We start from the raw sequence: 57,671 nt of genomic DNA on the forward strand, positions 1-57,671 counted from the left end.
TTGTGTTGATGATTGTGTGTTAGAGATATTTCTTGAGAAGTTTCTAAGCCAATATGCCAATGACTCATGATTTCATCTTGTGTTTTGCGGAACATTAGGGGGATCCTTATAATAATATAATTGAGAAATTCATAGTATGAACATTCCAACAAAAACCAAAAAGTTCCTTGCCTTGCTAAACACAAGCAATCAAAGCAATTAATAAATCAATTCAATAACTGCCATAGTAGCCGCATCGCCTTTACGAATCCTACTTCGCTGAATACGCGTGTAACCACCATTACGTACGAGTAATTTCGGCGCAAGCTCTGTAATAAGCTGTTTTGTAGCCTTTTTGTCCTGTAATTCTGCAAAAATATAACGATGTGTGTTAAAGTTTTCAACTTTACAATGCCCTATTAATCTTTCAATGTACTGTTGCAATTCTTTTGCTTTATAGAGAGTTGTCTCGATTCTCTTATGAGTAATAAGAGCGATACTGAGATTCTTTAATAACGCTTTACGATGAGCAGAAGTTCTTCCTAATTTTCTATATCCATGTTTATGCCTCATATCTTTATCCTTTCAATTTTGTCCTTTAAGTTTTGCCAATCTCTTATTGACGGTTACTACTAAATCATTGGGTAAATCCATACCAATGGGATAGCCTATTTCATTCATTTTGCTAGATATTTCCTCAAAGGATTTTTTACCTAAATTTTTAATATTCTTTAAGTCGCTCTCGCTCATTAGAGCCAATTCACCAATATACTTGATACCAGCTTTTTGTAAGCAATTGCTTGGTCGATGCTCAAGATTAAGGGTATCAACACTAGCAAGCAAGATTTTAAGCTCTGGAGAATCATCATTTAATCGATTGTTGCTTGTAGGTACATCGCTTAACTCCGCCCCAAAAACACTCATTTGAGAGTGCATAATACCTACTGCTTCTTTAAAAGCATCCATTGGCTCGACTTGTCCATTCGTCTCTACTTCAAAAACAATTTTTTCAAAATTGGGATTACTCTCATGTAATACATTCTCTATTTGATAGACGGCTTTTTTGACAGGAGTAAAAAAAGCATCCAGCGGTATATAATCATTCCCTATTTCTTCTCTAATTGATTCGCTAGGTACATACCCTAATCCTTTCTGTATGATAAGAGAGAACTTGAGCTTCGCCTCACTATTAATATTTGCAAGATGAGAATCTGCGTCAATAATACTTACAAATTCATTATCAAGATGCCCTCCTCTAAGCTCCATAGGTCCGTTAAATTCATAAAAAACTTCCAATTTTTCCTGACTTTGTGCTTCCTCTTTAATTTTGAATTTAAGATTTTTAATGTTCACGATAAAAGGAGTAACATCCTCTGCCACACCACGTACAGAATCAAATTCATGGGCTACACCATCAATCTTAATAGCGATAGGAGCATATCCCACGGTACTTGATAACAACAATCTGCGCACAGGATGGGCTATCGTAATGGCATAACCAGGCTCAAAAGGATAGGCGTGAAGTCTAATATGGTCTGGCGCGAGCTCTTCAATTTCAAGCTTTTCTGGAATATATGGTCTTATTTTTATACTTTTCATAATAATACCCTCATATCTTATTTCGAATAGAGCTCTACTATCAAACGTTCCTCTATTGGAATCTCAACTTCACTTCTCTCTGGATTTCTTGTAAAGACTCCGAATTTTTTTTCTTTATCAATATCAACCCAAGGCACAATGCCTGTTTGAGAAGTCAAATCAATGGCGCGAATAATTTGTGAATTATTTTTACTCTTTTCCTTGATTTCTACCTTTTGTCCTTGCCTAACACTAAAAGAAGGAATATCTACTCTCTTCCCATCAACTAGCAAATGTCCATGTGTAACAAGCTGTCTAGCAAATCTCCTTGTCGTTGCAAAGCCCATACGATAGACAACATTATCAAGCCTACTTTCAAGTAGTCTAATGAGATTCTCACCTGTATTGCCTTCTTGACGACTCGCTTCTTTAAAAATAGAACGGAATTGTTTTTCGCTAATACCATACATAAACTTTGCTTTTTGTTTTTCTCGCAGTTGCAAACCGTAATCTGAAATCTTACCTCGTCTCTGTCCATGCTGCCCTGGTCCATAATTTCTACGTTCTAGGGAACATTTACCTGCCAGTCTTCTTTCGCCCTTTAAAGCTAAAGAGATGCCAAATCTTCTTTCAATCTTTTCAACAGGTCCTCTATATCTTGCCATATATTCTCCTTACACTCTTCTTCTTTTAGTCGGACGGCAGCCATTGTGCGGTAACGGCGTTACATCTTTAATCCATAATACTTTAATACCCTCTATTGCGCCAACGCTCTTGATAGCAGTTTCTCTACCGCTTCCTGGTCCTTGCACCTTAATACCAACTTCTTTTACTCCATGTTCTTTTGCTTTCGACATCGCGGATTCTACGGCTTGCTGCGCAGCATAAGGAGTTGACTTTTTACTTCCTTTAAATCCCAAGCCACCAGCAGTAGCCCAACAAATTACATTTCCCATTTCATCAGTTACGGTAATATTTGTATTATTAAAAGAAGCAGATATACAAACAATTGCCTTAGCAATATTCTTTCTTATGACTTTTTTCTTAACGCCTGTTTGTCTTTTCGCCATTACATTACTCCTTATTTACTACCAACTGTCTTTTTCTTGCCTTTTCTGGTGCGAGCATTATTTTTTGTTGTTTGTCCGCGTACAGGCAAGCCTCTTCGATGTCTTAATCCTCGATAGTTACCTAAATCCATTAATGCTTTAATATCCATTGTTACTTTTTTGCGCAAATCACCTTCAACCATATAGCTTTCTTGAATCTTTTTTGCAATTCTTGAAACTTCATCTTCGCTGAGATCATTAACTCGCTTATCAAAAGAAATATTTACAGCATTCAAAATATCCCTTGAACTCTTAAGCCCAATACCATAAATATAAGTCAGAGCATATTCTACTCTCTTCTTTTTTGGCAAATCTACACCAGCAATTCTAGCCATGTTTTATCCTTGTCTTTGTTTATGTTTGGGATTCGCGCAAATCACACGAACCACCCTTTTACGTTTAATAACCTTGCACTTATCGCACATCTTTTTAACTGATGGTCGAACTTTCATAGAACAACTCCTAACCATTAGATTCAAACTTAAGTCCCTTAATTCCTTTAGATTCAAACATTCAAAGAAATTAAACCAATGATTGTAACATACCTAAATTAATAGTTCGCTTTATTGAGCAAATTTTCATGTTTAAATAACGAATATTACTTAAAGTAGGTATTTCTACTTTAATGCTGATGCGTAAATACTATAAAGTATTTACATTATTTCACTATATATCTTTTTAAGGTTGGAATCTAGCAATTCTATAAAGTTTATCTAACCACATTATTTTATTTTGAGGAGAAATTATGATTATTGGTTGTCCAAGAGAAATTAAAGCTCGTGAGTATCGCGTGGGATTAACCCCTGCAAATGCGTATGAATACACTCGGGCTGGGCACAAGGTGCTTATTGAACATGATGCGGGTAAGGCTATTGGCTTTAGCGATGAACAATACCAAAAAAACGGTGCTCAAATAGTTGACAAAACAACACTTTTTGAAGAATCACAAATGATCATTAAAGTGAAAGAACCTTTAGAATCAGAATATGAATATTTCAAAGAAAAACAAATACTTTTCACTTATTTGCATTTAGCTGCAGATAGAAAACTTACAAACATGCTTTTAGAAAAAAAGATTTTTTCTATTGCCTATGAAACCATTAAAGCACGTGGTGTCTTGCCGTGTCTAGCACCTATGAGTTCTATTGCAGGACGTCTAGCTGTACTTGAGTCTAGTAAATATATCCAAAAAACTTTTGGTGGTAATGGTATGCTTTTAAGTGGTATAGCAGGTACTCCTAAAGGCAGAATCACCATTATTGGTGCGGGAGTCGTAGGCTTAAATGCTGCGCAATTGGCTATGGGTATTGGGGCAGATGTTACGATATTAGACATAGATACAGCAAGACTAGCTTATATAGATCAAATCTTTAACATGAGAATCCACACTTTATATAGTTCAAGAGCGAACATACTTGAAAGCATTGCCAATTCAGATGCTGTTATAGGTGCTGTGCTTATTCCGGGGGCAAAAGCACCTAAACTTGTTAAAAAAGAAGATTTAGCACTTATGAAAGCTGGATCTATACTTACTGATGTGGCAATAGATCAAGGCGGTTGTTTTGAGACTTCCAAAGCTACAACACATGACGATCCCATATATGAACTTGATGGAATCCTACATTACTGCGTGGCAAATATGCCAGGTTCTGTGGCAAAAACAGCTACTTTAGCTCTTACAGATTCTACTCTTAGTTTTGGTTTGACAATTGCTAGTCTCGGAGCAAAAGAAGCTGCATTGAAAAACGTCGCTATATTTGAAGGCGTCAATACTTGCAATGGAAAATGCACTTATAAAGCCGTCAGTGAAGCCTTTGATATTTCCCATACAAATACCGAAGAAGCCTTAGCGAGCGCATAGGCAACATCCTAGAATTAAGTTTTAATGTTAATTTACCTAAATCTCTTGTCAATATTACAAGTATGCAAGAGACTAAGGCTCATACAATAGAGAATCTGTAACAACAGAATCCCTTATTCCAAATATCTAAACATAAATATCATTAATAATTCAAAGCTAAGTAGTTGAAGTGTATCACACCTCTTGATGCCTTGCCTATAAGCGACAAACAGATTCTAATTCATTACATTTCCTTTGTAATTTTATAGGCATAATATTCTAAAATTTATAGTTATTATTTCAATAAGTTCTATATTTAGAATCTTTCTCAAGGATTCTACTCGTTCCATATAATCAATAATAAATATTTACTAATTATTATTCTAATTAACTTATAGTCCTTGCTTCCCAAATCTTATTTATATCTTAAATAAAAGGATATTTAATGCTCAATACAATGATTTTAGAAAACCTGTCTAAACTGAAACATGCTGCTGCAATTCTCTCTCATATTGCGATTTTTATTATTTTTGCTTGGATTGGTGGATTAAAATTCATCAATTATGAAGCAGAAGGCATAGTTCCATTCGTTGCAAATTCCCCTCTATCTAGTTTTTTTTATAAAGATTCAGAACATTACAAACCACATAAGATTCCAGAAGGTACTTATGATGAACAAAAACATAAATGGCATGATGAAAATAGAACTTATCTTGTATCTTACGGGCTTGGCATATTGATTATTCTCTACGGTACAATGACATTACTTGGACTATTCTATCCTATTTTAGGTGTGATAGGCGGTATATTGGTGTTTTTCATGACTTGTATTACACTCTCTTTTTTGATAACAACACCGGAAGTATGGGTGCCAAATCTTGGTGGCATGGATTATGGCTTTCCTTATTTAGCTGGAGCTGGACGTCTTGTACTTAAGGATATTGCCATTATGACATGCGCTTTAATCGTTGTTGGAAGTTGCGCAGAAAGAATGTTAAGAACAAAAAGCAAACGCGCATGATAACCAATCCCCTAAAGAATAAAGAACAAGCTTTTACTGAATCACTGCAAACAAACTAGCGCATAAAATTGCGCCAAAAATCTACAAACATATAGTTAGAAAGAAAAAACCCCAACGGCAAATTAATAGCCACTCCAATGCTAAAAGCAATGAAAGGAGCAAAACCTACTCGAATAATCTTTTTAAATTCCGTGCTTAACCCGATACAGAGAAAAGTCCAAGTGAATACCCAATTTCTCAATTCCTTAACAAATCCTAAAGCTTCCGCCTGATAGGCTTTATGCGTAGATTCTGGTAGATAAGATACAAACATTGTCCCTATAACAGAAGCAAGCATAAAACCTAAAATAAACTTAGGAAATCTTTCCCAAATGATACGAGAAGAGATTCTCACATTAGCAGTTGTGCTTTTATGCCATACAGCCGCGGACAATAACGCGACAAGCACAGCCCATACACCAACAAACATATCACGTCCAATAACTTTTATAAGCGTAAAAGCAGCCACAGCTCGCTCATCTCCTAAGCCCTGCGCAGCAGCAAGACCAGCAGCATCAGCAAATTCTGACGTGCCTATCCATGCTCCAGCTACACCCATATCAAGCCCAAACAAATGACACAAAAGAGGTAACACAAAAATCATAATCACAGCCCAAAAAACGACAATACTAATCGCTACGCTCACATGTTCCTTTTGTGCCCCACTTGCATTACCTATCACAATAGCTGCGCTGACACCGCATATACTACCCCCTGCACCTAAAGTTGCTCCAAAGGCAGCTGGAAGACCAAAGAATTTTGTTGCTACAAAAAATATACTAAAAAACGTAATTATTGTAACAATACAAGCCTGCATAATAGCCACACTACCCGCACTAAAGAGCAATGTTACAGGTAATGTCGCACCCATTAGGACGATTCCAATCTTGACGTAAAATTCTGTTAAAAACGTATCCTTAAACCATTGTGGCAAAGACAAAGTATTACTAAGGATAAGCCCTAATAGTAAAGCAACAAGAGGCATCTCAAGCTGCCATTCCTTAGCAAGACTCTGTGTGCTTAAGATTCCAACAAGCAAAGAGAGGCAATACACAACGTTAAACCCCACGATAAATTTCCCTACATCTCGCTCTAAATATCTTGCCACAACAGCAAAAAGCACCATAAATACTATCCATAAAACAACGATATGCAAAAAATGGGTATTCTGCAACGACTTAATTACAGCCAATCCACTCCAACCCGTAAACTGCACGCGGAATATATCAAAGATATGGAACATATCCATACACCATGCGATGCTTATAACGACAACCAAAGAAATCCCGATGACATTCGCCCAATTGTCCTCCTTGTTATACCAAAGCAATTGCCTTACACTCATCTTGTTTCCTTTTATCTACTATTGCAACATTTACCTTTGTCTGAAAAATATTAGAATCTTCATTTGACTGCTCTTTTAATGTATGGGGAGATTCTAGCCTCTCGCCTTGTGCTTCTTGAGACACGCAAGCTGTGCACTCTGCAAATACACTTGATTCTGCGAGAAACTCTTGCAATGTTCCCTGTAAAGATTCTCCCTGCTTATATGCAATTTCTTGTTTGTTAGATTCTAAACTTGCAAGCACTATTCTCTCTCCCTTATAAGGCATTGTTAGAGAGGCTCGCACAGCTTCCCCGATAATAAGTACAGCGGGCTTTTCACAAAGTGCCGCCATTTGTACCAATTCCCCAAACGTACCTATTACACTCTTTTGTTCTTTAGAATCTATTTTAGAAACAAACGCAGCAGGAATAGTGAGGTTAACACCCAAAGCTCTCGCGCTCTCTACAATACGTTCTGCAAAACTATAAGCCATCATTACCACCAAAGTATAGGACGAATTTTTAAGCCAATAGAGCCATTCTGTATGAAAAACACTCTCCCTTAAATGCGCAGAAACAATAACTACGCCAGAGCTAATGCCCCGAAGTGTAGGAATTATCCCCCCACTTAATGCTCCCCCAAGACTAGAACTAATACCGCTTACACAACTTACTTCGATACCATTTTCCGCAAGAAAACTCCCCTCTTCCCATACCCTACCAAATATTGCAGGATCCCCTCCTTTCAATCGACCCACGCATTTCCCCTCTTTTGCAAACTGCAGCATAAGGGCATGAATGTCCTCTTGTTTGCAACTTTGCTTGCCTTTTTGCTTCCCAACATTAATACATTGTACATTATGGCTTGCTAAATATTCTCGAATTCCCTCACCCACAAGATTATCAATCAATGCCACATCGAGCAAACTAAGTGTTTCAAAAGCACGTAAAGTAAGACTCTTGAAATCCCCCGGACCGCAACCAATAATAAAAACCTTGCCTAATTTCCTCTGACAAGCAGCTTTTATCTGTGCCTTTTGCAGAGAATTAAGGGGCTTCTTTCGTGTTTTTTGCAAGAAATATGAAAAATTTGCCAGAGCCTTTGGAAGTAAATTTGCAATTTTGTCGCGAATGCTTTGTGCTAATAAGGGACTTGCGCCATTAGAACTTACAAGCACAGTGACGTTACCATTTCTCGTAATTGCACCAAAATAAAAATCACATAAACAAGGAACATCTACAACATTCAATAAATAACCATATTTACGTTTATTTTCATACAAAAATTGCCCAAGATTCCTATCTCCACTCGCATCAATGACGATCTCAAAGCCATGCAAAAAAACAAACTGCTGCGCAATATGTGTTGCAAGATTCTTTATCGTGCAAGTACGGCTTTGTGAATCTGTGCAATTTCGCACAATGTCATTTCCACCATAAGTAGATTCTGTAAGAGAATCATAAATATCTGTTTGTTTCTTGCCAGAAGATAAATCAGATATAGAGGTATTAATCGCTAAATCTTTAGAATCACTTGAATATCTATCATACGAGTTTGTTTCACTTGATGAGTAAGTCAAATCTAGGCTCATGAATTTTATATTTTCCTGCAAAGGCAGAAAAAAATCATCGGTAATTCTACGTGCAACAATGCTTACCTCAAAGCCAGAATCAAGCAGCACTTGATATTTTTGTTTTGCCACAGAGCCAGCACCAATGAGCAGTGTTTTTTTTGGTTTCAAGGCAATAGGGAGGATATGATTTTGCAAAGAATGCTGTCTACTCATTATCTATCCTTTATATTTTTTGAATCTTGACACGCCAAAATGTGTCTTCTTGAGTCTGTAAAAGCACTTTGTGCCCTTCGCTTTGTAGAGATAACGGGACATTCTCAATAGGTTCTCCATTATCAAGCAAAATTTCTAACACTTCTCCACTTTGCATTAAAGACAATTCCTGCTTCGCTCTGACAAAGTTAATTGGGCAAGCAACCCCGCGCAAATCTTTGCATCGTGCAGACATGGAATCTGCTTTACTGCATTGAGTATTATCTGTGTAATTTATAGATTCTTTATCTAAATGTATAGAATCGCCCGACTTAGCATAACAAGGGATAAAAGCAAGCTTAGAATCATGGCTGCTCGAGGAAGTTTGTGGGGTATCAGATTGTAAGTGATTAGACAAACTTATAGAGGAAGATTCACTATCTGCCATGCTATGAGTAGCAACAGCTAAAGACTGCCCTTGAGAATTACCTGTCTCTTCTCGCTCTTTAGCAAATTTGAGTGAATTATCCATTGTTGCATATAGCGCAATCACAGCCTTACCCAAATCAATGGCTCTTGCATCTGCCTTGCCAATAAGCAATTCGCTAAATGTCCTATCAATCAATCCGCTATCAATATAGAGCTTTTGAAATGCGCGCAAAACACCCACCTCATCACGAGCTTCTTCCCCTTTAGCCACCAAAAGCATACGACAAGCAAGCAGACGTATCAATGTATAATCGCCATTAGAATCCACTTGCGCTTGCTTGATAGCCTCATTCAAAGCTTTCTTGTCGGCTTCTATTAAATCATACATTCCCGCGCTACATTCGCCGCTTCCACGTCCTTTCAATGAAAATACTGAATCACTACTATAATCAAAATAAGGATTCTTATCGTCTTCAAAACTTGGGACTTGTTTGTATTTCTCGGCTATATCTTTGATAATTTCTTCACCAACACTATCCACCCATGACTCAAAACTCGGATATTCTGCCTTACAAGCAATATAAGTTTTTAACACTTCATAAACGAACTGCGGGACATAGAAAGCTGCCACTTCGGCAATTTTCCTTGCAAAGCGCGTTTTGCCTTCTTCTATCACTGCGCCAACAAGCACATTATAAGCAGGATAAGGTCGCTCGCCCTCTCTTAGAACCTTACCAAAGAATCCAAGATTAGCCGTGGCATGATTCCCACATGAATTAGGACAACCAGACATATTAATTCGAAATCCTTGCAAAGAATCTAAATCCAAGTGTTTTTTTCGCAAATATTCCTCAATTTTTACAATCGCTCCTCTTGGGCGAGTGATACCTAATTGACAAGTCGCAGCCCCTGTGCAGGCTACCATATCACCAATAATTGTAGGTTTGCTACTCTGTATGGAAAAGTCGCTAATCAAAGGATAGAGTGCCAAAAGCTGACTTGGTCGCAAATGCCGTAAATACATGTTTTGATTGCTTGTAAAACAAATAGTTGTTTCATGCGCGTTGTAACTTAATAGTTTTTCTGCAAGATTCTTCGCAGATTCATACGGAATATCTCCAAGTTGCAAGGGTATCTTGACATAATAATAGCCCGCTTGCTTTTGTTCTCTTACAAAACGATTCCACCATAATGTTTGCTCTTGCGTCATCGCTGGAAGTTGTTCTGCCTGAATTGTAGGGAGTGTAAAATCTCTAGGTTCTATTGTAATTTCCCAATCTTTACTTTGCCTTAAGGCTGCCATTTCTTCATGAATAAGCCTTGCTAACTCCTCTTCACCAAGCTTTTTAGCTACAAATCGTAAGCGCGCGGCATGTTTATTCTTGCGATTGCCTGTTCTATCAAAAACTTGTTTAACGGCTTGAGCGAGCAAATAAATTTCATTCTCTGGTAAAAAATCAAAGAGCTTAAATCCAAGTCTGCTTTGTGCGCCCATACCTCCAGCAATCCATACGCTAAAGCCTCTTTGTTGATTCTTTATTTTGGCAATATAGCCTATATCAGTAATCGTCGCATGAGCTCTATCCGCACTTGAGCTTGAAAAAGCAATTTTAAATTTACGTGGCAAATTGAAAGAATCTTTAAGCCCCAACATTCTTGTTGTAAGTTCATTGGCATAAGGCAAAATATCAAAAATATCATTTTTTGCAATTCCAGAGAGCGGATCGCCCACGATATTTCTTACCGTATTTCCACCGCTACCCCGTCCTGTAAGTCCGACAGCATGGAGCTTTTGCATGATTTCTTGCAGATTCTCTAATTTGGCATAGTGTAACTGCACACCGCCTCGTGTTGTTACATGAATTTTAGGGTCAGCATAATCTCTTGCTAACTCGCTTAATGTGATAAGTTGGCTAGGAGAAATCACTCCCCCATTTGTTTTAATACGAACCATATAAGTATTAGGCTCTCTTTGTTCATAGATTCCAAAACTCACACGAATAGTTTTAAACGTTAATTCATCAAGCCTACCCTCACAAAAATCTTTATAGTTACTTGCGAAAAACTCATAATCATCTTGCAATACAGATCGTGGTATCGTGTAAAAGTTACTGCTCATTATTCTTCCTTATATAAATTTATTGCTTCCAAAGAAACAATAAGCATAGAGCTTGTTGCTTCATGATTATTGTTTCTTGACTATTGAGAGATAAAAGCTGCTATTTCCTTTCCCCCTCATGATTTCTTTAATCTATGAAATAGTTCGCCTTTTAGTGTTTATACTCTACCTTCCCAATGAATATAAAAATGCTTCAAAAGTCCCAATAATCTATCAAGTGCCAACCCTGTAAGCCCTATCAGAATCACACCTGCAAATACAATATCTGTATTCATAAACTTGCTTGCATCCAAGACAACCCAACCTAAGCCAGATTGTGCTGCCACCATTTCTGCGGCTACCAATGTAGAGTAAGTCGCGCCAAGGGCTATTCGAAGCCCTGTAAAAATATCACTTAAGCTTGCAGGTAAAAGCACAAAAAGAAAGAGTTGTCCATTTTTAGCACCAAGACTTTGTGCTAGCAAAATATAATCTTTCTTGACTCTGCTTATACCGCGCAAAGAAGCAACATACAATGGGGCAAAGGCAGACAGAAACAAAAGACATATTTTTGATTCCTCATCAATACCCAGCCAAAGAATGAGAATTGTGTAGTAACCAAGCGGCGGCAAAGGGCGTAAAAAGTCAATAGCAGGCTCCACAATCGCGCGGATATAGGCATTCAATCCGCTCAACATTCCTAAAGGAATAGCAGTAAATGCGGCAAGCAAAAAGGCTATAAAGATTCGTTGCAAACTCATGCCTAAATGTTCTAATAAACTCACATCTTTATAACCGTCTATTAGGAGCTCTTGCAAGCATAAAAGAATGCTACTTGGCTTAGGCAGTAATTGTGGCGAGACAAAATCGCACCATACAAATTCCCAAAGCATTATAAACCCCAATAACAATAGCACGGCTACAATTCTTGGCTTGTTTTTTGATAACAGCGAAAAATAAAATTTGACAATAGGAAAATGTCTATAAAATGCTCTATCTTTCATTTCATTCCTTCATATTCTACGAACACATAAAAAGTCTTTGTTCTTTAAGATTCTGATTCATAGACAAACGGTTTTAAATATTTCTTTGAATCATACGTGTTTTGTAAAGCTTTAATTTTCGCTCTAACTTTCAGTCGTAGAGAAATTTATTGCGCTTACGCGCCTTTCTGTCTTAATTGCGTATCAACAAAATCATCGTAAGACTTCGATTCTAAGCTTCCCTTATATATTCAATATAAGGCTTCAATGCGAATTTGTATCACTATGGCAATAACTAAACACAAATCTCCCAAGCTCCAAGCAAAGTTCAAATTCTTTGCAACTCCACAGAATCTAAGCGAGTTTTTCTTCATTCCAACGTCGATTGGCTATACAATCATGCTTATATTCTATTTCTCTAAGATTCTTAGTTATTTGAGGACTCTGAATATATGGCATAAGAAGCTCGCCGACATAATAAGTCTCCTCAATATGGGGATATCCAGATAAAACAAAAGTATCTATACCTACATCTACATATTCCTGCATAAGACGTAAGACATTTTTAGCACTACCTACTAACGCTGTCCCAGCTCCACCGCGAACCAAACCAACGCCTGCCCAAAGATTGGGATAAATTTCTAAATTACCTTTTCTCCTTGCCTCTTCTTGCAAAGAAACCATACGTTGCTGCCCGATAGAATCATAGTTTCTTAAATCTCTTTGCGCTTTTTCTATCGTGGCACTATCTAACTTAGAAATAAGCTTACGCGCCTCTTTAAACGCCTCCTCATCACTCTCTCGCACAATAATATGTAGCCGCACTCCAAAGGAAACTTCCCTATTGTATTTTTCTGCCTCTTTACGAACGGATTCTATTTTTTCTTTTAACATAAATGGCGGCTCGCCCCAACTTAAATATTTATTGACATATTTTCCTGTTAGAGAATGCGCTATTTCACTCGAACCACCAAAAAAGAGCGGTGGGTGCGGAATCTGCAACGGCTTATGAAAGAGGCTCGCGCCCTTTACACGATAATATTTGCCTGCAAAATCCACTTCCTTACCCTCTAGTAAATCGAGCCAGATTTGTGTAAATTCAAAGGCTTGCTCATATCTCTCTTGATGATTAAGCCAAATCCCATCAGCCTCAAACTCTTCATTATCCCCGCCTGCAACAAGATTAAACAACACTCTGCCATTACTCAAACTATCAAGTGTTGCTGCCCATCTTGCTGCCACAGTTGGGGAAATAACGCCCGGGCGCAACGCCACAAGAAATTTAAAAGTCTTTGTAAGCGGAATAAGGCTACTTGCCACGATAGAAGAGTCAAGGCATGAGCGACCAGTGGGGATTAACGCCCCCTCAAAACCATTACTTTGGGCTGCTAAAGCTACCTGCGTAAGATATTCCAAAGTGATTTTCCTTGCACTCTCGTTGCTCCCTAAATATCTACCGTCCCCATAAGTGGGCAAAAACCAAAACAAACTTGCTTCCATATTATCTCCTTAAATAACATAATCATATTTTTCTTTAATAAGGGCGTAGAGAAAATCTTTAAGTTCCAAAAATTCCTTATCTCCCTCCCTGCATGTTTTCTGTGTAAATGGCAACTTAAGCTCATAGACAATACTTGTTTCACTCGCGCCATCTACATAGGGCTTAAGCACAATAATTCTATGTGCCAATCGCAATGCTTCATCAATGTCATGTGTGATAAAAAAAATAGCTTTTGCAAACTCAAAGTGAATCTGCGCTATCAAATCCTGCATAGCTCTCTTACTAAAAGCATCAAGCGCACTAAAAGGCTCATCCATTAGAATCACTTCACTTTCTAAAGCTAGCACTTGCGCAAGTTGCGCTCGCGAACGCATACCTCCGCTACATTCATAAGGATAAACATTTGCCTTATGCTCCAATCCCACAGAATGCAAGTAGTATTGTGATTTGTCTTGTATTTCTTGCTTGGATAAACCGCGCATCTTTAATGCAAAACCAACATTTTGATGAATCTTTAGCCAAGGATAAAGTGGCGGGTCTTGAAACATCACGCCAACTTGTGAATCTGGCTTATTATGTGGTTTATTAAACAATAAAATTTCCCCTTCACTCGGGACTAAAAAGCCTGCTATAAGATTCAATAGACTTGATTTCCCACAGCCAGAATCCCCCAAAACGGCAACAAACTCACCTTTTTGCAAAACAAAATCTACATGCCTTAACACCCATTTATTATGGTATTGCAGCCCAACATTATGCAAAGCAATCACTCTATTGCAAAACACATCATCGCTCGCATTGTTGCAATGAGATTTATCGCTTATTTGCTTTAAACTCTGCTTTAAAATGTCATTGGGTGCTTTGCTCATACCTGAATCCTTAGTGCTCTTATAATTATCTCCCTCTACTTGCCAAACAAACGGAGATTCTCTAATATTTAATGCTTGCAGCTTTGTATTCTGCAACGTTTTCCCTTGCGCTAACATGTTTTACTCCAAGAAGCTAGCATTAAGAAAGCGAGTGAATATTTGAGAATCTGGGAGAGTGCGAATAAGTTTTTGAGCGTATAAAAATTTGGCAAGAGATTGCAGATTATTTGCAAGATTGTTCGCGCTATTCCCAAACATATCGCTTTGTACTTCTTTGATTGATAAAGGTTTCGCTTTGACTTCGCTTAATTGTTCTTGCGCAATTCGTTCTGGGATTTTAAAGAATCTTGCAAGCACTTTCGCGGAATCTTGCGGTTCTTTTATCCGATATTCATAGGCGCGACCAACAGCTTTAATATAAGCACTGGCAATTTCTGGATAAGCCTCTAGGAACTCATTTCTTGCGGCTGTTATATCGCTCAAAATAATGCCTTTATCTGCCAAATCTTTATCGCTAAAGAGAATAGTTTTGTTCTTGAGATTGCTTAATGCTAAATCCCATACACAAGCAGCATTTATATCGCCTCTCTCCCATGCCGCAAAAATATCATTAGGGGAAAGATCTAGAAGCGTTACTTCTTTAGTGCTTATTTTATGAATATTTAAGATTTGTAAGAGAGCATAATGCGCGCTAGTGCCAAAACTTACAGCAATTTTTTGCCCTTTGAGTTCATTTATGTTGTTAAAAGTGCCCTTTCTAACAACCAACCCTTCACTCTCATGCGAAATAAAATCCACCCAAATAACCGAGATCGGAATCCCATTTAATGCACCAATCACAAAAGGTGTCGTGCCTAAGAATCCTAAATCAATACTCTTACTTGCAAAAGCATTATTAATATCGCGTCCGCTATCAAAATTGAGAATCACAGCGGTTGCGCCAAGCTTTGAAAACTCCTCTTGCACGAAGCCTTTTGCAATGGCTAGCGCATGACTGCTTGGGATACTTTGTGTGCCAATTCTTACTTGTAAGCCCTGTGTTCTTTGTGCTTTATTAGTGCTAGGATTACTAGGATTTTGCGCGGCAAGAAGACTATTAGCACCTACACTAAGGGCAAAAAAGCAAGCAAAAGCCGCAAGAAATGTAGATTGAAGAAAGGAAAGATAAGCTCTGTATTCTTTTATATTCTTTCGCATTTTAGTAATGCCACTTGCAACAATCACTTTCTTTACTACGATCGCTCTGACAAATTTCATAGATTTTTGCGTAAGGATTCTATGAATATGAGATGGTATTGCTGTGCGCAATACATCTAAAAATGTTCGATATTTCAACTTACCGTTTGTATCTCTGATACCTTGATTTTGCATAAAAATTCCTCCTTGTTTGCTGTCTGCGTGTAAATAACATGCGAGATAAATGAATAACTTTCTTATAAAATAGTTGTAAATCTTGTACTATTTGACAACACTTAACCCCACAACAACAGCATTGCAACATGACTAAAGATATATTGTTTCTTGTTTTAACTTGCATAATTTCTCCTTTTGTATGGATTCGATATTGGCTTTCCTGCCGTGTCTGTATATGCTTAGAGACGTATCTGTGATTTTGCTACATGCTTGTAAAACACAAAATAAGTTTCTAATCACAAATCTTACAGCTAATAATCTCTAATGTTTTAATTACACAATCTTCATAATAAAAACATTAAAAAATTACATATATTATTATTTATAAAAATAATAAATAATATATTACAATATTATAATTAAAAAAACTTATTATGTCAATACTTTTAATAATTTATAAGTTAAATATAAAAAAAGAGATTTGATAGACTAAAACAAAGAAGAATAAGCGTAAATTATGAGGATAGAAAGTTTGAGAACAATTTCGCGCATGGAATAACGAATGCAAGATTGTTAGCAATTAAAGAATGAGATTTCATGTGTTGAGAATAAAACGTGAATTAATAGTGGAGTTGGATTTGTGGAGTTTGCATTCGTAACAAGATTATAGAATCCAATCATTGCAGTGGTCCCGCGGCGGTTGCGAGAATGTAAATATAATGATACTCACTTATCCTTTTTCTTAAGGTCATCTAAATATTGTTGATAAAGTTGTATGTCTTTTTGCATTTTTGGAAGAGCTTGTAATTTAAAATTCTTAATATCATCCATTGCTCCCAAGATATTATCAAAGGCACTTTTAAGTTTATCCATATCAAGCATAGCATTACTTGCCCCCTCTTGAATCTGCTTGCCTTGTTCGCGTAACTTTTCACTTGTATGAGCTATGAGATTACTTGTTTGTGTATTAATATTTTGTACTGCGCTTAACACTCTTTGTTGCTGCTCTAAACCTTGTGCCGTAATAATAGCAACATTCAGCGCGTTGAGTGTTACTGCTTTTGTCCTATCTACGCTATTAGCGAGCTCTTTATTATTGTTAATCAATGTTTTAAGAGCAATTTCCCCTTGCTTGTGCACAAGAATTTGTTGCTGAAAATCCATAATCTGCTGTTTAAGAGGGAATAAAATGTTTTTTTGTATTTCCTCTCTGTTCTCAAGAGTAATTTGCAAAGGATCATTAGTGATAGTAGCTTGAATTTCTGGGGTTTGCGCACTTGTATCCTCAGAAACTACCAACGCGCTAGATTCCATGGAATCTTTAGGAAGTGAAGAGCTAGGAGCTATAAGCAAGCTAGAATCTGTTGTCGGAGAATCAAGCTGCTGTAATTGCGACTCTAAATAATGATTGGCTTCATTGGCTATTTCTAGTTTTTTACTAATAGCCTGCGCTAATTCAGCATTCTTGCTTGCTTCTATTTCGAGGGCTACGTTGTCCCTTAGCAATGTTTGCTTGCCTTCTTCTAACTTCTGCAAAATCTCATTAAGCAAAGATTGATTGCTTTGAAATTTCGAGAAATACTGCTTCATACTTTGCTGCGCTCTGCCAAACAACCTTTCAAAAAATGATGGCTTAAAATTATAAGGATTCATAGAATCAATACTTTCTTGTAAGGACTTTAAGGAATCAAAAACTACCTTATCCCTACCTTCAAGACTCGCAAGATTCCCTTGCACAGCTTCAGCAACTTGCATGCTTTGTGCCTTTTCTTTTGCTGCAAAATTATCAACAATATCACGACTGATTTTTCCGTGACTAAGACTATTTTGTAATTGCGTAATAATGGTATTTGACATATCCTACTCTCTACAAGAAATATCCTTATTCTATCATAAAATTACCCAAAAAATTTAAGGCACAGACATGCAAAAAATACAAGAGCTTTTAGATTCTCAATACGCAAGATTTAATGCAGAAGAATACTTACATGTTTATCCAGATCCTCTTTGCATTGTAAAAAACTTTAGCGCGCAACCTCTTATAAGCGAAATCGCTTTTATCTGCGCATGCTATTCCTATGGCAACGCAAAAGCAATTGTAAAGAATCTAACAAACATGCCACTACATTTATTTACTTCACAGCGACACGTTCATAAGGATATAGCTAAGACAAATGACTACCAACACAACAATAGCTATAATAAAGACACGGCGCAAGCATTAATTAAATCAATAGAATCTCTGCCACTATCAAACTTCCCTTATTACCGATTCCAAACACGTTTTGATACAAAAATATGCTTCCTAACACTTGCGCATAGTATCGAGTATGGGGGAATCTATGAATTATTTCTACAAGGCTATTTACAACAATACAATGTGCTAGAAGGTATTTTCTCTATCCAAAAAACACTTGAGAGAATCATTCTTGAGAAATTGCAAAACTCTTTGCAAGAATACTCTCTTACCTATCCCGCAACAAACTCTAGCCGCCAATTAGGATTCAAAGGAGATTCTAAGATATATCCTCGCTCGATACAATTTCTTTTCGGCAAGAAAGATTCTGATTCCGCCTTGAAACGTTATAACATGTTTTTACGTTGGATGGTTCGTAAAGACCGTATTGATTTAGGAATATGGGACAGAGTTTCTTGCAGCAATCTCCTGCTGCCTGTTGATACACATACATTTAGAATCTGTAAAAGAATCGGGTTATGTCAAACAAGAACAGCAAACCTTAAGGCTGTGTTAGAAATTACTAACCATTTGAGGAAATTTGATAGTAACGACCCTGTTAAATATGATTTTGCGCTTTATCGCATAGGGCAATTGAAAGATAATATACTTGATAAAGTGGCAATCAACGATTTATGGCGACTTTTGCGCAATAACTTGTAGCCGTAAAGTCGCATGTAATCCGTGCCCAAGTTTAATAGTCGCCTGAAATGCGCCTAATGATTTGATTTGAGGAATTTCAAAAGCTTTCTTGTCAATTGTGATTCTGTGTTGTTTAGAGAGTTCATTCGAAATCTCTTCTTTAGTCAGAGAACCAAAGAGATTATTGTTCGCGCCAATTTTCTTGGTGATTTGGAGTTCAATTCCTGCAAGGGTTTCTTGCATTTGTTTTGCTTTCGCGAGCTCTAGTGCTTCTAGCTCTGCCTTCTTTTTTTGCTCTGCATGATATTTATTAATCACTTCCTTAGTCGCTAACTTTGCCAATCCCTTAGCAATAAGAAAATTTTGCCCATAACCATCTTTGACGTCTTTTATTTCGCCTGCTTTACCTAATTTCGCAACATCTTGGACAAGCAATACTTGCATTTGACACCTCAACTATGAATTTGCTATGATTATAACCCTTAATTGTAACGAAAATAACAAAAAAGGATAGATTTGCAAGAGTTCTTAGGGTTTCATTTTGAAATACTCTCTAATCCTCGCAACAAAAACTCATATATAAAACTCACCCGTCAAGGGAATCTTATTTTTACCTATCCATTAAGATTCCACAATAAGCTAGAACATGCCAAGCAATACATAGTCGATAACCAAGAAGCTCTAAAAAAACACCATCAAAGATTACTCAAAAAGCAAGACGAGAAACAGAAAATACTACAAGAGTATCTTGCTCAATATCTCTTGAGATACCCCAACACGTTAAGAATTTTTGATACAACCTACGAAGTTTCGCATGTCAATATAGAATCTCTTTCGCAGATTCTCTATAACAAAAGTTACTCTTTACTGCATGAAATGGCAAATATCATGCGGCTTACTTTTGAAAGCTTACGCATTAGCTATGCAAAAAGCTATCTTGGGCAATGTCATGGTAGGCATATTAAAATTGATTATCGCAATGTACTTTGCCCTGAATATTTACTAAGATATTTGATTGTTCATGAGCTTTCGCATATACGTTTTCCTAATCACTCAAAAAGCTTCTGGGCTGAAGTGGCTACATACTACCCAAATTACAAAGCTGCGAGACAAGAAATTAAATCGCTTGCAACAAAAAACACTGAAGTCCTACAATACTATCATCTCCTGCCAAAAAAACTTCAGAATCATTCATAAGACAACCTATCACATGCCATATTCTGTTCTATAAGAAAAGAAAAAATGCTTTGCAAAGTAATAAAACACGGAATGTTTGTGGGATAAGAATCTTGTAATTTGTATTCTACATTTTCTAAAAGAGCACGAAAGTAAATTGTTGTATCGTTTTGCATATCACGTAACTGTCGCATAAAATACACACATCCAACAAGCACAAAAGGCATGTAGCAGATTCGAGAATCCAAAACCAATCTCTGCGCTTCTAGGCTAAGATTAGGCAATAACTCTACAATGTACTTGCAGCCATTACGTAGCAAACTTTGCATAATTTGTCGTGTTATAGGTGTTTTATGGGCAAGAAACGTTGCAAAAGCCGGAATCTCTTTAATGGCTTGCGGTTGTTGAACAAAATCACATTGACGTTCATGGGCATAAATCTCTAGCCAATTTTGCATAGTGCTATTCACGGATGTAGAATGAGTTTGCGCATAAATCGTCTCAAGCAATTCTATATCTAAGCCATTTGAATCATAAAGAACTCCCGTTGTATTACTTAAAGTGAGTGGTTTTGCATGAAGCAACTTTAATCCTTTAGCAAGCAATAAAGAATGTATACTATCCCCCGTAATAATACAGAACTTGCCCTCTAAATTCGCGCCACGTAATTCTAAGAATAACGAAGCACATTTCAACAAGTGATAATTCTCTCCAATAATATCAAATGGCTGCTCAAAATAAAAATGCCGAATGCAACGATAAAGCTTATAAGGGGAGTGCGCTACAATCTCGGTTTGCCGTGCATGCGCGCAAGAATCTCCTTCATGCAATATCACAAGAATACAAGCAGTATCAGCGGACTCTAGGCTCAAGAGCAAACTGATAGCATACTGCAATGCAAGGGTAGCAATCTCTTGTGGGGACGTCGTGTGACTCAATGCTTCCACGAGGAAATAATCACCTTGACCAAAAAATCCGAAAATATGACTTTGAGATTCCTGAAAAGACACGGTATTGTAGAAACAAGGAAGAAAATAATGCTTTTTCTGAAACAATAAAGAATCTTGCATAAAATATTTGCATAGCTCATCAGAAGAAATGGAATTTGTCTTAGAAAGATTCTGTAAGTTTTCAAAATGTTTCCAAGTACCCATATTACAACTCTCCATTTTGCAAAGTTTTTGCAAAAAAAATTGCATTTGAGAATCTAACAATACATTGTTATAACTATTCTCTATAAAATGCACTATGGATTGTGTAAAGATTGTGGGGATTGTATATGAATCTGATTGTGTGGGTACAGAATCATTCAATGAAAGATTACTTGGCATCTTAGCTCCTAAGCATTCTCACCTTTATTGAACAAACAAAGACACAAAATACTACAATGGGAACAAATAATTACAACCTAGATTCATATCTTCTTAACATATAAAGACGTTTAAGCATCTTTTTCTTAGCATTAATCTTTTGCTTCTTGCGTCTTTCTGTGGCAGATTCAAAGAAACGTCTTGAACGACATTCAGTAACGACTAAATTGCGATCGACTTGCTTTTTAAATCTTCTGTATGCGTCATCAAACGTTTCGTTTTCTTTTACCTTAATACCTGGCATGTTCCTCACCTACTTTCTTTCAAGATAATCAAAGTCTTAATTCTAGCACGAAAAATTCAAGTTATGCAAAATTCACCAATATTTTCAGCAGATTGTAAAACGGCTAAAATTGAAGTTCTATCACTCATTGCAACATAAAATTCTCTATTACTCTCACATACAAATTCTTAGCAGTAAAGATTACTATGAAGATGTTATACAATAGCTCGGCTAAGAATGCAAAATAATTAAAAGTTAGGGAAAGTCTAAAAATTAAACAAGATATTAAAAAGTTCTTGAATAAGTAGAAATTTTTCTATAAAATTTATAACGACAAAAGCTATTTGTTGTGCTAAAGGATAATGATTGACAATAAATTATAGAAAACTAAAAAATATTTGGAGATATAATGGCTACTATTGACGTTGTTATTAGAGCATTGAGAATCCTCAAAAAACATCAATATGGTAATTTTTATGAGGTTAGACATTATTTAGATAAAGCATTATCGCATTTATCATTTGACGCAAGACAACACGACATAGAGAAAGCAATTGAAAACCTCGATGACAGATTCTATGCAGCCAGTAAGGAGGATAAACAAATTGTTAAGGAGGCACTCACAGTATGTTTAAATGATTTGTTAAGAAAAAAATGAAACATTTATCTAACCACAGAATAGCCCGTTAATCAACGATGCTTAGACTTACTCTTCTTTGAGAAAAACAACAACTACAAACCATTCAAATCCAACATTACATTGATACGCACACATGCAAACAATAACACTTTCATAGAATCCACTCGCACAAGCTTGCAAAGCGCAACAATGATTCTATTAACAAAAACTAGCCCATTGCTCTACCAACACATAAATGAAGCTTGCTTAATTATGTAATTATTATGTGATTGAAATAGAATTTAACCTATTATTCAATATTTAAGTATTTTCATTTACTATTTATTCATAGAATAATGTATCTTTATAAATATTATTAATTTGTAAATTTTAACGAATAAATTGTTTCTGATTAAGAAGCGAAGGAATAGCATGAATCCCAAGCAAAATCACGAATATACATTAAATACTACTATTGATAAATCCTTAGTTTCCATATCCGTTGTTTGCGTTGTAATTATTGCAATGTGTATCTATTTGTTTCCAGAAACAACAAACAGATGGGCGAGCGTTGTTTTCGATTGGGTAACTAGCATGCTTGGATCTTCCATACAATTATTAATACTATTAGGGCTTATTTTGTGTCTTTACATTGCAATAAGTAAATATGGCAATATAAAAATGGGTAACCAAGAGCCAGAGTACAAAACCTTACCTTGGTTATTTATGTTTATTTGCGCAGGAATAGGTTCATCTATTTTTTATTGGGCAACTATTGAATGGGTATATTATTATCAATCGCCCGGATTAGGAATTGAGCCCAATTCAACAAAAGCCTTAGAAGCAACTGTGGCTTATTCATTCTTTCATTGGGGAATTGGTGCTTGGTCTACTTATGCGTTAGCTTCTATTGCTATGGCTTATCACTTTCATGTTCGCAAAAACAAAGGGTTATCATTGTCTGGAATGGTTGCTGCGATTTTCAAAATAGATTCTAGAGGTATTGTTGGTAAAATCATAGATATGGTTTTTCTTATGTCCTCTGTTGGCGCATTAACACTTTCTTTAGTTTTAAGCGTCATCATATTAAGCATTGGTGTCTCAACTCTCACAGACATTCCAGACAACTTTATAACACGAGCCATAATTACAATTATCTCTGCAACTATGTTTTGTCTAAGTACATACATAGGCATAGACAAGGGTATGCAATCTTTGAGCGCGGTAGTGGGTTATGGTTCTTTGCTGCTCGCTGCTATTGTCTTAGTTATTGGTCCCACGGAATTTATTCTCAATAATATTACTAATAGTGTCGGATTCACTTTTTCTCATTATTTCCAAATGTCTCTCTTTACCGATCCTTTTGGTAAAGGAGAATTCACTAAATCTTGGACAATCTATTATTGGTTATGGTGGATTTCATACACTCCTGCCGTCGCGTTATTTGTAGCCCGTGTATCAGCCGGTAGAAAAATCCGTGAAATTATCTGGGCATTCCTACTTGGCTCGACTACTGGTACTTGGTTTTTATTTGGAGTACTTGAAAGTTATAGCATTCATGAATTTTTAACGGGAACACTCAATGTCGTTGATATTGTCAATCAGAAAGGTGGTGAAGCGGGCTTAGTTGCTACATTTTTAAATTTACCATTAGGCAAAATGTTTCTTGCTATTTTGCTTTTTCTCATGGTTATTATGCTAGCTTCACACATGGACGCAGTGGCTTATGCTATGGCTGCCACTTCAACGCGCAATTTAGCAGAAGGGCAGGATCCAGGACGTAGCATGAAATTATTTTGGTGCGCTGTGCTAACGCTTATCCCGCTAGCAATTTTATACATTAATGCCCCGCTATCAACGCTTAAAACTTCCGTCGTACTCTCTGGATTGCCGTTTTTAGTAATTTTACTAATTATTCTATTTGGTTTCATAAGGTGGCTTTTAAGAGATTATGGTCGAGTTCCCCCGCATGTCATAGAAACCCATGCGGTGCATACCGAGCAAAATACATGCAAATAGCCATCTTTCGAATCAAATCATAAAGGAGATATTATGTCTAAGCCCATTCATCTACCAAAGGATTTCTGTAAAAGCGCAAAAGAAGCTTATACTCTACCTGCAGATTGCTACATTGATCCAAACGTTTTTTCACATGAGATAGAGACTATCTTCACAAAAGATTGGATATGTGTGGCTCATGCAAGTGAAGTGAATACTCCCAACCAATACATTACGCGTGAGATTCTTAATGAATCTGTGCTAATCATTCGAGGACGTGATAATATCTTGCGTGCTTTCTATAATGTATGCCCACACAGAGCACACAGAATTGTTGAAGGCGATGGCAGCGCAAGAAGTTTAACATGCCCCTATCATGCTTGGGCATTTAATCAAGATGGGACATTCGCAAGTGCGCGAAATTGCAATAATGTACATAACTTCAATAAACATGATGCCTGTTTGACACCAATTCAATGCGAGGAGTACGCTGGATTCATATTTATCAATTTAGATTCTAAATGCACAAAAACAGTGCAAGATCAATTGCCCGGACTCAAGGAATCTTTCGAACAAGCATTGCCAAATGCAGCAAATTATAAAAGAGTGGCACGATTTACAACAAGGACACCAGCAAATTGGAAGAATATTGTTGATAATTATATGGAATGTTACCATTGTGCTCCAGCACACCCCGGATTCGCTAATTCTGTACAAGTTGATAAATATTGGCATAAAATCTTTAAAAATTGGTCGTTGCAGTGGGGTGTAGCTATTCCTTCAGATAAATCTTTCCAATTCGAAGGGGAATCATCGTTTTCTGGATTTTGGCTATGGCCCTGCACGATGTGGAATGTTAATCCAGTTGGTATGCTGAATGTTATCTTTGAGTTTCCAATAGATTCTGAAACAACTCTACAAAACTACGATATTTTCTTGCCTAACGAAGATTTGACACAGCAACAAAAAGACCTTATTGAATGGTATAGAACCGTTTTTCGTCCAGAGGATTTACGTTTGGTTGAAAGTGTGCAAAAAGGCTTACACTCAAGAGGTTATAAAGGACAAGGGCGCATTATGGCAGATTACAATGATTCTGGCATATCAGAGCACGGCATTGCATTCTTTCATAATCTAGTTGCAGCACGATATTAGCCCATAAATAACTTGCTCCAAGCTCAAGATTTGCGATTCTTCAACTACATTGCTAGCATAGAAATAATGATGAGAAGATAAATTAGCAAGGGAGCAATACATAATCATGAAGCTATAAAACGTCATTCATCGCAAAAGATTCAAATAGAAAATACAAAACACAGAGCATTGATAATAAAACAAAAAGATTGCTCCCTAAGAATCAATTCATTTGTCATTGAAAACAAAACTTTGCTTTTTGAATAACTTCATAACTTAGTTTTTATTGATTTTATAGTCAAATAGGATAAGTTTTTGAGATTCCATTACCAACAAAACTAGAAAACAAACAGAATTTAACACAAGCAAAACCAAACACGATAGTAGAGCACGATAGCATCTAATCTTCAATCATTTTGATTTACATGAAACAATATCCCCTTGATATTGTGCCTCACAAGCTCTTTGATAATATGCTTTTGCCTCTTCTAAATCACCATCTCTACTAAATTCCTTACTTAATAACGCGCAAGCTTCAGCTGCAACGGTTTGCAATCGTATTTCTGTATGTAATGGGCAAGCTAAACGTAACAATTCTATGGCTTTATAATTATCTTTTGCTACTCCTAATCCTTCTTGATAACTTTGCGCTAATCCTAAGTAACTTAATGCGAAATGATCCATTTCATCATCTTGAAGAGAATCTTGCGCGCTCTCTTTATAAACACCCAACTGATAAATCATAATGGCACGTTGCAAGTTTTTCTCTACTCCTAATCCTTCTTGATACGCTTTAGCTAAGAAATAATAACTATTGGGAATGTGGTTTGCGTAGATATAACGATAGACTCCAAGCATATCGTCATATCGCTGCGTAACAAAGTATGCCTGTACTAATTTATCAAGTGCATTTTCCACAGGAATTGTCATAATAAAACCATATTCATACCCACGAAGTGCCTCTATAAACTTTGCATAATCTCTTTGTTGATAAGCAAGGTTAGCGAAGTTAGCACAAAAATCACCCGTATTATTGTTGTGGGAAATAATATCATACAATCTATCTTTGCTGATTCTACAAAGCCTTCCTTGTAAGTACATATTTTGCTTGAAGGTTGTTGCACGGAAATACTCTTGATATTCTTTATGGCTAGAAAGCCTAATAAGAGATGCGCAAGAGGAAGGCATATTGCTTTCACAAGAAGTAACGAGCATACCAAAGGCTTCCGCTGGAGTAAAACGTTTCTGCTGAGATTGCGTAAAAAGCAAATCATACATCAATAGTTGATAGCAAGCACTAGAATGTTCGTTAGAACGTTCTATGGTACATAACTGCTGCAATTCCTGCTGTTTTTCTTGTTTATATTGCTTATATTTTGTGCAAGCCTGTAAAGAGCCTTTCTGACATGCCTCATGATAATATTGAGCGGCTAAGGCGTAATTTTTGTAAGGATTAGGTTGAGTAGCTCGTTGAGCGCGCGAAGAAGTATCTGTATTATTAAACCCTTCTAATGAATAAATTGTCCCTAATTGATACAAAGAATCTAGCGCGCTTTTCCCTTGAAGCTTACTTGCTTTTTGGTTGTATGCAATAGCCAATAGAATATTAGGTAACGAATCTTCGCCCTGCGTTGCTTTTAAGAAATAACGATTAGCAACCTCTGCGCAACCTTTCGCGAAACTCGCGCCATTATCACAGGCATGTTGATACAGCTTCAACGCCGTTTCAGAATCTTTTTTATAGACTTGATACAACCTTGCCAATCTATCACATGCGTTAGGATTAAATGCGCATGAATATTCATAAAGCTGCATAGCCTTAGTAATATCTTGTTTAACAAATTCACCCGTCTCGTATCCATAAGCACTTTCATAGCAATACTCTGTATTTTCTGTATGAGAATCTGGTTTGGAATCTGATTCTTTTGCCTTTTGCTTTAATTCCCAATTACAAGCTCGCTGCATAAAATGCAAAGATCTTTCCTCATTTTGTTGCACCTTATCGCCTACTTTATATCTTCTAGCTAGATCTGCGCAAGCTTCAATGACACCGCCCTTGCACGCACGTTGACTTAAAGCAACAAGCTTTTTTGTATTGTCAAATATAGGTAAATATCGCAATTTGTAGCAGCTCGATATATTTCCGCCCTCACAAGCAAGTGAATAAAACTCTGGTCTGTTGCTTTGAACCTTTGCACACGCTTGCATATCGTTTTGCATAAGACATGCTCGCGCGAAAGGAATTGTAAAAAGAATATTCTCACACGTTTGAGATTCTAAGTTGCAAGCTTTTTGTAGAAAAAGTGCTGATTTGAGAAAATCCATTTCTGTTTCATTGTCTTTGGGCTTGTTGTTTTGTTGGTCGTTATTGGCATGAACATTTTTGAATCTAGGAATAGAGAAATGTTGCGTATAATACAAACTCGCACGTAAGCAAGACAGAAAATCTCCTTCATTGCATTGCATGATAATAGTAGAAATCTCGCTATTAATCATCTTTAAATAATCTGGATATTGATTAAAAATGATGCAAGCAGTCGTATCGTTAAATAAACATTCTTTCATAAACGAATCTAATACGGATTCTATTAAACGTTGTGCTTTATGGCGATTGAGTGGCACAGCTATGCCTTTTTCATAAAAATAACTCAACGCGATACATGCTTGCATGTCTTTTTGTGCTCGCACATAACAAGCAGATTCCATAAGCGGGACAGCTTTTTCTTGATATTTCAATGCCTCTTTCGCATCGGTTGGAATACCTAGTGCCCTTAATCCTTTCACAGAAATGGTAAACTCATGTTGAGATTGTTGTAAGCTAGTTAATATAGATTGGTTTATAGGATCTGCATCTGGCAATGGCTGTAAATTCTGTGTATTGTAATTATAAATTGGATTAGGATTATACATTTCAGCCAATGCTAGGCAAGCTTTATATTCCTTTTGACAAGCACGTTGAAGATTCGCAACAATGTATTTGTGATATTTATGAGAATCTTTCCCCAATACAATACAAGACGTAACATATCCTTTGGAACATTTATCAACTTGCATATTTTTATCAGTCGAATCTGCATACAAAATCATCATAAAACAAGCAAATATCAACGTGGTAATGACAAAATAATCTCTTATTGTCGTACATCTTGCGTGCATAATCATTCCTTACTCAAAATAGAATCTAAAACTTTGTTATAACAAAATCTCTTGTGTCTCTGACAAGCAAGACTAAAATATTCGTATGCTTTCATCTTATCTTGGGATACATTGTCTCCCCTTGCATAAGCGTTTGCCAGCCTTGCGCAATCTGTGCGAGCAGCATACGGAGTTTGTAATGACTTTTTACAAGAGATTAGCAAAGCGGGAATTTGACTAGTGTTTACATTGTAAAATATAAGTTTAAAATTCTCAAGCGTTTGACAAGTTGAATTATTCAGAGAATCCTCCGCTTGAGCATTGCAAAAATTATCCAATACATTCAAAATCTGCGCATATACGGGCTGATATTGCTCTGTTGATTCTTTATTAATTAATGTTTGTTTGTGTTGCAAGAGAAATTTAGCAAGCGTTTCACATGATTCAATATCCTCTAAATCACATGCTTCTTTATAAGCTAAGAAAGCACTATTCCAAGTAGGCTGCATAGTAGCAAGAAGTATGCTATCGGAATCTAAAGGGTAGTATTGCTGAAGAGCTAGACAAGATTCTAAAATGCGATTTTGACAAGCCATAAGCAGAGTCTTGTTGCCTTTTTGTATATCGGGCAATGTTTTATAGCCCTGCATAAAACTTAAACCAAGAAAATAGCAAGCTTGATAATCTTTCTGTTTGCATTGTTTATGCCATACGAGAAAATCACCATCTAGTGAAGAGACTGTTGTGAATTTCAGAGAATCTTGTGCGCATACATATATTGGCAGCACACAACAAAACAAGAGTAGTAATCTCTTTAACCACATAATATATCCTTAATTATTAATTCGATCCTAACTCAAACAAGCATTGACATTTGAATTTCAATAAGTAAATCTTTATGAATAGAGAGGACTCTTTAACCAAAGTAAAATAACTATCTGATTATAACGAGATTCTAGCAATTCTTGAAAGCACACGGGTTAGGATATTCAAATCAACAGCACGTAAAAATAATGAAAAATACTAAACTATGATTTGAATCTTAAGTTTATCATAGATTCTACAAAGGTCGAGATACTAAAGCCCGCTTATTGAATATGCTTATGTATCAAGAAATCTCATATCACAAAAGCTATTCACATGCAGATTGCTAAAAGCGTTTTTAAGAGATTTAAATAAGAGAGGGTTTTGCGATTCTAACTGCTGCAATAATTGTTTGCTCTCACTTCTAGCGTGTGGCCTTTTGTCTTCGGGTAGCCAATTAATCGGGCAATTACAATCAGGAGCAATGTATATCCGATTACTTGCAATAAAGTCAATAATTTGCCGCTCCCTTACAAAAATCAAAGGACGTATAACTCCTAGTCCATTGGCTGCCCTATAATAAGGTGGCATTGAACGTAAAGAGCCATTATAAGTAAGATTCATAAGGAAACTTTCAGCCGCATCATCTAAATGATGTCCGAGCGCGACTTTATTAAAGCCCCTTTGTAGTGCAATGTTATAAAGCTCTCCTCGTCTCATTCTTGAGCAAAATGAACAATAAATGCTCCCTTCTTTTTTGTGATTTTCTAAAATCTTAAAGATTTCCGTACGATTAAGCTCATAAGGGATTCCCATTTTTTCACAATATTCAAAAATATACTCATATTCTCCACCTCTACCATAATCCACAGTCATAGCTAGAAACTCAAAATCAAACGGGGCATGCTGTCTGATATGGGCTAACAAAGTCGCAAGCAGTAGAGAATCTTTCCCTCCACTCAAGCCTAATAAGATTCTATCTCCTTCATTAATGAGCTTATAAGCAGCATTTGTTCTGCCAGTGATACTTAAGATTTTTTTGCTAATAGTTGGTTTAGAATCTACCAAATCTGTGGATTGTCTCGTGTCTGAAAGAATAGCTTGCTGCATAAAACTCCTAATACCCAAAATAGAATCGAAGTGTAGCAAAGAAATAATTCTGTTGCAATACAGGCAATCAAGGAAATGCTCTCCCTCTACATTCAACAGAAACAAGATTCTATATAATGTTGGTATTAATTAAAAAGGAAAAAGATGCAAGAACAAATATTCTTTAACAAAACCTTACGAAATATCAGCAAAATTAGTACGCATTGGATTCCATTTACACCCTATCGTCATAGAATCAGGGACGGACTTTTTGAGAAAATGAATGCGGCTTTTAATAGATTATTGCTCTCTCAATATCGGAAACAATATCAAGAAGAATTAATATGTGTGGATATGGCGATTAGCTTAGGCGACGCATGTCAAGCTGCGCATTATTTGCAAAAATTCGGATTACGCGAGTTTGCTTCGCCCTTTGATTGGATGATGTGCTATACGCTTAAAGATATACAGAATCTTTTTGCCAATGACTTTGAAGGATTCTTTGCAGACATTCAAGAAAAAGAGGATTGGGAAAGTGAGAATGGATGCAGATATATTACGGACTTACGTAATGGTATGGTATCTATTCACGCATTCAAGCAAGCTCAAAGCATTCAATCGCAATATTCGTTTTTTATACAGACAATGCAACGTCGATTTGCTAACCTCAAATCGCATATTTTTCAATCACAGCATATTTTGTTTGTTACCACTCGACCCAGCGATAAGGAATCCTGTGAAGAATTTTTATATTTTATGCAGAGCTATCATAATGCAAACTATACGATTCTTAATATTGCAAAAATGCAAGGAGAAAATGTACTTTCCCCTGCCCAAAAGAAAATTACAAAACTGAATGCAAAACTTAGCATTATTGATTATTCCTTTGTTGATACTTATCCTAACTCTGTACTTTTACAATCAAATAACACAGCTAAAACTACGGGGGGGGCAACACCCTTCAATTAACAATACAGAATCTTCTCTCAAGCAAAATTCTAAATCCCTCCAATGTGCAACTCAAACAAACAGCATAAACCACAAAGACTATCAAGATATTATCATTAAACACACAAAGCAAACGTCTAGAATCTATTTAAAAATCCCGATTATACGTATTCCATTGTGCAAGATTCATTATGCCTTTTATTTGCGACTAGATTCTCTGTATAATGCACATGGAGAATGGGTCGGGAATTTCATACAATGGAGCAAGATTATGCTCTTAATTGTTCCTCAAAAGCGCGCGAAATTCAAAGATATTTCTTCACACGACAAAGACTCTTTAAGCGATTCATATAGAATCCAAACTACCAAAAAAGAAAGTAAAACACCGATGATGTTTGATGATGAATTCTTGCAGGAAAATAAGCAGTAAACAAGTAAAATGCAGCAAAAACGAATTTAACAAAATAAGTTATAATCTCTTTACAATAATTATGAATCAAACCACGAATCAAACATAACACATAAAATAAACCGAATATTTATCATACTCAAACACGTTAAGGATGAATTATGTCATTAGCCATGAAACAATCACGGAAATCATACACTGTGGGCATTGTTGGTGCAAGCGGTGCAGTGGGAGAAGAGCTGTTACTCATCTTAGAGGAGAGAAGCTTCCCAATTAAAAAATTAATTTTGCTAGCAAGCCAAAGAAGTGTGGGCAAGGAAATGGAATTTTGTGGTAGAAAGTATCCTATTTTAGAGACTACTCCAGAAGTTTTTGCACGCGAAAATATCGAAATAGCTTTCTTTAGCGCGGGCTCTAATATTAGCAAGCAATATGCACAACATGCTGTCGATAGTGGAGCTTTGGTGATTGACAATACGAGTTTTTTTCGGATGCAAGAAGATATTCCTTTAGTTGTACCAGAAGTTAATCCGTATGATATTGTCAAAAATGCCAAAATCATTGCAAACCCAAACTGCTCAACAATACAAATGGTGCACGTGCTAGCTCCTTTGCATAAAGAATTTGGAATTGAACGCGTAGATGTAAGCACATATCAGGCGGTAAGTGGTGCCGGGAAAAGAGGTATGGAGGAACTTATCACACAGATGCAGAAATTCTTTGCTTTTGATCTCAATTCTGTAGAATCTGAAGTCTTTCAACACAGAATCGCACTGAATTTGATTCCGCACATTGACGTTTTTTTAGACAATGATTACACAAAAGAAGAAATGAAAATGCTCAATGAGAGTCAAAAGATTATGCACGCTAACTTCCAATTATCTGCTACTTGTGTGCGAGTACCAATTTTAAGAAGTCATAGTGAAGCAATTACTATTCGTTTCAAGAAAAAAGTTAGTGCTGATAGTGCGAGAGACATTTTAAGAAATGCAGAAAATGTGGTAGTAATAGATTCCCCAAATGAGAATTGTTATCCTATGCCAATTACGGCAACTAATACTGATAGCACATTTGTGGGACGTATTCGTGAAGATAATTTTGACAAAAGGATTCTACATCTATTTTGTGTAGCCGACCAAGTACGTGTTGGTGCTGCGACAAACGCTGTACGTATAGCCGAAAAGTGGATACAGCTTTAATATTTGTGTCATTATGAATAAAAGAAAAAATAGCTTTTTTGTTAAGTTAGTCGATACAAAATAACCCAAGTTAATTCCAAATTAATTCACGGCTCTAAAAGTAATAGTAAAGTAATTGAGCAATTCATAACTTGCTATGAATTAAAGATAAAATACTCCAATCTATATATTATATGCCAAAAGCAAAAGCAATTTAGAATCTATTTCCTCATACCGCGATTATCAAGACCTTTTTTCACTGCTTTTTCAAGTTCGATTTCAAGTTCCGGATGCCTATCTTGGAATCTTTTTTGAGTTGCAATAATAATGTCTTTTTGTGCATTTTTATGTAACGATAAGGCAATCAAAATATTCTTAATTTTTTGCTTATCTGGTTCTATCCTATCATAATCCTCAAAAAGCCTGTCAATAGCTTTTTGTATATCTTCTAATGAGCTCTGAGAAGAATCTAATACCATCATTACAGTTTCAATCCCAAAGGTATCCTCTACATCAATATGAAATTCTTTTTCTTTTGGTTTGGATAAAACAAATTTAAATAACGCAAAAATAAAAAGCACCACGACTATAACAAAACTACCAGCTATAAAAATTAGATTCGCAGAACCCATAAGCCAACCTTATATGTTAGTATTTTAAAACTTAAAAGCGCGATTTTATCATAAATTAGAGTGATATGATATAAATTGATTTTTATTTGATAGAATTATTGCAACTTTGATGATTTGATTGTTTGTTAAGTAAGGTTTTGTATGAAATATTTTCAAGCCAAATGTAATTATATAGAATTAGCGCAAATCTACAATACTCCACTTTACCTCTATGATTTAGATTCTATACAAAAGCAATACACCTCTATTAAAAACTCTTTTTACGGTTTTAAATCATTAATCTGTTATGCGCTCAAAGCAAACTCCAACCTTAGTATTATCAATACACTTGCAAGACTTGGTAGTGGGGCTGACTGCGTGAGTTTGAATGAAATTAAAAGAGCTCTGTTAGCTGGGATTCCGCGTTATAAAATCATCTTTAGCGGTGTAGGCAAGGAAGACTATGAGATTAAAGAAGCGTTGGAACTTGGAATTTTATTTTTGAACGTAGAATCTGAAATGGAATTGTTACGTATAGAGGAAATTGCCAAAGAGCTTATACAGTCTCATTCCAAACACACAATAAGCCAAGCAAGAATCTCCATCCGCGTCAATCCTGATGTAGATGCAAAAACGCATCCCTATATCTCAACAGGCTTGCACGAAAATAAATTTGGTTTAGATATGCAAAGCGCAAAAAGATTGTATTTGTATGCACACAAAAGCCCTTATCTTAGCCCTATTGGAATCCATTATCATATTGGTTCGCAGATTTTAGACTTTGCCCCTCTTCTAGAATCCACACATAAAGTCTTAGATTTGACAAAAAGTCTTTTAAGCGCAAATATTGATTTGAAGTTTTTTGATATTGGCGGGGGATTTGGTATCACTTATAATAACGAAGTGGCATTTGACATAGCCCATTATATTAATCAAATTATTCGACATATTGACGCCCTTAACCTCACTGCAATTTGTGAGCCGGGCAGAAGTATTATGGGAAACAATGGGGCAATTCTTACCCGCGTGATAGGTAAAAAAGAAACGCACAACAAGAGGTTTGTTATTATTGATTGCGCAATGAATGATTTATTGCGTCCAAGTTTATACCATGCGTATCATCATATTTCATATCTAGGAGATTCTCAAGTCGGAGAGACACAGATATGTGATATTGTGGGTGCTATTTGTGAAAGCGGAGATTATATTGCGAAAGATAGAGAGCTACCGCTATGCAAGGCAGGAGATTTACTTCTTATAGAATCCTGTGGGGCATACGGTTATAGTATGGCAAGTAATTACAATTCACGGCTAAAGCCAGCTGAAGTTGCAATATCTAGCGGAAAACATTTCCTAATTAAACAAAGAGAAAGCTTTGAAGAAAGTGTTAAAAATGAATTACAATATTTGCATCAAGAGACTTAGAATCTCGTATATACTCTTGGCACTCTTTTAGATACCGCGCAAACAAGCTCATAATTAATTGTATTGATACGGGCAGCTAATTCATCCACATTTAACTCATTATGATATTCATCATAGCCAAAGAGCAACACGCAATCACCTACTTTGACATTATCGATCTCGCTTATATCAACCATACAATGATCCATGCAGATATTACCTACTATCGGTGCTCTTTTACCGTGTATAAGTACCTCTGCCTTATTAGAAAGAAGTCGCATATAACCATCAGCATAACCAACGGGCAATGTCGCTATCGTAGTTCTTTTCGTAGCCACAAATGTACGACCATAACTCACGCTCTGATACTTGTCTATTTCTTTGATATGCACAATATTAGCCTTAAAACTCATAACGGCTTTAAGATTAATGTCTCGCATATTCATTTGAAAGGAAGGCTGCAATCCATACGCAATAATACCAAGCCTTACTATATCCATGTGTGTTTGTCGCGCGTGAAAAATACTCGCACTATTGGCACAATGCAAAAGCACATTTGATAGGTTTGGCAATAAGGCAAGGAAAGATTGAAAATCCGTATATTGCTTAATAAGATAATCCGAATCTGCACAATCAGCAGTAGCAAAATGCGTAAATATGCCTTGTATTCTAAGATGAGGCAAATGGAAAATTTCTTGAATCTCTTGTAGATTCTGTTCATTGAGTTGATAACCTAAACGACCCATGCCCGTATCCAACTTAATATGCAGTAATGCTTGCATGTTGTGAATAGACGCAATCTTTGAGAATGCTTTCGCTGTATGTATATCATAGACGCACATTTCAATATGATATTTGATAGCCTCTAGCGCATGTGATGGAAGAGTGTAGCCTAAAATAAGGATTCTTGCTTCTTGGTATTGCTCTCTTAACCGCATTGCTTCCTCAAAAGTAGCAACGGCAAAGTAATTAATGCCTTGCTCTAAAGCCACTTTAGCAAGCTGCAAAGCACCGTGCCCATACGCATCGGCTTTTAATACAAGCATAATTTGCGTCTGTGGATTCAATCTCTGTTTGACTAACGTAAGATTGTGTATAAAGTGATTAAGATTAATTTCAGCCAAAACCTGCCTCTTAAGATTCTGATAAGGCATGATTGTCCTTTCTGCTGGCTCGAATATAGACATAAAGTATAAAAATCATAATAATAATCCCGCCATATCCCAATAGAGGATAAACAATGCTAATTAAATCCTTAAATCCTAAAAGACTAGCAAAAAACCCCACAGCAGCCGTCGCGACAATCACAAGCAGAGATGAAGTGTATTGCAGTTTATAGAATCTTTTGAATCTCTGCACAGAACCGTAAAAGCAAGAAATAGCAGTTGAATATAAACCAAAGAAAAGCACAACAGCATAGCAAGCACCTATCCAAGAAGACATATTATTTGCAAGAATAATCATAGGCAATCTATGTGTGCCTACCTCTACAATGTGGGCTTGCAAAACTAAACAAAGAAATCCTGCACAACCGCCAAGCAGAACAGAGCCTAAAACTATTCCCCAAAACATCGTTCTATCATCTCGAGATTCATTGCTAATCGGCACAAGAACGGCTAAGGCTAGTTGAAAATTAAAAGCAACATATAAAATGCCCGAAATGCTCCAATGCCAAATTAAACTGCTGTTATTAATGCTAGCCTTTGCTATCTCTTCATCTGAAGCAGCACTCGGATTCAAAAGAGAATAGATTCCAACAATAGCAACGCCCAAGAACATACAAGGGGTAAGCACTTCCATAACTCGCACAATCATATTCAACCCTATATATGTGTTTATTATGAGCAACACGCACACAAGGAGCGCGCCAACAAACATAGGCAAATGAAATTTTTCCTCAAATGTCGTTCCTGCTCCAGCAAGCATAATCACTAGAGTACCAAATAAAGAAAGTGTGATAAATACATCGCAAAACACATTAAAAAACTTGTTACGATACGGGTTAATTGCTTGCAGATAGTTGCTCGTCCTAAAATAACTTGCAAGCCATGCTGGAATATAACCAAACAGAAAGAAAAACAATGTAGCAACACAAACAATAACAAAAGTATGCTCTCGAAAATACAAAAAATATTGCAAAATCTCTTGTCCGGAAGCATATCCCGCTCCAATCACTGTCCCAGCATAGGTTGCAGCAATCCCCATAACTGATATTTTTTTTGACATATTTATCCTTCATTGCAACTTTATAAAAGTTAACGTAAAAGATTTTAAAATGTCAAGATATTTTTCATAATCTACAATATTTATTGTTATAAAAAACGATAAAATGTATTGAAGCGGCGTAATTTGTAATCTAAACTCTGAAAAAATTACGCAGAACTTCCGTATTGAGAATCATAATGCTATACGTAAAACTATGCAAGTGAAAAAAATAAAAGATATTTAAATGAAATATCATAAACCGTTAGAAAGCCTAAACGATAAAACTCGTTTATGAATTTAGTGAATAGTTAAGCACCCAATTCAGTGTCATTTCGTTTATAGAATTTCTGCAATTTCTCATCAATAGGTGCAATGATTCGATAAAAAACAGGTACAACAAGTAAAGAAAGTAACATAGACACAATAAGCCCGCCTATCATTGCTAGCCCAATTGGTTGTTTCATGGCACTTCCATCTCCAGTAGCGATTGCTAGAGGGAGCATACCTGCAACCATAGCGATTGTTGTCATAAGAATAGGACGTAAGCGAGATTCGCCCGCAAATTGTATTGCCTCCACAAGACCCGCACCCATTTTACGTTTTTCATTCGCGACATCTACGAGCAAGGTTGCATTCTTACCTACCATACCAATCAACAAAATAAGCCCCATAATAGAAAACATACTCATAGCTGCCTCACTTCCTCCGACTAACTTAATAGCGAAAAATGCACCGCTAAAACTTAAGGGCATGGTTACCATAATAATTATGGGCTGTAAAAAGCTCTCATACAAAGCCGCTAGAATGAGATAGATAAGCACAAAAGCCATTCCAATAGCTATACCAAAAGCCACTTGCGTTTCTGTGAGACTATCAGCTTGCCCCATAAGGCGATAGCCAGCCCCATCTTCTAGCCATTTCGCCCCACTGTTAGCGTTTGCTTCAATAAGCTGTATCATTTCCCCGACACTAAGCCCGCTATGTTCTTTTGGAGCAACTGCTACGGTAATACTTCGTTGTCTATTGAATCTTGTAATATTTGTGGAAGTAGTGCTCTCTTCTATTTCCACCAATCCATCGATAAAAATCAAATCTCCATTTTGGCTTCTTACTTGAATACGTCGCAAATCATCAGAGTTTATACGTTTAGAATCTGGCGCACGTACAGTGATATAGTATTCTTTACCCGATTCTTTATAATAGGCTACTTGCATTTCCCCAGAAAATGCCATATTAATTGCTTGCCCTATGTCTGTACTTGTGATTCCATATTGCGCAAGATTCTGTCTAATTGGACGTAACTTAAAGGCTGGCATAGAATCCGAAGTAGAAAGGTGAAAATTCGTAATCTTATTCTGAAATTTTGGCTCTTGTTCAGTAATGTATTGACTAAGTTTTTTAACACTTGATTGCATAAGTGATTCTGAAGGAGAAAATATTGCAAGCTGCACAGGAGTATTATCTGCCCCTCCTCCAACTAATGGGACTTCTGAACCATACACATCAATACCTTCCGCTTCTGGCATTGCGCGCAATGTATCAGTAAGATTCTGTAAAATAACAAATTGATCCGCTTCTTTGCCTTGTTTTTTACGTTCTTTGAGTGGCTTTAGTGCAATGTAAAGTTGTGAAAAAAATGCTTGTTGCAAATCGCCAGGACCTACTTGCAATGTAACAAATGCAACATACGGATTGGATTCTATATATTTTGCGAAAAATTCAGTTTTTCGTTTCATTTCATCAATGCTAATACCCGGCTTGGCTTTAAACATGATTTGAAACTGACTCCTATCCTCTTTTAAGAGAAATTCATTGCCTAAGGTTGAAGCCACAAAAAGCGAAAAGGCAAAAATACCAAACACGCAAGCAGTAACAACCAACATATTGCGCCAACTTCTCATAAGAAATTGCAATATTCTAAGATATATCTCATCGATTTTCTGAAAAAAGGGCAGAGTTGCGTAATAGAATCTGGATTGTTCTGCCTTAACTAATAATGAGCTAAACATAGGAATAACCGTAACGACAACAATATAACTAATGCCCACCGCTAACGCGACTGTCAAACCAAAGCTTGCAAAAAACTTACCTGAAATACCGCTCATTGTTCCCACAGGGATAAAAACAGAAAGCAACATAGCAGAAATCGCAACAATGGCAAACCCGATTTCTCGCACTCCTTGATAGGCTGCTTCTCTACGCTTCATGCCTTGCTCTAGTTTCTTGTGAATATTCTCGATAACAACGATAGCGTCATCAATAATGATTCCAATGGCAAGCGTTAAGGCTAACATAGTAAGCATGTTGAGGGTAAAACCCATTATATGTATAAAGACGAATGTACCTAACACTGAAACAGGTAATGAGATAGCAGAAACAATCGTGATTGTAATATTGCGCAAAAAAAACAAAACAATACACACCGCTAAAAACCCGCCCAAAGCTAAGTCAAATTCTATATCGCTGATTGATGAACGAATATATTCAGTGGTATCCCAGAAAATATCAATAGCATACCCAGGGCTAACTGCCTCGATTTGTTTCATCGCTTTTCTTACACCGTCGGCTATGGCTATTTCATTGGCACCTGTAATCTTTTGCACCTCTAGTATTACTCCACGTTTGCCCTTGTAGGTCGCATAAGATTTCTCTTCAGCCAATCCGTCTTCAATCGTAGCCACATCTTTAAGTTTTAACCCGTCCTTAATGATAATATCTCCGACTTCCTCAACGTTTATACTATTTGCGTCTGTGGTAATATAAAACTCTTTTGTTGCATCTATCACTCTGCCGCCATCTATTTCTCTATTTTCTCTGCCTAAGACGTTGGATAAATCTGTATAGGTTAAATTGTATTTATTCATCAATGTGGGATCGGGAAAAATTTTAATTTGTCTTTCACGATAACCGCTCATTTGCACATTCCCTACTCCGCCGATTCTCTGTAAAATGGGGGCGATGACATTATTAGTGTGCTTCATCATCTCGGGAATAGGCTTATCAGATGAGAGAAAAAGCGAAATAATAGGGGTGCTGCCCGTATCAAGCTTTTGGACAGTAGGCTTATCAATTTCAGAATCTAGTACCACTGCGTTAACTTTATCTCGGACATCATTAACGGCTACTTCTAAAGGCTTTTCTAATTCAAACATCACAGCCACAATGCTGATATTTTTCGCAGAATTAGAAGTTACATATTTTAATCCATCAATAGCTAGTACCGCTTGTTCAATTTTATCAGTTACTTTGGTTTCAATCGTTTCAGCACTCGCGCCTTTATAGGTTGTCTTCACGACTACAACAGGAAAATCTACATCAGGAAAAAGTGCCTTAGGCATTTGCTTTATCGCATACATTCCAAAGAGAATAAGAGCCATCGCAAACATAAACGTTGAAACAGGTCGATTAATTGCAAATTGATACATACTTATCCTTAGTAAACTGCCTTATCGCCTAATAATACATACATTAACAACATTTTTTTCCACCATCTCGGCCGTATCTTTTATTTTGAGAATCTAAGAAAAATTCCTTACGGCTTTTTAGTACGCAGTTAGGGTGGTATTTATTGTGATATTCTTTATATTTCTCATAGCTTGGTAAACCTACTAAAAGATGAAAAAATTTTTCTGAATGCCTATAAAGCTCACAGATATATTTCACAATTTTGAAACCACGTCTGTCATGAAGCTTGTCTTTCATAGATGCTCCTTTGTCGATTAATGAAAATGTCTTTTCAGACGTTCTAGCTCTTGTTCCTTGCGCCACTCTTCTTGATACCATGAAGGAATAGTACGCATCCCTGATCGAAAGAACATTTTTTCTTTATTATGTAACTTAGCAAGATTCCATGATTCTAAATCCTGATTAAACATTTTTGCATTATGAAACATATCGCGCGTGTTTTTGATTTTTGCAAGATTCCATTGACTAATATCTTGATTGAATTTCCTTGCGTTATAGAACATGCTTCCCATTGCTTCTACGTTTTTGACATTCCACGAATCGAGGGGTTGATTAAAGTTGATTGCTCCTAGAAACATACTAAACATAAATCTCACATTACTTACATCCCAGCCATTAAGCGGTTGATTAAATTGTCGCGCTTCATAAAACATCCCGCTCATAAATTGCACATTGGCAACATTCCAAGATTCTATATTTTGATTAAAGAACTTTGCGCCAGCAAACATATAACTCATATCTTTGACATTACTCACATCCCAAGTCTCTATACCTGTGAAATCTTTTCGTAGTGAATTTTGAAACAATCTGCTCATGTCCGTAATTTTACTTGTGTCAATTTCAGCCAATGGAATTGTCGGGTCTTTCAATAAACGTTCAAGGTAATAACGTGTGCTAGGACTATATTTTTTTGTTTGTACAACCGCTTGAGCATCAAGCATAGAATAGAGTAATAAATAAAAACAGCTTATATATAAAAGCATTTTTTGCCTCATCGCCTCTCCTTATTTTATTCGTTAGATCGATAATTATACTCTAAGAATCCTCTCAAATAGAGGCGCATACAACATTTCAAATAAAATTGACAAAGCCTGCTTGAAATTCTCTACTTAAATGTATTGATATGAAGTATTACGTTTGAACAACTATTTATAACATTATAATAGAATCCTTATTTCGCATTGTGGTTAAGGAGGGATTCGTTGTCTTGTGTTGTTAGTACAAAACCAAGCTTTATTAGCCTCTATGCCCTTCTCTTGTCGCTTAGTATCAGCCTTGTCGCATTGCATAGCTTGCGCTCACTCTCTCTTAAGAAAGAAATTACTTTGATGCTTTATTTTCAAAAGCAATCTATGCTTTATGCGCAAAGCATAAGAGATGTGGCTATTGCATGTCTTAAGAAATTTGATTTTAATATTTGCAGGCACGATTCTTTAACATTTAGTTCATATTTTCATGCTGAATATTATCTTACTGTGCTAACAAATACAGCACAAGCACATAAAGATATTTTGTTAGATATTTCTGTTTTTTCAGAAACTCTTCTTAGCACACATCCGCTAAGATTTGCTAAAAGATACATTTTAAAAGGGTTTCCATGAATTCTCTATATGGGTTATTGCAAGAGGCAATCAAATATAATGCTACTGATATACATATTAATTCAAAAATTTACTTGCGAATCAATAAACAACTCTTCGCTTATCAAACAAACCACGCGTCTGAAGCAAACTATATAGAATCTCTTAAAAATACACTTTGCGCACTTTTACATAGAGAATCTTATTACAACGAAGTAAGCGAAACGTTCTCTATATGCCCCCATGAAACAGACTCTGCATCCATCACTCAACAAAAAACGTCCTCTCCTATAAAATGCCGCGTAACCGCCTTTTTACAGAACAATAATCTATGTTTTGCCTTGCGGCTTTTGCGTACAAAAATCCCTAGCCTCGAAGAATTGCATGCCCCCAAAGTATTACATAATCTTGCCTTGCAAGAAAGTGGACTTATACTTGTATGTGGAGCAACAAGTAGCGGAAAGAGCACAACAATAGCCGCGATGATAGAACACATCAATACATATACGAGAAAACACATTCTGACGCTTGAAGACCCAATCGAATACAATTATACAAATGCTCTTTCTTGTATCACCCAACGTGAAATCAAAACAGATTCTAAGGATTTTCACACGGCGTTATTATCGAGCCTACGACAGGACCCTGATGTGATTGTGATCGGCGAGATTTTAGAAAAAGAAGTGCTAAAGCAAGCGATTAATCATGCCTTAAGCGGGCATTTAGTTATTGCGAGTTTTCACGCGCGAAATGCTGTGCACGCTGTTTCAAGAATACTTGGAATGTGTCAAAACGAAGGAAATATTCATGCGAATCTCGCAGATTCTCTACAGAGCATTATCACACAAAAACTTTATGAAAAAGAACAAAAATTACAGGCGGATTATCAAGTGCTTGTAACAAATCCCGCGGTTCAGACACTTATTAAAGAAAATCAGATTCAACAGCTCGATTCACAAATCTCTATGGGGAAAGAATTTGGCATGCAGCATTTTATGCAAAAATAACGCAATTTGTTATAATTCCGTCCTAAATAGTAATTAAAAAGGGGGGTTGCATGCTATGTATTTACACAAAAACAAACAATGGTTTAGTACAAAAACTACACTTTAGTATTGAAGATAATATATTGCCGCAAAATATCCTATGGATGGATTTATTACACCCAACAAATGACGAAATGAACTACATTACGAAGCGATATAACCTCGATATTCCCACGCAAGAAGAAAGAGAAGAGATTGAATTAAGTTCAAGATATTGGGAGGATAATTCTTCGATTACCATTAATGCGCATTTTCTTATGCGCGTTACAGATGAGAACAATGAATTACTATTAATCAACGAAACAATTACATTTATGACGACACAAAATATTCTTTTTACCATTCGATTCAATGATTTTAAAATTTTTGAAGAAATGCAAACACGTATCCTTGCAAGCCCTAAGAATTTCGAAGACGGCTACGATGTGCTCGATAAAATGTTCGAAGTACGTGTCGAGAAAGATGCTGATATTTTGGAGTGGATTGATAAAGAAGCAAGAAAACTACGAATCAATGTCCTAGAAGAAAAGAATGAATACACTTATGATAAGTTACTCAAAGATATTTCAAGCCTGCAAGAGCTTAATATGCGCGTACGAGATTCTCTATTTGACAAACGAAGAGCAATGACTTCGCTTATCAAGAGCGATAAAATTGATAGCGATATCAAACGTAACCTCACTATTGTACTAAAAGACTTAAATTCACTTGTTGAGTTCAATGTAGCCCAACTTAATGTGCTTGACAATATTCAAACCATACTTGCAAGTCAAATCAATATCGAGCAAAACAAAGTAATTAAGCTTTTCACAGTCGCGACTATGGCAATGATGCCGCCAACCTTGATTGGCACAATTTATGGCATGAATTTCGAAGTTATGCCCGAGCTTAAATGGGAATGGGGATACCCCATTGTCATTATTGTCATGATCATTTCAACAATATTGCCTGTTGCAATCTTTAAAAAGAAAGGTTGGTTATAGTTGTATATCTCTTGATTGACTTTATCTACACAAAGGGAAATAGATGGATTCTTATGAATACAATGAATTATTAAAGACGCTCAAAAGTAAATGTGAAAACATAAAAAAAATCATTCAACCAGACATATTACACAATCGTCTAAATGAGCTTGAAGCAATGAGCATGCAAGAGGACTTTTGGAATAACCAAGAACGAGCGAGTAAGATTCTCAAAGAAAAAAGCAAACTGCAAAGTACGCTTGAAAAATACAATATAGCTTCACAGAATCTTAACGATAATAAAGAACTCTTTGAAATTGCAAAAGCAGATGAAGATCATGAAACGTTGGATTTGCTTTTCAGTGAGGCAGATACATTGCAAAAACTCATTACAAAGGCTGAAATCGAAGTGATGTTAAACGGCGAATACGATAACACAAACGCTATTATCACGATTCAACCCGGAGCTGGTGGCACAGAATCCCAAGATTGGGGTAGCATGCTGTACCGTATGTATTTACGTTATGCTGAAAGGAAAGGGTATAAGGTTGAATTATTGGATTACCAAGACGGCGAAGAAGCTGGAATTAAAGGCGTTGCATTTTTAATGAAAGGTGAGAATGCTTATGGTTATCTCAAGGGAGAGAATGGAGTGCATAGACTCGTGCGAAATTCACCTTTTGATTCCAACGACAAAAGACACACTAGTTTTGCAAGCGTACAAGTAAGTCCTGAATTAGAAGATGATATAGATATTATTATTGAAGATAAGGATATTCGCATTGATACTTACCGTGCAAGCGGTGCTGGCGGACAGCATGTCAACAAGACAGAATCAGCCATTAGAATCACACATCTACCCACAGGCATAGTCGTGCAATGTCAAAATGATAGAAGTCAACACAAAAACAAAGCCACAGCAATGAAAATGCTTCTCTCAAAACTCTACACTATTGAAAAAGAGAAAAAGAACATAGGCAATGACGACAAAGGAAGTAACGGATGGGGCTACCAAATTCGTAGTTATGTCTTAACGCCTTATCAGCAAGTCAAAGATTTACGCAGCAACTTCGCTCGTAGCGATAGCGATAATGTATTAGATGGCGATTTAGATGATATTATGGAATCTGTTTTGATATATAACAACACCAATGATTCAACCCGCACACAATAAATCATAGATTCTAACAATCCGCTTAGAATCTATAACTTACTTCAAGTCGATAATCGGTACCAGGCTCATAAAGTGCTGCTCGTAGCTTATTAATTTGTTCGTTTTTGCTATTGTCTGCTTCGACTTTAAGCGGCGAAGTGGGGTCAACATAATATTCATTAAAGATATTAAGAATGCTGAAACGTAAAGCAAGTTTTTCTTTGCCATACGGATAATAACTTATATAAATATCAGATACCGTATAGCCATCTTTGCTTATATCCTCAAACTGCCTTTGATAAATGTTATATCCTAACGTTCCTTGCTTGAATCCCGTAACAAAACGTGAAAACCATGCAATATCAAATTTATCTATCTCATAACGTAATCCTAGATTGAACGTGTAGCCCCAAGTAGCCCCAAGTTCATACGTATCAGCAATAAGTTTGCCCTGCCCTTCCCCGCCTGCTGTAAGCCAATTCCTCGCCATGCCTGCTTGCAATGTGAAACTCTTGTAATAGAATGCTGCGCCTAGTTCAAAGCCATAATTAATAAGCGGGAAATCAAGATTCTCTCTTATGCCTTCCCTAGTAGTTATTGTATTATTAGTCGTACCTTTTGAATAACTATTAATAAAGTTAAGAATATTGCTTATATAAGTAGAAAATTTGACACTCATGAAACTATTTGTGTAATCTACATTAAATTCACCGTGGTTAGAATATTCAGATTTAAGATTTGGGTCAATTTCTATATGTGTATTGCGCAATAAGGTCGCGTCCCCGGGCATCGCCCCTCGTGTGCTAAACGCGTATTTCAAGCTTATATCCAATCCATCAAAGATTTGATAAGATAATGCTGTGCTTGGACTAGCCCCTCCTGTAATGTGTCCTTGTGAATTTTTATCATAGTAATAATACAAATCTGCTCTCGTGCCGATTCCCCATTTGAGATTCGGAAGAATCTGCCAGCTATCCTGCAAAAATCCTCCAAAGATATAAGCTTCTTCCTTGCCTCTATTGCGTTTCAATCCCGCTTCTTCTTTCTCACTCTCTTGCATATTGTCATCACGAACACTCATTCCTTGAAAATCAAGTCCATATTCCACAAGATGAGCATGGATAAAAGGGGTGCTCAAACGTATATCGCCCCCATAGTTATTAAATACAATAGCACGAGGCAATCGACCTTCTTCGTCATGATTGTGGCTTGTGTCATTTTCTTGTATTGCAAAAAGAGGTGTAAGATTCACATTCTTATTATTATGGTAGGCATTAAATTTGATACTCGTTCCTCCTTGACTTGGCTTATACTCATAACGTGCGTTAAAATTTTGATTCTGATTTAAATGCCGAAAAAGCTCTGAATCAAAATGTTCTCCTATTGGATTGCCAATGTCTGCACGAAAAGGTCTTGTCGCTATATCATTAATTACGTTATACCCAACTGTGAAACTTTGATTGGCATTAACTTGTCCACCAACTTTTATCAGTATATTATTTTGTAAGGAATTACTACCCAACACAGCATTTCTTGTACTAAGGAAATTACTATATACATTTTTCGCATCGCGATAATTAAGAATATTTTGATGTGTAACCGCAGCCAAGATTCCTACATCATTAAACAATCTTGCATACACATTTAGATTTGCACGATAACCAAAGTTTGTATAGAATCCTGCACTGACTTCAGCACCAAAGTTCTGTCCATTCCTTAAAAAATCACTTGCATTTTTTGTCTCAAAGGCTATCGAACCAGCAAGTCCGCCCGGACCATTACTTGCATCTGATACACCCTTGCTTACAACGACTTGTTTGAGCAAGGAAGGATCAACCATAATATTACCTTGATGATGAAAGACATTGCCATTCTGCGCTACTCCATCAAGTGTTACGCGCATCATAAAGGTTTCCAATCCGCGCACATAGACTTTTTGCCCCATAATTGCCCCACCACCTACCGCTATGCTTGGATCACTTTTGAAAATATCCCTTAAATTTGTTGCCTGCATCCTATGCAAATCATCAGACGCAATAACGGTTTTTGTGCTAGTTTCATAGCCTTGCATAGAACCAACTACGGCCACCGTATCGAGCAAATGTGTTTGTGTCGAATCTACAGAATCCTTAGCGTCCAAAGAATCTGCTACTGCAAACAATAAAGTGATGGGCAAGAGAGAATATATTCTTTTCACAATTTATCCTTATGTCATGAGATAAGGAAACATTATAACAACTTTAATGATTTAAAGCAACTATGTTGCATATAAACAATAAAGCTGCGGGGGATAACTTGTAATAAATAAGTAATAAAGTGAATATACTTGAGAAATAAAAAGAATAATGATGTAAAGCTATCTTAACCAAATTTCATTTTGGCTGTAATAGTGAATAATAATAATTTCCTTGTCCACAATAAATGCCTCTAGCGAATCGCTATATCTCCAGCCGCCACTATTTGTATCAATCGTTTCTACAGAATCTAGTTGCGCTTTTGGCTCTGATGGACGACTCTTTAGCCTTTTTGCAAAGGTTAGCGAACTAAAAGCTTTATAGTCCATTTGGCTTTCGTTATCGTTTTGATTAAAATCACTGCCACCGTTTTGAATGATTTCCATCAGAGCATCCTTATAGTTTTTGTTGATACGTCTTGCAAAGATATTAGAATCTAAGAGCATCACAAGCGCGTCCTCTATGCTTACGTCTTGGAAAACATAGACACGCACGCCTGATTTTGCTCGAGAAAGCTTGCTATGATCTGGACTAACTGTATTGCTTTGTGTAGAAATTGCCTCTTGCATGAGGAAGTTACATCCATCGCATGCCTCACGCAACTCACTTAACGTATAGTCTTCAAGCCTTTGCTTAACTGCTTGAAGTTGTTCTTCGCTATTCCCAAATTGTCCTATCCCGGCACAGCTTGCTAAAATAACGCCTAGACATAAAGTAGTTATAATGTAATAGATTTGATAGATATATTGCATAATATTCCTTTTGGAAATATGAGTTTATTAATGATTATAGCATTTTTGGTTTTTATTATGTAACTTGCGCTATATTCCCAATACATTAAACTAACAAAAGGATATGACATGTTGATTGCATTTAAATCTATCAAACCCAAAATTGGTAAAGATGTGCTCATTTGTGAAGGGGCAAAAATCATTGGTGAAGTCGAAATAGGAGACAATGTGTCAATTTGGTACAATTGCGTACTACGCGGAGATGTGAATTTCATTAAGATTGGGCGCAACACTAATGTGCAAGACTTAAGTATGATACATGTCTGGCATAGAGAGCCCAATATGCCAGATAGTGGATTCCCTACGACTATTGGAGATAATGTAACTATCGGACATAGCTGCATTATTCACGCCTGCCATATTCATGATAATTGCCTCGTTGGTATGGGTAGTATTATCATGGACGGCGCAGAAATTGGAAAAGATTCTATTGTAGGTGCTGGAGCAGTTGTTACAAAAGGCAAAAAATTCCCCCCAAAATCACTGATATTAGGGAATCCAGCAAAATTTATTAGAGAGTTGACATCAGAGGAAATAGAAGAAATAGCGAACTCGGCGATACGATACGTTGCATTTAAAAATGAATTCCTCTCCTGAATCTTTCGTATCTCAAACAGCAGAATCACAAAGGCATTGTGCCAAGGGTGCCAAAACAAACTACCAATTTGCATTTGAACAAGATTCTTTATCTCCTGCATCGCAAGCTTTTTTGTAATATTGTTGTGCAAGAGTCGTATTTTCACTTACGCCTTTTGCATTACGATAGATATAACCTAAACTTGAACATGCTTTTGCTTCTTTTTTATCACATAATGTTTTGTAGAGCTCTATCGCCTTTGTATAATTGCCTTCATTATAAGCTTTATTCGCATCATCAAGACTATCTGCTGCTAGTAACATGCCAGATAACAACCCCATTCCAATTACCATTGTAAAAAACTTTTTCATGTCTTTCCTTTATTAAGATATTACCAAATGACTTTGTCAAATGATTAAAATTGTAGCAAAAATTCTATAATGAATCACATAATTGCAAGGAAAACGCGCATAGTTATAGTTCTACCAATCAGACAACACGAGATTCACAAAATATTTGTTAAACAAGTGAAATAGTTCAGTATATTGTCTAATTTATATGCAAAAATAATAACTATGTATAAAATTTGTCTTTACCGTTTTGAAATTAGACTCTAGATTTTCTAAGTTTTAGGTTAGAATGAAAATATCTTTAAAAAAGTTGTGAGCTTATTGAAGAAAGGTAATTTAAGGAGAGTGCATGAGTAATCTCAATACAAAGCATGTTGGTAAATATGAAGAAGCATACAAACTATCCATAGAAAATCCAGAAGAATTTTGGGCAGCAGCAGCCAAAAACATTCATTGGTATCATTGGTATGACAAGGTTTTAGAAGTCATTGACAATCATTATCGATGGTTTGTAGGCGGTTGCATGAATAGTTGTTATAACGCAGTTGATTTACATGTCCATCATGGCGATGGCGATAGAGCGGCAATTATTTATGACTCACCTGTAACGAATACGGTGAAAACTTACACTTATAAGGAACTTCAAACAAGAGTTGCAAAAGCTGCTTGGATTCTTAAACTAAAAGGCGTCAAAAAAGGCGATACCGTATTAATTTATATGCCAATGATTCCAGAAGCAATTATTGCAATGCTTGCTTGTGCGAGAATTGGAGCGATTCATACAGTGGTGTTTGGCGGTTTTGGTGCGCATGAATTAGCCCTTAGAATCGAAGATGCAAAACCAGCAATGATTATAAGTGCTAGCTGTGGCATTGAAGTTTCAAAAATCATTGATTACAAAGAGATTCTTGATTCTGCAATCAAGCAAAGTGCACATAAAGTCAATGCTGTTCTCCTTTGGCAGAGACCACAAAAGCATGTTGATACCATTCCTTTTCGAGATATTGACTGGGAGAACTTAGAAGCAATGGCTAAAGAAGAGCCTTGCACTCCACTTGATTCTATCGACCCGTTATACATTCTTTATACAAGTGGGACAACGGGCAAGCCAAAGGGCGTTATTCGCAGTAACGGCGGGCATTGTGTCGCAATGAAATGGACTATGGACAATATTTATGCAACAAAACCAGGTGATGTATTCCTTGCAGCCTCTGATGTAGGTTGGGTTGTGGGGCATAGCTATATCGTTTATGCGCCGCTCTTTAATGGAAGTACAACCGTGCTCTATGAAGGCAAACCCGTTCGTACGCCAGATGCTGGTGTATTTTGGCGTATGATTGAGCAGCATAAAATCAATGTGCTCTTTGCAGCTCCAACAGCTTTTCGTGCTATTAAGAAAGAGGACCCAAAAGGTGAACTGATTAAAAAATACAATCTGGATTCCTTAAAAAGCATTTTTGTCGCGGGAGAAAGATGCGACACTGATACCCTCAAGTGGATTGAGAAAATTTCAAAAAGACCAGTAATAGACCATTGGTGGCAAACTGAAACAGGCTGGGCAATCTCTGGCAACCCGCTAGGATTAGAAACACTCAAAATTAAACCGGGCAGCGCGACAAAGCCTATGCCCGGCTTTAACCTCAAGGTACTCGATGAAGACGGGAAAGAATGTAAAAGAGGTAAACTGGGCAATCTTGTGCTGAAGTTACCATTGCCTCCCGCATGCTTACTTGGAATCTGGAAAGATGACGAAAGATATAAACGAAGTTATCTCAATCATTACCCGGGATATTATCTCACCGGCGATAGCGGTTATATTGATGAAGAGGGGTATGTCTTTGTAATGGGAAGAATGGACGGCGTTATTAATGTCGCTGGACATAGAATCTCAACTGGTGCTTTAGAGGAAACTGTAAGCTCCCACCCGAGTGTAGCCGAATGTGCAGTAGTAGGAATTGATGACGATTTTAGGGGTGAAGTACCTCTCTGTCTGATTGTCCTAAAAGATGGTGTAACCGACAAGCCAGAGCTCATTAAAGAAAGTATTATTCGCCTTACTATTGCAGAAGTAGGAGCTTTTGCGAATCTTAAAGTGATAGGCATTGCCCAGAAGCTTCCTAAAACACGTAGCGGTAAGATTCTAAGAGGAACAATTAGAAGCATAGCAGAGGGCAAAGAATACACAAAACCCTCCACTATCGAAGACGAATCAAGCCTTACGCATGTTATAGACATTCTCAAAGAGATGGGTTTCCCCAAAACAACAGATTCTGCTAAAACGAATTAAATTATTTTGCAATCCATACCAAGCAAATAATCAAGTAATACAATAGTGCTTGGCAACAAAGCCAACGCTTTCGTATTACAACCAAGGATTAATAAATCCACAAACTTAGATTCTAAGCTAAGTCAATAATAAATATTGATATGAAAACACACAAAATAAGGAGAAATTATGAGCGCAGGCAAACGTTTTAGAGAAGCAGTAGCAAATCATGCTCCCTTGCAGATTCTAGGCGCGATTAACGCATATTCGGCTTTACAGGCAACGAAATCTGGCGCAAAGGCATTATATTTAAGTGGCGCGGGAGTGGCTAATGCGAGCATTGGCGTACCTGATTTGGCAATTACTACCCTAGAAGATGTACTTATTGACGCAAGGCGAATCACGAGTACTACTGATGTCCCTTTATTGGTGGATATTGATACTGGCTTTGGTGGTGCTTTTAATATTGAACGCACTGTGAAAGACATGATAAGAGCTGGAGTTGCAGCTGTGCATATTGAAGATCAAGTTTCACAAAAAAGATGCGGGCATCGTCCCAATAAAGAACTAGTGAGCAAAGAAGAAATGTGCGACAGGCTAAAGGCGGCGATTTATGCACGCAATAGCATAGACAAAGATTTCGTTATTATGGCGCGTACCGATGCGCATGCAAGCGAAGGGCAAAAAAGCGCGATAGATAGAGCATTAGCCTATGTAGAAACAGGGGCAGATATGATTTTTGCAGAGGCAATTCATACCCTAGAAGAATACAGTGATTTTGTCAAAGCAGTGCGAGTTCCTGTACTAGCAAACATTACAGAATTTGGTAAAACACCGTATTTTAGTGTGCAAGAACTACAAAGCGTAGGAATCTCTATGGTTCTATACCCCCTATCTGCTTTCCGAGCCATGAATAAAGCGGCATTAGAAGTTTTCCAAGATATACTCAAAAATGGAAACCAAAGCAATAGCATTGCCAAAATGCAAACCAGAGAAGAGCTCTATGCGATGTTGGGTTATTATGACTATGAAGAGAGATTAGATAAACTATTTAACAAATAAATTATCTTTGCAGTTTAGTGTCTTAAAGCATTTGTTTGGTTAAATCAGAAACTATTTTATCAAAGGAGACTATATGAGTTCTAAGAAAAAACAAGGTGGATTAGCAGGAATTGTTGCAGGGAAAACCGCAATTTGCACAGTCGGCGACGGACATAGTTTGCGTTATTGTGGCTATGACATTTATGAGCTAGCAGAGAAGGCAAGCTTTGAGGAGGTTGCTTATTTATTGTTGTATGGGGAATTGCCAAAGTCAGAAGAATTAGAATCTTTTACGCATGCGCTTTTTAGCAATAGAATCTTGCCCAAAGAAGTACGTGAGATTCTAAAGCTTATCCCTAAAGATTCGCATCCTATGGATGTTATGCGTACAGGCATTAGTGCTCTAGGCAACTTCTACCCCGAGAAAGAAGATCGCAGTAATCAGGATTCTATTGCTCTGCAAATCCTAGGAGCCAGCCCTAGCATTCTCTTATATTGGCACGCCTATCATCACAATATAGAACTCAATTTAGAATCTAAAGATTCTGTACTACAAGATAACACTGCTAAATTCTTCCTAGAAACATTGCACCAAAAACAAGTACCGCAACTTTGGATTGACGCAATGAACGTCAGTCTTATCCTTTATGCGGAACACGAATTTAATGCTTCGACTTTCACAAGCCGCACAATAGCCTCTACATTGTCTGATTTACATTCAAGCATTATTGGGGGCATTTGCGCATTAAAAGGTCCTCTGCACGGCGGAGCAAACGAAGCTGCAATGGAATTATTAAATAGTCTACCTAATGTAGAATCCGTTTTGCCATCTATGCAGAAAAAACTCGATAACAAAGAGAAAATTATGGGCTTTGGGCATAGAGTGTATGTAACTAGCGATCCTCGAAATGTGGTTATTAAAGAATGGAGCAAAAAACTTAGCGACTATAATGCGAACAACAGGGCGCAGCTATCGGGTTATGCGCTTTTAGATTCGAAACTAGAATCAAGTAATGATTTATATGCGAAAAGTGAGGTAGTAGAGCAGTTTATGTGGGAGTCTAAGAAGCTCTTTCCTAATCTTGATTTTTACTCTGCTTCTACCTATCATTTCATGGGAATCCCTACCGCCTATTTCACGCCAATCTTCATCATGAGTAGAGAAACGGGCTGGCTTGGACATATCTTTGAACAACGAAAAGACAATAAACTCATAAGACCAAATGCTGAATATGTTGGTATCCAAGAGAGAAAATTTATAGCTTTATCTGCACGTTAAATAAATTCCAATAAGTCATATTGCCCATTATTTGCCTTGATAAAGGGTTACAACAATAAATTTCTTGCTCACTTGTACGAGGGAATCCTCATTATTCCCCCTCCTTACGCGGAGGGGGTTATGTGTGGGTTGTTATGTTGATGTCTCCTCTTGTCATTTGGGGGCTTATGCCCGAAGTGCAGCAAATAACGCGCAACAAGCCTCCAGAATTACCATCCCCCCTCAAATAAAGTTGCTTCCTTGTCTTTCAGCTTCCATTCTCCTGTTTCGGTGTTTTCGTAGGCAATTTCTTTTAGAATATCGCGAATTATTTTATTGTTCGCCTGAACGCCGTTTTTAGATAGCGGAATAATATTCAAAACCAAATCATCAAACCTGATTCCAACATTTTGTTCTTTCGCCCTGCCCAAAATCGCCCTAATCAAATATTCAACTCGTCTTTCCAAAGGAATAGAATAATTGCTAAAACTCGTATTTTCTCTTAGGTGATATTTTCCATTATTGCATTCAAAGCGGTCATTTATTGCAGGGATAAAGCTTTCAAACTTGTTGGCTATTTTGTCAATATAATTCCCCTCAACAGATTTTATTACCAAACTATTCCATATTTCTTCCAAAGTCGCGCCATTATGTTCTACGATTATCGCCTCAATATCTTGATATATTTTTTCTATGATGTCCATACCAACTTCAAGCTTTGCGCGCGCTTTTGCATTATCGACTTTTTTAAAATAGATGATAATCTGCCCGCTTAGCACGGTGCTAGGATTTTGTCTTTTTTTGAATGTCGTTTGTCCATTATCTTGTCTCACACTCCCGACATATTCAAAGCCACAATTTTCAGCAGAATCAACAAGAATTTGCCAAAGTTTTGGGTCTTGGTGCTGAAAGACAAACGCAAGCCATCGATTAAATTTCAAAACCCGATACATTTCTTTCAAGCTTTCTTTCATCAAATCATAATATTCATATCGCGATTTATCGAGGCTACCTTTTTCGATACATTCCTTCTCTCGTATTTCATTTTCGACACTTAATTCAAGCCACGCATTCCACATTGTGCTTAAGTCAAGATAGGGAATCTTCGCGCCATACGGCGGGTCTGTGTAGATAAAATCAACACTCTGCGATTCTATTTCTTTTAGGTTTGTTGCATCGGCTTGGAAGAATCTTTGTCCATTTATCTTTTGTAGTCTGGAATCCAATTTTTCTATGTCTTTTTCTCTCCGAAAAAGCAATGTTTCTTCAAAATCCTTTACTACTCCAACCAATGGAAAGAAATAGTTTTGATAAAAGCAATCATTTGGAGCATTCTCAAGTTCTTTTTTGCCTTTGAGCAATCGTTGGATTTTGCGAATGAATGTTTCAGAAGCATCTATAAGAACAGGATTTTTTGCGATACGATGTCGATAATAATTATAAATTCCGCATACACCAGCATTCTTTTGCCCATCATTGATTTTTGAAGTATGATATGTAAGGTTGTGCATACTTAATGTATTATACAATCCTAGCATCAAACTATACCGCATATTCTTTTTTCTAAGTCTCGATTCTTTGTTGCCACTTGGCATTGTGTATTTAAAAATCAACTTTCGCAATATCGCAAGTTCAGCAAGCTGAATCTTGCTAAAAAGCTGCAAAACACTTGGCACATCGCTACCCTTTGGCAGAATCTCATCTTTTGGAATCCAAAGCGTCTCTTCTTGTTCTTTTTGTGTTGCGACTTCGCCAAATTCAGCATCAATCGCATTCGGAAAATACATCGCATTTTTTAAAATATTCCTTGCTTCTCTTTCGTTTTTTGGGCGAAGATTCTCAAACTCTTGCAGAATCTCTTCGCTAATCTCATATAGCTTTCCCAAATCAACCTTTGCGCTCAAAGCTTTGACCATAAAAATACTCAATGGATTTAAATCAACATGGATTCCAACCCGCCCATTCATCATCGCCTCAATCGCCGTTACGCCACTTCCACCAAAAGGATCAAGGACAACATCGCCCTCATTCGTAAAATTTTTTATATTTTCTGAAACAACGTCCCAACTCTGGCGCGTAAAATATGCCGTGCAGCCAAAATATCGAAACTTTGCTTGTTTCTGTGGCTTTGCTATCGCCTTTGGTAGCTCGCGACTTAGATACCAACTTTCATCTTTCTTTAATGTTTTATGCTGTATGGTGTTTTGCCTCAGAGATTCTAAAGATGTAGTTAAATATTGCTTGAATAGCATAAAGCTTTGATTGTCAAATTGATTTACAAAAAGTTCCTCGCAGTCAAAACTATGAAGCAGATTCTGCCTAGCTGTTTCAAAGAATAAAAACTTATAACCATTGCAAAGTGCATAGAATGGAGATTGAAAATATAAAACATAGCTCAATACTTGTTTTTCTGCTTCACTCCCTTTTTCTATATTGACTTTCGGAGCTTTCGCATCTAAAATACAATGAATCTTAGAATCTATATAAATGGCATAATCTGGTGTTAAATTTGCCTGTATATTTTTATTACTTCCGACTTTAAAATCTACTTTTTGCGTTTGCGAAAGGACTATCTCAAACTTGCTCGGATTTTGTTCATTTTTTGGCAGAAATCCTAGCTCTTTTAACAACGGCATAATAATATATTCGCGCACAGAATCTTCTTTGAAATTTTCATTATGAAGCAACGAAAAATCAATCATATTCACTCCCTAACTATCGTTCTTGTTCCTATGCTACTACCATCTCTTAAGTATTAATTAGCTAATTTACATTGTAGCTACAAACAAATACGGCAACTAAGAATCTCAATTGAATTGTTGACCTTGCTCTTAAATAGCGGTTGGCAAGTGTTTAACGTTTGATTGCATGTTTTGTAGCTCAAACTTTGCTACATGTTATTAGAACTCTTCTCGCACATCACTCTCATCGCTAACTTTTTTCGTTGTAGCAAGCAAACTTGCTACCCCCAAGATTGCAGCAATACAAGAAGCGGTTAAAATAGATATTTTAGCTAGATCAACAGCCAAGTTACTCTTATAGGCAAGATTCGCAACAAACATAGACATAGTAAAGCCTATTCCTGCTAAAAATCCAGCGGATAGAATGTGGATATTAGTGAGCCCGTTTGGTCGTTTAGCAATTTTTAATTTTTCACTCAAAATTGTGAATGTGAAGATTCCAATAGGCTTACCAAGTACAAGTCCTAACACAACGCCGTAAAAAATTCCATCGATATGGAAATCAAGAGTACCCCCGATTGGCACACCTGCATTAGCAAAGGCAAACAAAGGCACGATGAAATACGCATTAAGTGGCTGCAAAATAAATTCAATACGGACAAGCGGGTTTTGTGCATAACGCGAATAGCGCACTACCGTATCGAGGATTTCAACCCTCTGATGCTCTTTGTGCATATCAATTTCTCGTTCAGCATCGCTTTTAGGACTAATAAAATTCTTGATATTGCGGTAGGAACTTTTAAAAAAATCTTTGAATCCATAAAGAATCGCCCCCAACCTATTGGTCTCTTCATATTGTCTAGGCTCAAGCGGTTCAAAAGTTGTAAAGTCTGCTTTTGTTTGAAAATACAATTTATTGTAAGCGACTTTCAGTCCAAGATAGCTATGACGAGAAATTTGTGATTTGCCAGGTATTGTGAAAGCGAGGATAACAGCACCCACAGTAGCATGCACGCCGCTAAAAAAGAGGCACAACCAAAGCAAAATGCCTACTGCGAAATAAAGCGAAAGATATTTGACATCTAAATAATTAAAGGTAATAAGAATAATCAAAAAAATGATACTTACATAGATAAAAAACCAATTAATCTGTTCGGTATAAAAAATAGCAATCACGCTAATAGCACCTAAATCG

The 57,671-nt window shown here is 36.7% G+C and carries 50 protein-coding genes (1 of these 50 running past the window's edge); 19 read left to right on the forward strand and 31 right to left on the reverse strand.

Going from position 1 to position 57,671, the window contains the following annotated elements:
* Positions 1-198: 198 nt before the first annotated feature.
* The 6 genes from rplQ to rpmJ are packed head-to-tail and all read right to left on the reverse strand — an operon-like array spanning position 199 to position 3,118.
* On the reverse strand, positions 199-552 hold the full coding sequence (gene rplQ, locus CQA66_RS04705; protein WP_104762853.1) for a 50S ribosomal protein L17: 354 nt from the start codon (positions 550-552) through the stop codon (positions 199-201).
* Positions 553-564: 12 nt separating this feature from the next.
* Positions 565-1,578, reverse strand: a complete 1,014-nt coding sequence (locus CQA66_RS04710; RefSeq protein ID WP_104762852.1) for a DNA-directed RNA polymerase subunit alpha — start codon at positions 1,576-1,578, stop codon at positions 565-567.
* Positions 1,579-1,595: 17 nt separating this feature from the next.
* A complete protein-coding gene (rpsD, locus tag CQA66_RS04715; protein ID WP_104762851.1) occupies positions 1,596-2,222 on the reverse strand; it encodes a 30S ribosomal protein S4 in 627 nt (208 codons plus the stop codon).
* Between the two features lie 9 nt (positions 2,223-2,231).
* Complete coding sequence (gene rpsK / locus CQA66_RS04720; RefSeq protein ID WP_104762850.1) at positions 2,232-2,627, reverse strand: 30S ribosomal protein S11; 396 nt, start codon at positions 2,625-2,627, stop codon at positions 2,232-2,234.
* Between the two features lie 11 nt (positions 2,628-2,638).
* Entirely contained in the window at positions 2,639-3,001 is a 363-nt protein-coding gene (rpsM, locus tag CQA66_RS04725) for a 30S ribosomal protein S13 (RefSeq protein ID WP_104762849.1), read from the reverse strand.
* A 3-nt stretch (positions 3,002-3,004) separates the two neighbouring features.
* Positions 3,005-3,118, reverse strand: a complete 114-nt coding sequence (gene rpmJ / locus CQA66_RS04730; protein ID WP_104762848.1) for a 50S ribosomal protein L36 — start codon at positions 3,116-3,118, stop codon at positions 3,005-3,007.
* A gap of 293 nt (positions 3,119-3,411) precedes the next feature.
* On the opposite strand from rpmJ, the gene ald reads away from it, so the two are divergent.
* Positions 3,412-4,527: an alanine dehydrogenase gene (gene ald, locus CQA66_RS04735; RefSeq protein WP_104762847.1), complete on the forward strand. Its 1,116-nt coding sequence runs from the start codon at positions 3,412-3,414 to the stop codon at positions 4,525-4,527.
* A 424-nt stretch (positions 4,528-4,951) separates the two neighbouring features.
* Positions 4,952-5,527, forward strand: a complete 576-nt coding sequence (locus tag CQA66_RS04740; RefSeq protein ID WP_104762846.1) for a DUF417 family protein — start codon at positions 4,952-4,954, stop codon at positions 5,525-5,527.
* Between the two features lie 55 nt (positions 5,528-5,582).
* Here CQA66_RS04740 and CQA66_RS04745 read toward each other — a convergent pair whose 3' ends face one another.
* From CQA66_RS04745 to CQA66_RS04780, 8 genes are all read right to left on the reverse strand, one after another.
* Positions 5,583-6,911: a YeiH family protein gene (locus CQA66_RS04745; protein ID WP_104762845.1), complete on the reverse strand. Its 1,329-nt coding sequence runs from the start codon at positions 6,909-6,911 to the stop codon at positions 5,583-5,585.
* Positions 6,883-8,679, reverse strand: coding sequence for a siroheme synthase family protein (locus tag CQA66_RS04750; protein ID WP_104762844.1), 1,797 nt, complete (start codon positions 8,677-8,679; stop codon positions 6,883-6,885). The genes CQA66_RS04745 and CQA66_RS04750 overlap by 29 nt, the downstream gene beginning before the upstream one ends.
* A 10-nt stretch (positions 8,680-8,689) precedes the next feature.
* Positions 8,690-11,206, reverse strand: a complete 2,517-nt coding sequence (locus CQA66_RS04755) for a sulfurtransferase TusA family protein (protein WP_233707710.1) — start codon at positions 11,204-11,206, stop codon at positions 8,690-8,692.
* Between the two features lie 158 nt (positions 11,207-11,364).
* The gene (locus CQA66_RS04760) at positions 11,365-12,189 is read right to left on the reverse strand and encodes an ABC transporter permease (protein WP_199770429.1); all 825 of its coding nucleotides are present in this window, start codon (positions 12,187-12,189) and stop codon (positions 11,365-11,367) included.
* A 333-nt stretch (positions 12,190-12,522) separates the two neighbouring features.
* Positions 12,523-13,668: an alkanesulfonate monooxygenase gene (ssuD, locus tag CQA66_RS04765; protein WP_104762843.1), complete on the reverse strand. Its 1,146-nt coding sequence runs from the start codon at positions 13,666-13,668 to the stop codon at positions 12,523-12,525.
* 9 nt (positions 13,669-13,677) lie between these two features.
* Complete coding sequence (locus CQA66_RS04770; RefSeq protein ID WP_104762842.1) at positions 13,678-14,655, reverse strand: ABC transporter ATP-binding protein; 978 nt, start codon at positions 14,653-14,655, stop codon at positions 13,678-13,680.
* Between the two features lie 3 nt (positions 14,656-14,658).
* Positions 14,659-15,909 carry a taurine ABC transporter substrate-binding protein gene (locus CQA66_RS04775; RefSeq protein WP_104762841.1) on the reverse strand — a complete coding sequence of 417 codons (1,251 nt, stop codon included), beginning with the start codon at positions 15,907-15,909 and terminating at the stop codon, positions 14,659-14,661.
* A 708-nt stretch (positions 15,910-16,617) separates the two neighbouring features.
* Positions 16,618-17,748: a toxic anion resistance protein gene (locus CQA66_RS04780; RefSeq protein ID WP_104762840.1), complete on the reverse strand. Its 1,131-nt coding sequence runs from the start codon at positions 17,746-17,748 to the stop codon at positions 16,618-16,620.
* Between the two features lie 67 nt (positions 17,749-17,815).
* On the opposite strand from CQA66_RS04780, the gene CQA66_RS04785 reads away from it, so the two are divergent.
* Positions 17,816-18,790: a TIGR02757 family protein gene (locus tag CQA66_RS04785; RefSeq protein ID WP_104762839.1), complete on the forward strand. Its 975-nt coding sequence runs from the start codon at positions 17,816-17,818 to the stop codon at positions 18,788-18,790.
* On the opposite strand, the gene rplI is transcribed toward CQA66_RS04785, so the two are convergent.
* Positions 18,761-19,213, reverse strand: coding sequence for a 50S ribosomal protein L9 (gene rplI / locus CQA66_RS04790; protein WP_104762838.1), 453 nt, complete (start codon positions 19,211-19,213; stop codon positions 18,761-18,763). The two genes, CQA66_RS04785 and rplI, sit on opposite strands and share 30 nt — an antisense overlap.
* Before the next feature lie 72 nt (positions 19,214-19,285).
* Here rplI and CQA66_RS04795 point away from each other — a divergent pair, with 72 nt between their 5' ends.
* Positions 19,286-19,966 (forward strand): M48 family metallopeptidase, encoded by a 681-nt coding sequence (locus CQA66_RS04795; protein WP_104762837.1) that lies wholly within the window; start codon positions 19,286-19,288, stop codon positions 19,964-19,966.
* Here CQA66_RS04795 and CQA66_RS04800 read toward each other — a convergent pair.
* Entirely contained in the window at positions 19,957-21,276 is a 1,320-nt protein-coding gene (locus CQA66_RS04800) for a hypothetical protein (protein WP_104762836.1), read from the reverse strand. The genes CQA66_RS04795 and CQA66_RS04800 overlap by 10 nt on opposite strands.
* A 70-nt stretch (positions 21,277-21,346) precedes the next feature.
* Positions 21,347-21,559 carry a 30S ribosomal protein S21 gene (gene rpsU / locus CQA66_RS04805; RefSeq protein WP_104762835.1) on the reverse strand — a complete coding sequence of 71 codons (213 nt, stop codon included), beginning with the start codon at positions 21,557-21,559 and terminating at the stop codon, positions 21,347-21,349.
* Between the two features lie 388 nt (positions 21,560-21,947).
* Between rpsU and CQA66_RS04810 the strand changes: the two genes are divergently transcribed.
* From CQA66_RS04810 to CQA66_RS04820, 3 genes are all read left to right on the forward strand, one after another.
* The gene (locus tag CQA66_RS04810) at positions 21,948-22,196 is read left to right on the forward strand and encodes a hypothetical protein (protein ID WP_104762834.1); all 249 of its coding nucleotides are present in this window, start codon (positions 21,948-21,950) and stop codon (positions 22,194-22,196) included.
* Between the two features lie 393 nt (positions 22,197-22,589).
* Positions 22,590-24,176, forward strand: coding sequence for a BCCT family transporter (locus tag CQA66_RS04815; RefSeq protein ID WP_104762833.1), 1,587 nt, complete (start codon positions 22,590-22,592; stop codon positions 24,174-24,176).
* Between the two features lie 33 nt (positions 24,177-24,209).
* The gene (locus CQA66_RS04820) at positions 24,210-25,310 is read left to right on the forward strand and encodes an aromatic ring-hydroxylating oxygenase subunit alpha (RefSeq protein WP_104762832.1); all 1,101 of its coding nucleotides are present in this window, start codon (positions 24,210-24,212) and stop codon (positions 25,308-25,310) included.
* A 390-nt stretch (positions 25,311-25,700) separates the two neighbouring features.
* On the opposite strand, the gene CQA66_RS04825 is transcribed toward CQA66_RS04820, so the two are convergent.
* The 3 genes from CQA66_RS04825 to CQA66_RS04835 all read right to left on the reverse strand — a co-directional run bounded on the left by CQA66_RS04825 (position 25,701) and on the right by CQA66_RS04835 (position 30,338).
* Positions 25,701-28,445 carry a tetratricopeptide repeat protein gene (locus CQA66_RS04825; RefSeq protein WP_104762831.1) on the reverse strand — a complete coding sequence of 915 codons (2,745 nt, stop codon included), beginning with the start codon at positions 28,443-28,445 and terminating at the stop codon, positions 25,701-25,703.
* 2 nt (positions 28,446-28,447) lie between these two features.
* A complete protein-coding gene (locus tag CQA66_RS04830; RefSeq protein ID WP_104762830.1) occupies positions 28,448-29,248 on the reverse strand; it encodes an SEL1-like repeat protein in 801 nt (266 codons plus the stop codon).
* A gap of 277 nt (positions 29,249-29,525) precedes the next feature.
* Positions 29,526-30,338, reverse strand: a complete 813-nt coding sequence (locus tag CQA66_RS04835) for a tRNA 2-thiocytidine biosynthesis TtcA family protein (protein WP_104762829.1) — start codon at positions 30,336-30,338, stop codon at positions 29,526-29,528.
* 144 nt (positions 30,339-30,482) lie between these two features.
* On the opposite strand from CQA66_RS04835, the gene CQA66_RS04840 reads away from it, so the two are divergent.
* From CQA66_RS04840 to CQA66_RS04845, 3 genes are all read left to right on the forward strand, one after another.
* A complete protein-coding gene (locus CQA66_RS04840; protein ID WP_104762828.1) occupies positions 30,483-31,286 on the forward strand; it encodes a DUF1796 family putative cysteine peptidase in 804 nt (267 codons plus the stop codon).
* Positions 31,287-31,440: 154 nt separating this feature from the next.
* The gene (locus CQA66_RS09140; protein WP_147289206.1) at positions 31,441-31,695 is read left to right on the forward strand and encodes a hypothetical protein; all 255 of its coding nucleotides are present in this window, start codon (positions 31,441-31,443) and stop codon (positions 31,693-31,695) included.
* Positions 31,696-31,835: 140 nt separating this feature from the next.
* Positions 31,836-32,873 (forward strand): aspartate-semialdehyde dehydrogenase, encoded by a 1,038-nt coding sequence (locus CQA66_RS04845; RefSeq protein WP_233707709.1) that lies wholly within the window; start codon positions 31,836-31,838, stop codon positions 32,871-32,873.
* A 200-nt stretch (positions 32,874-33,073) separates the two neighbouring features.
* Here the strand turns inward: CQA66_RS04845 and CQA66_RS09480 are convergent, their stop codons facing one another.
* Positions 33,074-33,484: a hypothetical protein gene (locus CQA66_RS09480; protein ID WP_104762827.1), complete on the reverse strand. Its 411-nt coding sequence runs from the start codon at positions 33,482-33,484 to the stop codon at positions 33,074-33,076.
* Positions 33,485-33,625: 141 nt separating this feature from the next.
* Between CQA66_RS09480 and lysA the strand changes: the two genes are divergently transcribed.
* Positions 33,626-34,888 (forward strand): diaminopimelate decarboxylase, encoded by a 1,263-nt coding sequence (gene lysA / locus CQA66_RS04855; RefSeq protein ID WP_104762826.1) that lies wholly within the window; start codon positions 33,626-33,628, stop codon positions 34,886-34,888.
* Here lysA and alr read toward each other — a convergent pair.
* The 5 genes from alr to CQA66_RS04880 all read right to left on the reverse strand — a co-directional run bounded on the left by alr (position 34,885) and on the right by CQA66_RS04880 (position 41,532).
* Positions 34,885-36,021: an alanine racemase gene (alr, locus tag CQA66_RS04860; protein ID WP_115582553.1), complete on the reverse strand. Its 1,137-nt coding sequence runs from the start codon at positions 36,019-36,021 to the stop codon at positions 34,885-34,887. The two genes, lysA and alr, sit on opposite strands and share 4 nt — an antisense overlap.
* Complete coding sequence (locus CQA66_RS04865; protein WP_104762824.1) at positions 36,002-37,093, reverse strand: YkvI family membrane protein; 1,092 nt, start codon at positions 37,091-37,093, stop codon at positions 36,002-36,004. Before CQA66_RS04865 ends, alr begins: the two co-directional genes overlap by 20 nt.
* A gap of 287 nt (positions 37,094-37,380) precedes the next feature.
* Entirely contained in the window at positions 37,381-40,497 is a 3,117-nt protein-coding gene (locus CQA66_RS04870; RefSeq protein WP_104762823.1) for an efflux RND transporter permease subunit, read from the reverse strand.
* Positions 40,498-40,540: 43 nt separating this feature from the next.
* Positions 40,541-40,774 carry a CstA-like transporter-associated (seleno)protein gene (locus tag CQA66_RS04875; RefSeq protein WP_104762822.1) on the reverse strand — a complete coding sequence of 78 codons (234 nt, stop codon included), beginning with the start codon at positions 40,772-40,774 and terminating at the stop codon, positions 40,541-40,543.
* Between the two features lie 17 nt (positions 40,775-40,791).
* Positions 40,792-41,532, reverse strand: a complete 741-nt coding sequence (locus CQA66_RS04880; protein WP_104762821.1) for a BspA family leucine-rich repeat surface protein — start codon at positions 41,530-41,532, stop codon at positions 40,792-40,794.
* Positions 41,533-41,739: 207 nt separating this feature from the next.
* Here CQA66_RS04880 and CQA66_RS04885 point away from each other — a divergent pair, with 207 nt between their 5' ends.
* Genes CQA66_RS04885 through prfB form a run of 4 tightly spaced genes read left to right on the forward strand, consistent with a single transcriptional unit; the run spans position 41,740 to position 45,299 of the window.
* Positions 41,740-42,138, forward strand: coding sequence for a hypothetical protein (locus tag CQA66_RS04885; RefSeq protein ID WP_104762820.1), 399 nt, complete (start codon positions 41,740-41,742; stop codon positions 42,136-42,138).
* Positions 42,135-43,124 (forward strand): type IV pilus twitching motility protein PilT, encoded by a 990-nt coding sequence (locus tag CQA66_RS04890; protein ID WP_104762819.1) that lies wholly within the window; start codon positions 42,135-42,137, stop codon positions 43,122-43,124. Before CQA66_RS04885 ends, CQA66_RS04890 begins: the two co-directional genes overlap by 4 nt.
* A gap of 50 nt (positions 43,125-43,174) precedes the next feature.
* On the forward strand, positions 43,175-44,146 hold the full coding sequence (gene corA / locus CQA66_RS04895; protein WP_104762818.1) for a magnesium/cobalt transporter CorA: 972 nt from the start codon (positions 43,175-43,177) through the stop codon (positions 44,144-44,146).
* A 43-nt stretch (positions 44,147-44,189) separates the two neighbouring features.
* Complete coding sequence (prfB, locus tag CQA66_RS04900) at positions 44,190-45,299, forward strand: peptide chain release factor 2 (protein WP_104762817.1); 1,110 nt, start codon at positions 44,190-44,192, stop codon at positions 45,297-45,299.
* A 22-nt stretch (positions 45,300-45,321) separates the two neighbouring features.
* Here the strand turns inward: prfB and CQA66_RS04905 are convergent, their stop codons facing one another.
* Positions 45,322-47,475: a TonB-dependent receptor domain-containing protein gene (locus CQA66_RS04905; protein ID WP_233707708.1), complete on the reverse strand. Its 2,154-nt coding sequence runs from the start codon at positions 47,473-47,475 to the stop codon at positions 45,322-45,324.
* A gap of 159 nt (positions 47,476-47,634) precedes the next feature.
* Positions 47,635-48,264: a hypothetical protein gene (locus CQA66_RS04910; RefSeq protein WP_104762816.1), complete on the reverse strand. Its 630-nt coding sequence runs from the start codon at positions 48,262-48,264 to the stop codon at positions 47,635-47,637.
* A 108-nt stretch (positions 48,265-48,372) separates the two neighbouring features.
* Here CQA66_RS04910 and CQA66_RS04915 point away from each other — a divergent pair, with 108 nt between their 5' ends.
* Positions 48,373-48,900, forward strand: coding sequence for a gamma carbonic anhydrase family protein (locus CQA66_RS04915; RefSeq protein WP_104762815.1), 528 nt, complete (start codon positions 48,373-48,375; stop codon positions 48,898-48,900).
* Between the two features lie 60 nt (positions 48,901-48,960).
* Here CQA66_RS04915 and CQA66_RS04920 read toward each other — a convergent pair whose 3' ends face one another.
* Positions 48,961-49,251 (reverse strand): SEL1-like repeat protein, encoded by a 291-nt coding sequence (locus tag CQA66_RS04920; RefSeq protein WP_104762814.1) that lies wholly within the window; start codon positions 49,249-49,251, stop codon positions 48,961-48,963.
* A 328-nt stretch (positions 49,252-49,579) separates the two neighbouring features.
* On the opposite strand from CQA66_RS04920, the gene CQA66_RS04925 reads away from it, so the two are divergent.
* The 3 genes from CQA66_RS04925 (at position 49,580) to CQA66_RS04935 (ending at position 53,816) form a co-directional block, all read left to right on the forward strand.
* Positions 49,580-51,517 carry an AMP-binding protein gene (locus CQA66_RS04925; RefSeq protein WP_115582554.1) on the forward strand — a complete coding sequence of 646 codons (1,938 nt, stop codon included), beginning with the start codon at positions 49,580-49,582 and terminating at the stop codon, positions 51,515-51,517.
* A gap of 168 nt (positions 51,518-51,685) precedes the next feature.
* A complete protein-coding gene (gene prpB, locus CQA66_RS04930; RefSeq protein ID WP_104762812.1) occupies positions 51,686-52,558 on the forward strand; it encodes a methylisocitrate lyase in 873 nt (290 codons plus the stop codon).
* A gap of 73 nt (positions 52,559-52,631) precedes the next feature.
* Positions 52,632-53,816 (forward strand): citrate/2-methylcitrate synthase, encoded by a 1,185-nt coding sequence (locus CQA66_RS04935; protein ID WP_104762811.1) that lies wholly within the window; start codon positions 52,632-52,634, stop codon positions 53,814-53,816.
* 209 nt (positions 53,817-54,025) lie between these two features.
* Here CQA66_RS04935 and CQA66_RS04940 read toward each other — a convergent pair whose 3' ends face one another.
* A complete protein-coding gene (locus tag CQA66_RS04940; RefSeq protein ID WP_104762810.1) occupies positions 54,026-56,497 on the reverse strand; it encodes a DNA methyltransferase in 2,472 nt (823 codons plus the stop codon).
* Positions 56,498-56,695: 198 nt separating this feature from the next.
* Positions 56,696-57,671 carry the 3' portion of a Na+/H+ antiporter NhaA gene (nhaA, locus tag CQA66_RS04945; protein ID WP_104762809.1) on the reverse strand. It continues 539 nt past the right edge of the window, so the window shows 976 of its 1,515 coding nt (coding positions 540-1,515); its start codon lies beyond the right edge, outside the window; the stop codon is at positions 56,696-56,698.

This window comes from Helicobacter aurati (assembly GCF_003364265.1).
GTDB classification, from domain to species: Bacteria; Campylobacterota; Campylobacteria; order Campylobacterales; family Helicobacteraceae; genus Helicobacter_A; species Helicobacter_A aurati.

Bases quoted from the DNA above. Each gene is read 5' to 3' on its own strand.
- rplQ (WP_104762853.1), bottom strand. From the start codon at position 552: ATGAGGCATAAACATGGATATAGAAAATTAGGAAGAACTTCTGCTCAT.
- CQA66_RS04710 (WP_104762852.1), bottom strand. From the start codon at position 1,578: ATGAAAAGTATAAAAATAAGACCATATATTCCAGAAAAGCTTGAAATT.
- rpsD (WP_104762851.1), bottom strand. From the start codon at position 2,222: ATGGCAAGATATAGAGGACCTGTTGAAAAGATTGAAAGAAGATTTGGC.
- rpsK (WP_104762850.1), bottom strand. From the start codon at position 2,627: ATGGCGAAAAGACAAACAGGCGTTAAGAAAAAAGTCATAAGAAAGAAT.
- rpsM (WP_104762849.1), bottom strand. From the start codon at position 3,001: ATGGCTAGAATTGCTGGTGTAGATTTGCCAAAAAAGAAGAGAGTAGAA.
- rpmJ (WP_104762848.1), bottom strand. From the start codon at position 3,118: ATGAAAGTTCGACCATCAGTTAAAAAGATGTGCGATAAGTGCAAGGTT.
- ald (WP_104762847.1), top strand. From the start codon at position 3,412: ATGATTATTGGTTGTCCAAGAGAAATTAAAGCTCGTGAGTATCGCGTG.
- CQA66_RS04740 (WP_104762846.1), top strand. From the start codon at position 4,952: ATGCTCAATACAATGATTTTAGAAAACCTGTCTAAACTGAAACATGCT.
- CQA66_RS04745 (WP_104762845.1), bottom strand. From the start codon at position 6,911: ATGAGTGTAAGGCAATTGCTTTGGTATAACAAGGAGGACAATTGGGCG.
- CQA66_RS04750 (WP_104762844.1), bottom strand. From the start codon at position 8,679: ATGAGTAGACAGCATTCTTTGCAAAATCATATCCTCCCTATTGCCTTG.
- CQA66_RS04755 (WP_233707710.1), bottom strand. From the start codon at position 11,206: ATGAGCAGTAACTTTTACACGATACCACGATCTGTATTGCAAGATGAT.
- CQA66_RS04760 (WP_199770429.1), bottom strand. From the start codon at position 12,189: ATGAAAGATAGAGCATTTTATAGACATTTTCCTATTGTCAAATTTTAT.
- ssuD (WP_104762843.1), bottom strand. From the start codon at position 13,668: ATGGAAGCAAGTTTGTTTTGGTTTTTGCCCACTTATGGGGACGGTAGA.
- CQA66_RS04770 (WP_104762842.1), bottom strand. From the start codon at position 14,655: ATGTTAGCGCAAGGGAAAACGTTGCAGAATACAAAGCTGCAAGCATTA.
- CQA66_RS04775 (WP_104762841.1), bottom strand. From the start codon at position 15,909: ATGCAAAATCAAGGTATCAGAGATACAAACGGTAAGTTGAAATATCGA.
- CQA66_RS04780 (WP_104762840.1), bottom strand. From the start codon at position 17,748: ATGTCAAATACCATTATTACGCAATTACAAAATAGTCTTAGTCACGGA.
- CQA66_RS04785 (WP_104762839.1), top strand. From the start codon at position 17,816: ATGCAAAAAATACAAGAGCTTTTAGATTCTCAATACGCAAGATTTAAT.
- rplI (WP_104762838.1), bottom strand. From the start codon at position 19,213: ATGCAAGTATTGCTTGTCCAAGATGTTGCGAAATTAGGTAAAGCAGGC.
- CQA66_RS04800 (WP_104762836.1), bottom strand. From the start codon at position 21,276: ATGCCAAGTAATCTTTCATTGAATGATTCTGTACCCACACAATCAGAT.
- rpsU (WP_104762835.1), bottom strand. From the start codon at position 21,559: ATGCCAGGTATTAAGGTAAAAGAAAACGAAACGTTTGATGACGCATAC.
- CQA66_RS04810 (WP_104762834.1), top strand. From the start codon at position 21,948: ATGGCTACTATTGACGTTGTTATTAGAGCATTGAGAATCCTCAAAAAA.
- CQA66_RS04815 (WP_104762833.1), top strand. From the start codon at position 22,590: ATGAATCCCAAGCAAAATCACGAATATACATTAAATACTACTATTGAT.
- CQA66_RS04820 (WP_104762832.1), top strand. From the start codon at position 24,210: ATGTCTAAGCCCATTCATCTACCAAAGGATTTCTGTAAAAGCGCAAAA.
- CQA66_RS04825 (WP_104762831.1), bottom strand. From the start codon at position 28,445: ATGCACGCAAGATGTACGACAATAAGAGATTATTTTGTCATTACCACG.
- CQA66_RS04830 (WP_104762830.1), bottom strand. From the start codon at position 29,248: ATGTGGTTAAAGAGATTACTACTCTTGTTTTGTTGTGTGCTGCCAATA.
- CQA66_RS04835 (WP_104762829.1), bottom strand. From the start codon at position 30,338: ATGCAGCAAGCTATTCTTTCAGACACGAGACAATCCACAGATTTGGTA.
- CQA66_RS04840 (WP_104762828.1), top strand. From the start codon at position 30,483: ATGCAAGAACAAATATTCTTTAACAAAACCTTACGAAATATCAGCAAA.
- CQA66_RS04845 (WP_233707709.1), top strand. From the start codon at position 31,836: ATGTCATTAGCCATGAAACAATCACGGAAATCATACACTGTGGGCATT.
- CQA66_RS09480 (WP_104762827.1), bottom strand. From the start codon at position 33,484: ATGGGTTCTGCGAATCTAATTTTTATAGCTGGTAGTTTTGTTATAGTC.
- lysA (WP_104762826.1), top strand. From the start codon at position 33,626: ATGAAATATTTTCAAGCCAAATGTAATTATATAGAATTAGCGCAAATC.
- alr (WP_115582553.1), bottom strand. From the start codon at position 36,021: ATGCCTTATCAGAATCTTAAGAGGCAGGTTTTGGCTGAAATTAATCTT.
- CQA66_RS04865 (WP_104762824.1), bottom strand. From the start codon at position 37,093: ATGTCAAAAAAAATATCAGTTATGGGGATTGCTGCAACCTATGCTGGG.
- CQA66_RS04870 (WP_104762823.1), bottom strand. From the start codon at position 40,497: ATGTATCAATTTGCAATTAATCGACCTGTTTCAACGTTTATGTTTGCG.
- CQA66_RS04875 (WP_104762822.1), bottom strand. From the start codon at position 40,774: ATGAAAGACAAGCTTCATGACAGACGTGGTTTCAAAATTGTGAAATAT.
- CQA66_RS04880 (WP_104762821.1), bottom strand. From the start codon at position 41,532: ATGAGGCAAAAAATGCTTTTATATATAAGCTGTTTTTATTTATTACTC.
- CQA66_RS04890 (WP_104762819.1), top strand. From the start codon at position 42,135: ATGAATTCTCTATATGGGTTATTGCAAGAGGCAATCAAATATAATGCT.
- corA (WP_104762818.1), top strand. From the start codon at position 43,175: ATGCTATGTATTTACACAAAAACAAACAATGGTTTAGTACAAAAACTA.
- prfB (WP_104762817.1), top strand. From the start codon at position 44,190: ATGGATTCTTATGAATACAATGAATTATTAAAGACGCTCAAAAGTAAA.
- CQA66_RS04910 (WP_104762816.1), bottom strand. From the start codon at position 48,264: ATGCAATATATCTATCAAATCTATTACATTATAACTACTTTATGTCTA.
- CQA66_RS04915 (WP_104762815.1), top strand. From the start codon at position 48,373: ATGTTGATTGCATTTAAATCTATCAAACCCAAAATTGGTAAAGATGTG.
- CQA66_RS04920 (WP_104762814.1), bottom strand. From the start codon at position 49,251: ATGAAAAAGTTTTTTACAATGGTAATTGGAATGGGGTTGTTATCTGGC.
- CQA66_RS04925 (WP_115582554.1), top strand. From the start codon at position 49,580: ATGAGTAATCTCAATACAAAGCATGTTGGTAAATATGAAGAAGCATAC.
- prpB (WP_104762812.1), top strand. From the start codon at position 51,686: ATGAGCGCAGGCAAACGTTTTAGAGAAGCAGTAGCAAATCATGCTCCC.
- CQA66_RS04935 (WP_104762811.1), top strand. From the start codon at position 52,632: ATGAGTTCTAAGAAAAAACAAGGTGGATTAGCAGGAATTGTTGCAGGG.
- CQA66_RS04940 (WP_104762810.1), bottom strand. From the start codon at position 56,497: ATGATTGATTTTTCGTTGCTTCATAATGAAAATTTCAAAGAAGATTCT.